This window comes from Promicromonospora alba, assembly GCF_042654905.1.
In the GTDB taxonomy this organism is placed as follows: domain Bacteria; phylum Actinomycetota; class Actinomycetes; order Actinomycetales; family Cellulomonadaceae; genus Promicromonospora; species Promicromonospora alba.
The window spans coordinates 284,571-339,333 of record NZ_JBHSFI010000002.1; the positions used below are offsets into that span (position 1 = coordinate 284,571).

Here is a 54,763-nt window from a genome sequence, read left to right on the forward strand (position 1 = left end):
CATCAGGCGCAGCACGTTCAGCAGCTCGGTGGAGGTGCCGAACGTGCTGCGCACACCCGGCACGGCCGGACGCTGCCGGAGCGCGAGCGCCGCGGGTACGTGCTCGACGCTGTCGACGGCCGCACGTGGCGCATGGGACATCCGCCGGCGGGTATACGTCGAGAGCGCCTCGACGTAGCGGCGAGACCCTTCGGCGTAGAGCACGCCCATGGCGAGCGACGACTTCCCGGACCCGGAGACGCCGGCGATCGCGACCAGCTGCCGGAGCGGCACGGTCACGTCCACGTCCTTGAGGTTGTGAACCTTCGCCCCGCGCACCTCGATCGCGAGCGGTGCATCACCCCAGCCACTGCGTGCCGACTTGTCCACTATCGAGCCTCTCGATTCCGTCTGTTCGCGCCGAGGACGGCGCAACTCCATTCCACGGCAACTATATCCGCTACGCTCCATGGTGTCTCGCCAGTAACGGCCGGGCTCTCTTCGGGGTGCCCGCACACTGGCCGCGAGACTCCACACAGGCCCAGCATCTGGGCGGACGGAGATGATTCGATGAGCGGTCCGGCACTCAATTCAGTTGCCTGGTTCGAGATCGGGAGCGACCGGCCCGAAGAGGTCAAGAAGTTCTTCGGCGACCTGTTCGAGTGGCAGTTCAAGCTGAACAAGGACCTGGAGGGCGTGGACTACCACGCCACGATCACCCCCGGTTCCCCGGGGCCGGTCGGCGGCATCTTCGACCACGCCGGCAAGTTCGACGACTACTCGGTCTTCTACGTCCTGGTCGCGGACGTTCCCGCCACCGTCGAGCGGGCGAAGTCGCTCGGCGGCGAGGTAGTCATGGAGCCGGTCACGGACGCGGCGGGTGTCAGCTTCGCGCGCCTGCGGGACAACACCGGCCACCACTTCGGCGTCTTCTCGGCGCCTGCCCCGACCGAGTAGCAGCAAGCAGCAGGACCAGCCGTCGTGGGAGGGGCGCACCCGCGCCCCTCCCACGGCCCGTCGAAAGGGAACCACGAACATGAAGCAGATGACCGACCAGGAATGGCGAGAGTTCGTGCTGGCAGGGACCAGGACCGGCAAGCTGAGCACCGTGCGGGCAGACGGTTCTCCGCACGTCGTACCGGTGTGGTTCCTGCTGGACGGTGCCGACGTGGTGTTCAACACCGACCACGGCAGCGTGAAGGCGAAGAACATGGCGCGGGACGGCCGGTTCTCGCTGTGCGTCGACTCCGACCAGCCGCCGTATGCGTTCGTCACGCTCAGCGGGCGCGCGAGTCTCATCCAGGACGTGCCGGACGTGCGTGACTGGGCCGGCCGGCTCGGGGCCCGCTACGTGGGGCCTGACCAGGCCGAACACTACGCCGACCGCAACGGCGGCGAGCTGCTGGTGCGCGGCCGGATCGACAAGGTCATCGCATTCGGCGGGATCACCGATTGACCTTCGTGCGCCGGAACGTGCGACGTCCCCTCAGGCGGACAGGCGGTCCTCGACGGAGAACGCGCTGGTTCGCAGCAGCCTCAGATTGAGTGCCAGGCGTTCCAGCTCGCCCTCGCCGAGCACGGACCGGAACCGGAGGGCGAGCTCGTCCTCGAAGACGGGGACGGCCTCTGCCAGCTTCTGCTGCCCCACCTCGGTGAGCTCCAGCAACGCCGAACGGCCGTCCTGGGGATTGGGGATGCGACGGCTGAACCCTGCCACCACTATGCGGTCAACCACCTTGCTGGTGCCGCCCACCGAGATCGCGAACTCCGTGGCGATGTCCTGCACCCGACGACCGGGCTCGCGGCCCAGTAGCTGCATGATCTCGAACCACGTGAGCTGCAGGTCGCAGTCGGTGCGCAACCTGGTGTCGACCGCGGCCCACAGCTCTGTCTCGAAGCGCACGAGGTCGTGGTACAGCCTCTTGAGGTCCGCCATCTTCTTTTCCTCAACCCGTCCCGGAGCCCGCCGCCCGCCGGAACGGCGTGGTCTTCCCTGCTCCGAAGAACGTTTCCATAGAAACTAGTTCGGCTGAGATTGTAGCGCGCGGGACGCATTTGTCCCGAGTGCCTCATCAGGGTCGTTGACCCGATACATCAGACGTCATACATTGTGCGGCGTCGGTCAACGGAGACTCAGGAGCGTGCAACATGCCAGGAACACAGAGCCGACGTCGGCCGCATGACCTCGAACGGCGCGCCCGCGTCACTGCGATCATCGCGATCACCGCTCTCCTGGGGGCGGTGATGCCGACCACGACCTCGACCGCCATGACCTCTACCGCCGCGGAGCCCACCGTGAAGATGATCTACGCAGCCCCTGAAGCGCACGGCACCCGGGGAACCGAGGCGCAGCCCTGCTCGCTGGCCCGGGCGCAGGCGCACGCGCGCCGGCTCGCCGCGGCCGGGCACTCCGTGGTGGTCACGCTGGCCGGCGGCCGCTACGAGCTCGCCGCTCCGCTGCGGTTCGACGCCCGCGACTCCGGTATCGGTGAGGCGACGGTGACGTACCGCGCCGCCGACGGGGAGCGCCCGGTCGTGACGGGTGCGTCGAAGGTCCGCGGCTGGACGAGGTCGAGCATCGGCGACGGGGTCTGGAAGGCCAGGACGCCGGTAGGCCTGGACACCAGACAGCTCTACGTGGACGAGAAGCTGGCCCCGCGTGCGAGCATCGCCGTCGACCCGTCGGACATCACCATGAACGCGACGGGCTTCACGGTCAAGGACCAGGCGCTGCGGTCGCGGCTGGCGCGCGTCGCGGACCCCTCCCGGCTCGAGCTGCAGTCCGTGGCCTCGTTCACCAACAGGTACCTGCCGGTGAAGAGCGTCGCCGGCGCGACGGTGACCATGGCACAGCCTTCCTGGGACAACAGCACGTTCGGCTACGACGTCGTCCAGCAGCCCTTCCGTACCCCGCAGTTCTCTCTCGAGAACGTGCCGGAGCTGCTGAGCGCCGCGGGCCAGTGGGCCATCGACCCCGCCGCGGGCAGGCTCTACTACCGCGCCGGCGACGGCGTGAACCCCAACACCCTGGACGTCGAGCTCCCGAGGCTCGAGTCGGTGCTGCAGGTCGCCGGGACCTATGAGGCCCCGGCGCGAAACCTCGTCTTCGAGGGACTGACCTTCACCGGGACGTCCTGGATGCACCCGAGCACCGACGACGGGTTCGCCTCCCAGCAGACGGGCACCTATGTGACGGGCGTGTCGGCCGAGCGGCCGGCCGACGCCTTCGACACGTGCCGGGTCGGGTGCTCAGGCTTCGAGTCGACGCGGGCGGCCTGGGGCATGATCGCCGGGGCCGTGCAGGTGTCGGCGGCCACGAACATCGACTTCGTCGGCAACGTCTTCGTCAACCTGGGATCCCAAGGCCTCGGCATCGGCAACGACGGCGGCGCGAACGCGTCGGGGGTGGACCTCGGCGCCAAGAACATCACCGTCACCGGCAACCGGTTCGAGGAGCTGGCGGGCGGCGGCATCATCGTCGGCGGGTCGCGCCTCGACGCCCACCACCCGAGCCGGCCTGAGATGACCAACAGCGACATCGTGATCGACAACAACGTCATCCACGACATCGGCGTCGACTACAAGGACCAGGACGGGGTGTTCGCGACCTACGTCGACGGCCTCACCGTGAGCCACAACCTCATCTACAACCAGCCGTACAGCGCGATCGGCGTGGGCTTCGGGTGGGGCGCCTGGGACGCCGGCGGCAGCCCGGTCTACGAGGACCGCGGCACGTACGAGCACTGGCCCCGGTACTCCACGCCGACGGTCGCCCGCGACTACCGCATCGTCAACAACCGGATGGACAACGTGGTCACCCGCATGAACGACGCGGCGTGCATCTACACCCTCGGGTCGGTACCGGGATCGCTCATCGACGGCAACTACTGCACGGACCTGGGCAACGACCGTCTCGACTACTCGTGGCCGGTCTACCTCGACGAGGCCTCCAGGCACTGGACGGTCTCCAACAACGTGTTCCTCGGCATCCCCGACGGGCTGCACACCAACCGGGCACCCAGCGGTCAGCCCAACAGCCACCTCACGGCGGTGAACAACTACCTGAGCGCCAACGCCGCCACGGAGGACCTCACCAGGGCGCCCGACTCGACCAGCACCAACCTCGTCGCGGTGCACGAACCGAACCTGCCCCTGGAGGCGTCGAGGATCATCTTCGGGTCGGGCCTGCGGGACCGCGCGGCGGCCGACGACGACCACCCACCGGTCGGCGCCCAGCTGAGCGTGCCGGACGGCCGGCTCGGGCCGAGCCAGAGCATCACGGTGACCGCCGCCCTCGAGAACTTCGACGCGGCCCGGTCGGCGACCGCCGTGTCCACCACGCTCGCCGGCCCGGAGGGCTGGACGGTCACGCCGGCTCCGGACCAGCCGAACACCATCGCGGGGGGCGGCAGCGCCACCACGGGCTGGACCGTGACCGCACCGGAGCGTCCGGCATCAACCGCTCCGCAGGAGTTCACGGCGACGATCAGCTACACCTATCGCGGCGAGCCCTTCGTCGCGACGCGCACCTTCACGCTCACCCAGAAGCTGCCGGCGGTGACGTCGCTGTCCACGTTCGCCGGCGGTGGTGCCGCGATGGAGTTCGGTGAGCTCGACGGGTCCTACTCGATGACCGGCTACTCCGGCGACACGATGGGCCTGTTCGGGATCGACCAGGACTCCTACGGGACCATCTACCAGGAGGCTGCCGCGGGGACGACCTCCACGGTCACCGTCCGGGTCACCGCCTACGACCAGGTCGTCCGGTCGTCCAAGGCCGGCATCGTGCTCCGGAACGACCTCACGCAGGCAGGAGCTGGTCGGGGGTACGTCTCCCTCATGGTGCAGTCCGAGGGCGTCACGCTGTTCAACGACAGCGACGGCGACGGCAAGATCGACGAGTTCTACCCGCTCCGCTCGGGCCCCACCACCGGTCCGCTGTGGCTGCGGCTGACGCGGGACGGCGGGTCCGTGAAGGGGTCCTACTCGGTCGACGGCGTGACGTGGACCGGCCTCGCGCAGACGCTCACGCTGAACAACCCCACGGCGAGCCTGGACGCGGGGATGATCTATGTGACCGACACGGGCACCACGCCCACCTCGCGCAAGGGCACGGCCAGCTTCGACTCCTTCTCGGTCGAGTAGCCGGGCTCCCCCGCCCCTCGCTGGTCGAGCTTGGATCAGTCAGCGGCGGGGGTGCCCCGGTCCGAGGGGGCCGACGTCGGTATGCGGCGGCGCTGCCAGGCATCCAGGATGTGCCGGTTCATGTTCTCGTGCGCCTCGTCGGCGCTGCCCGCGGTGATCGCCGCGAAGACCGCCTCGTGCTCGGCGAGCGTGGTCCGGATGCTCTCGCGCGAGTCGACGCCGCGGAACCTGTCGTTGGCGCGGGCTCGCTCGAAGAGGGTCCGTGCGATGCTCTCGGCGAGGCGGTTGCCGGAGAACGACATCACCGCCACGTGGAAGGCCGCGTCCGCGTCCCGGAACGCCTCGTCGTCGTGCGACGAGTCGCGCATCCGTTGCAGGTGTCCCTCGAGCTCCTTGAGCTGGAGGTCCGAACGCCGGACCGCCGCGTCGGCTGCCATCACCGACTCGAGCTGGGCCCGCACCACGCTCAGCTCGTCCAGGACACCGAGGGAGTCGTCGTGCTTGATCAGTGACGTGAGCACCACCTGATCGAGGATGTTCCACGAGCTCGTGGGCCGCACCGAGGTGCCGCGACCACGGGCGATCGTGACCAGCCCCTTCTCCTCGATGCGCTTCACCGACTCGCGGATCACCGTCCGGCTGACGCCGAACCGCTCGGCGAGCATCCCTTCCGGCGGGAGCAGGTCACCGGGCTGGACAGCGCCCGAGACGATGACATCGACGATGGCGTCCACTACCGCGATCCCGAGTGTCGGCGACGGTTCTCGCTTGTCGAAGAGCGGGAAGCCAGTCTCGGGTCGAGCGTCACTGGGCATGCGGCGATCATAGGGCAAACCGTTCGCCACTGTACGGCTGTACAGCATGCTATACGTGTGTATAGGCTGGGGGCGTGCCACATTCCGATGACCTCACCGCCCGCGCCCGGATCCGCGACGCCGCCCTCGCCGAGTTCGGCGCGCAGGGCATCGCCGGCGCGACCATCCGCGGCATCGCCAAACGTGCGGGCGTCTCGCCCGCGCTGGTCCAGCACCACTTCGGGACGAAGGAAGGGCTCCGCGCCGCCTGCGACGACCACGTGCTGGCGTACTACCGCGGGACCACCGAGGCGGCGTTCGACCGCGGCCAGATCGGCGACTCCTCGTTCCTGTCGACGGTCTACGCCTCGTCGCAGCCCGTCCTGGACTACCTCGCCCGGGCGCTGGTCGACGGCACGCCCGCCGCCGCGACCGTCTTCGACGAGATGGTGAACCTGACCGAGCGCTACTTCGCCGACATCCCAGGGCTCGCCGACGCGCGGACCCGCGCCGTCGTCTACACCAGCATGCGGCTGGGCGGGCTCGTCCTGCACCAGCACGTGGCCCGCCTGCTGGAGGTCGACTCCATCACCGACGCCGGCCCGCAGCTCGGCCGCGCCACGCTCGACGTCGTCTCCCCCGACATCCTGCCCGACGGCGTCGCCGACCAGATCAAGCGGGCCCTGGACAGCTACGAGGACGACCACAAGAAGGACGACCGCAAGAAGGAGGAAGACCGATGACCGCAACCACCGACGCCCCAGTCGTCGAGATCGACGGACTGGTCAAGACCTTCGGTTCCACCCGCGCGCTGGACGGCCTGGACCTCCAGGTCGGCCGGGGCGAGGTGCATGGCTTCCTCGGGCCGAACGGCGCGGGCAAGACCACCACCATCCGCGTGCTGCTCGGCCTGCTCCGCGCGACGTCGGGCACGGTGCGGCTCTTCGGGAGTGACCCGTGGGCCGACGCCACCAGCCTGCACCGCAGGCTGGCCTACGTCCCCGGCGACGTCACGCTCTGGCCGACCCTGACCGGCGGCGAGGTGATCGACCTGCTCGGCCGCACCCGCGGCGGGCAGTCCGGTGCGGGACACGACAAGGGCCGCCGCGACGAGCTGATCGAGCGCTTCGAGCTGGACCCGAGCAAGCGCTGCCGCACCTACTCCAAGGGCAACCGGCAGAAGGTGGCGCTCGTCGCGGCACTGGCCTCGGACGTCGAGCTGCTCGTCCTCGACGAGCCGACGTCCGGCCTGGACCCGCTGATGGAGGCCACGTTCGCGGCCGAGATCGCCCGCGAGCGCGACCGTGGGCGCACGGTCCTCCTGTCGAGCCACATCCTGTCCGAGGTCGAGGCCCTGTGCGATCGCGTGAGCATCGTCCGGGCGGGCCGCACCGTCGAGTCCGCGCCGCTCTCCGAGCTGCGGGCCGCGCGGCGCACCGTGGTGACCGCCGAGCTGGCGGCCCCCGCACCCGGCCTGGCCACGCTGCCCGGCGTCCACGACCTGGAGACGGACGGGCCGAACATCACCTGCCGGGTCGACGCGGAGCACCTGGACACCCTGCTGCGCGCGCTCGTCGACTCCGGAGTGCGCGGGCTCACCAGCAGGCCGCCTTCGCTGGAGGAGCTGTTCCTGGCGCACTACCGCCAGACGCCGGCCGGGATGGCGCGATGAGCGCCGTCGGCCCGCTGACCGGGATCGGGGAGCTCGCCCGCCTGATCGTGCGCCGCGACCGGTTCGTCCTGGCGGCCTGGCTGGTGCTCATGGCCCTGCTCGCCCTCGGCCTGGCGTCCGGCGGCACCTCCGCCTACCCGACGGAGGCCGAACGCGCGGCCCTGATCGACGACGTGGCGGCCAACCCCGCGCTGCTCGCCATGCGCGGGCCGGTCTTCGCACCGACCCCCGGCGCGCTCGCCGCCCAGGGGTTCGTCACGAGCGGCGTGCTGTTCACCGGCCTGGCGAGCCTGCTGCTGGTCATCCGGCACACCCGCGCGGACGAGGCTGCCGGACGCCGGGAGCTGCTCGGCTCGGGAGTCGTGGGACGGCAGGCCGCCCTCGCCGCCGCGCTCGCCGTGGTGTGCGCGGCCGATCTCGCGGTGGCGGCGCTGGTCACGCTCAGCCTGCTGGCCACCGGGCTGCCGGTCGGCGGTTCCGTCGCGCTCGGGCTGGCGCTCGGGGCCGGCGGCATCGTGTTTGCCGGCGTCGGCGCGGTCGCCGCCCAGCTGACCGAGGGCGCAGGCGGCGCGCGGACGATCGCCCTGGTCGTGCTCGGAGGGCTGCTCGTCGTCGCCGGGGCCGGCGACCTGACCGGTTCCGGGCTCGTGTGGTGGTCGCCGTTCGGCTGGGCCCGCCACCTGCGGTCGTTCGCCGGCGAGCAGTGGTGGGTGTTCCTGCTGTTCGCGGGACTCGCGACGCTCCTGACGTGGGCCGCGTTCACGCTCTCGGCGCGGCGCGACCTCGGCGCGGGCCTGGTGCCCGCCCGGCCGGGCCCGGCGGTCGCCGGACCTGGGCTGCGCAGTCCGCTCGCGCTGGCCTGGCGCGTCCACCGCGGGGCCCTGTTCGGCTGGGCGGCGGGGTTCACGCTGCTCGGGGCCGCACTCGGCGCGGCGATGCGCTCCATCGGCGGCCTGCTCGACACGCCCGCCTACCGGGATCTCATGGCGACGACAGGTGACAGCGACGTCGCGGACGCGTTCTTCCGGCTCGTGCTGTACGTGCTGGCACAGGTGGTGGCGGCGTCCGCCGTCGTCTCCGCGCTGCAGGTGCGCGGCCAGGAGACGGCCGGGCTCGCCGACCTGCTGCTGAGCGGACCCGTCGACCGCCTCCGCTGGGCCGCGAGCCATCTGGCGCTGACGGCACTCGGCACCACGGTCGTGCTGTTCGGCCTCGGGCTCGGTGCGGGCCTGGGCTACGGCAGGCCCCTGGACGTGCTCGGGACCACCATGGCCTACCTCCCCGCGTGCCTGGCGTTCGCCGGTCTCGCGGTGACGCTGACGGGCTGGGCCCCGCGCCTGGCGGCGCCGGTCACCTGGGCGGTCCTCGGCGTGACCGTGGCCGTCGACTTCCTCGGCGAGTTCCAGCTGGCCGACGCCGCGGTGCTGCAGCGCATCTCACCGTTCGCCGCGACGGCGGTGCCGCTGACCACCGGATCCGGCCTGGCTGCGGCCCTGGCCGTGCTGGTCGTGCTCGTGGCAGGGCTGACCGGCGTCGGGCTGCTCGGGCTCCGCCGTCGCGACCTGGACGCTTCGTAACGCGCGCTCGCGCCGAAGCGTTCGAGGGCCTTCGCTCGGCGCGGCATGACCCCTACACTCGCGCCATGGCGACGTACGACGAGGTCTGGGCCGACGACACGATCCTCCTGTGCAACGACGGGCACGTCCTCGAGATCTTCGGGTTCACCGACGCCCACCGCTACCACCTCGGCATGCACCGCCCCCGGATCGAGATCGAGGAGCGCAAACGCTCGACGAAGGTAGTCGTCAAGACCACCGGCGGGGGCCACACGTTCGACGTCGGTCCCGCACAGCTCGACGCGGTCCGGGCCTTTGCCACGCGGCTCGACGAGGCCGTGGCGCTCGCGATCACCCGCACTCCACCGAGACCGTGACCGGGGAGTCGCGTCCCGCCCGACGTTGACGCCCTCGTGCCCGAGGTGCGGGAGTCCCGCACCGGGCACGAGGGCGTGCGTCACACGTCAGCCTGACGCCGATCGGCGTCAGGCAGGAACGATCAGAAGAAGTTGCGCGGGTCGAAGTCCTTCGCCAGGTCCGAGAGCCCCTGACCCGCCCCGGAGACCTGGTCCCCGAGCCCGGACAGGGCGCCGTCGGCCGTGCCGGCCAGGCCCTCGACACCAGCCGCCGCCTCACCGACGGCCCCGCTGCCGAGCTCGCCGACCCCCGCGGCGGCCTCGTCGAGAGCGCCGGCGCCAAGGTCCCCGACCGACGACGTGAGCCCCTCGATGTCGACACCCGAAGCGAGCGCGTCGAAGTCGACGCCCAGGTTCGCCGCGTTCTCGAGGAGCGGGCCTGCCACGCTGCTCACCGCGGCGCCGGCCGCGACCGCGCCCAGGATGCCGACGGCCCCGACGGCGACTCCCGCCACCGCTGCGCCCGCGCCGACCTTCGTCAGCGTCGACCGCATCGAGCCCGGCTGGCGCGCCTCCGACCGTGCTGCTGCCCGGGACAGATCCGCGACGCTGGCCGAGCGGGGCTGCTCGTGCGGCGGCAGCTCCGTCTGCATCCGCTGCTGGACCGCCTCGCGCTGCGCCGGCGTCAGCCGGGCGAACGACTCGGCATGGATCTGCTCGATCTGATGCGGATCGGCGGTCTGCATGAGGTAGTCGTAGCGGGCGATGGCCTGCCGGTCGGCGTCGGTGGACGCCGGCGCGCCCGGCCGGCCCTGCGGGACGGGACGGGCCTGCGGGGCGGGCGGGTAGCCCGGCGCTGCCGCGGGCTGGGAACGCCCGTTCACGGCTCCGACGACGTCCTCGAGCGTGGACCGCCAGGACTTCTGCCCCGTCGAACCGCCCTGTGGTGCCCCCTGTTGCTGCTGCCCGGTCTGGGAGTCGAGCACCTTCTTGGCGAGGCCGATCATGTTGGAGAGCTTGGACATGCGGTCCGTTCCTTCCGTCGGTCTGGGGCACCACCCTTCCAGGCCCTGATGAGAACTTCGTGAGAGCCGGATGAGAGAACGTGCTGATCAACCGGCACGAGGACGGCGCGACGACGGCGCCCGTGCGCGGCGAGGCCGGGCACGGGCGCCGTCGTCAGCGGCGGAACGCCGTCACTCGACGCCGAGGGCCGCCACAGGTGAGGTGCGGGCGGCGGCCCGGGCCGGCAGGACCGACGCGAGCAGACCGGCGACCAGGGCGACCGCCAGGACGATGCCCAGGTCCGCCCACGGGACGGCGTACCGGACGTCGCCCATGACGGACAGCGCGGTCGCCGCCCCCGCCCAGCCGAACACGAGCCCCAGCACTATGCCGAGGACCGCGCCGACACCCGCGATGAGCACGCCCTCGACCGCGAGCATGCCGCGTAGCTGCTCCTTGCTCAGGCCGATGGCCCGCAGGGTCGCGGACTCGCGCGTCCGCTCGATGACCGAGAGGGACAGCGTGTTGGTGACGCCGACCAGGGCGATCACGACCGCGACGGCGAGCAGGCCCACCACGATGCCGAGGATCACGTCGACCACCTGGCGGAACTGAGCCGCCTGGGCGGCCGGCCCCATGACGAACGCGCCGCCGTCCACCTGCGCGACGGCGTCCTGGACGTCCGCCAGCACGGTGGTCGCCTCACCGCCGGAGATGTGCGCCCAGATGTCGGTCGTCGTGTTCTCGGCGGGGACGTTCACGCGGCCGAGGTCGGCAGCCGTGATCGTGCGGTTGAGCGCGTCGGCGGTCGTGATGACGACGGTCAGGTCGACCGAGCCGTCGTCGCTCGACACCGTGACCGGGTCGCCCGCGTCGAGGGACATCTCGTCGGCCGTGCCCTGGGTGAGCAGGATCGAACCGTCGGTGAGGCGTCCGGCCTCCTCCGGCACGTTCACCACCGCGGCGAGCTCGGCGGGATCCGCGGCCAGGACGCTCGAGTCCTCCGTCTCGCCGAGCGTGACCGTCGCATTGGTCACGAGCGCCGTGTCCGCGATGCCGGGGGTGTCGGCCACGGCGTCGTGCAGACCCTCGACGTACTCGGGCGAGGACGCCGACACGCTCACGTCGTACGGGAACTGCTCGTCGAGCAGGCTGTCCGCGGACATGCGGGCGCTCGCCGCGCCGGTCGACATCATGGTGACGAGCGTGACGCCGATGAGCAGCGCGGTGGAGGTCGCCGCCGTCCGGCGCGGGTTGCGCAGGGTGTTGGCGACCGCCAGGCGAGCCGCCGGACCGGTGCGGGCCACGAGCGAGCCCAGCAGGGCCGCGACGCGGGGCAGCCACAGCACCGCGCTCAGCACGACGCCGAAGAACGCCAGGGCCCCACCGCCGACCGCGGCGACCAGACCGAACTGGGTGCCGCCGTTCATCCCGAGGGCCACGCCGCCGCCGAGGGCTGCGAAGCCGCCGACCAGGGCGAGCAGCGAGATCACGAGGCGGGTGCGGCCGGAGCGGGCGCGCAGCGTGGGGGCGTCGGACGGCCGCAGCGCGGCGAGCGGCGCGACCCGGGTAGCCGAGCGGGCGGGGGCCAGGGCGGCCAGGACGGTCACGCCGGCACCGACCGCGAGCGGGAGCACCACCGCCTGCCAGGTCGGTGTGATCGTCGCGGGCAGCGGCACGCCCAGGTCGAAGGCGGGCGCCACCATGAGCGCCACCTGGGCGAGCACCCCGCCGGTCAGGATGCCCACGGCGGAGGCGACCACGCCCAGGATCGCCGCTTCGAGCAGCACGCTGCGGTAGAGCTGGCCGGTCCCGGCGCCGATGCAGCGCAGCAGGGCGAGCGTCCGTGTCCGCTGGGCGACGAGCACCTGGAACGTGTTGGTGATGACCATGGCGGCGATGAGCAGCGCGATGGCGGCGAACGTCATGACGAACACGAGGAAGACGAGGTCCTGGCCGCCGGTCTGCGCGGCGGCCCGCGCCGTGGCGACCTCCTCGGTGGTGTCGACGTCCACGCTGCGGTCGGCACCGCCCGCGGCGGCGTCGAGCGACTCGGCAAGAGGGCCGGGCACGCTCCCGCCGTCGAGCGGAGTGTCGAGCGCGACGAGCAGCTCGGTGACCGGGTTCGGGTAGGGCTCGACCGCGTTCCAGGCATCGAGCGTGGCGGCGGGAACCGCTGCGGCCCCGCCGTACACGGAGTAGGCACCGTACGGGTCGGCGGCGAGGCCGGTCACTGTCAGGGTCTCGGTGACGTCCTCCGGCTCGCCGAGCTCGGCCGCAGGGTCGTCCGCCTGGCTGTCGGCCCAGCCTTCGGGGTACACGGTGCGCTTGAGCGTCACGGTGTCGCCCAGGCCGACCTCGAGCCGCTCGGCCAGGTTCGACGTCAGTGCCACCTCGCCGTCGGCGGCCGGCCAGGCGCCGTCGGTCAGCTCGAGCGGCGAGAGCCGCGGGTCCTCGGGGACCGGCGCGAACGTCTGGTAGCCGCCCTTGCCGCCGTTGCGCAGGTCGCCGAACCAGCTCGTGAGCGGCTGGACGGTCGCGACGCCGTCGACGGCCGAGACGGCGCTGACGTCGTCGGCGGTGAACGAGCTGTCGTCGGCCGTGGCCACGACGACGTCGGCCTTCGCGTACTGCGCCGCGACCATGTCGTGGGTGGTGCCCTGGATGACGCCGCCGGCGAGCAGCGTCACGGTGACGAACGCCGTGCTGATCAGGATCGCCACTCCCGCGGCGGAGAGGCGGCCGACACTGCGCCGCATCTGCCCGAGGGTGAGGCGGGCGGTGGGGAACGACGTCGCCATCACGCACCCGTCCGGGGAGTCGTCGCGACGGCGGGTTCGAGGGTGCGCAGCGCGTCCAGCCCGGCCATCGCGGAGTCGGGCGTGGGGTCGCTGATGTCGCCCGCGATACGGCCATCGGCGATCAGTACCGCGCGGTCCGCGTACGCGGCAGCGGACGGGTCGTGCGTGACCATGATGATCGTGCGGCCCAGCTCACGCACCGAACGACGCAGGAACGACAGCACCTCGGCGCCGGAACGCGAGTCCAGGTTGCCGGTCGGCTCGTCCGCGAACACCACATCAGGCTGCGCGATCAGGGCACGCGCGATCGCGACACGCTGCTGCTGCCCACCCGAGAGCTCACCCGGACGGTGCGTCAGCCGGCCCCTCAGGCCCAGGGTCTCCACCAGGGTGTCGAACCACGCCCGGTCCACGGTGCCGCCCGCGAGCTCGACCGGGAGCGTGATGTTCTGCTCGGCCGTGAACATCGGCAGCAGGTTGAACTGCTGGAACACGAACCCGACCCGGTCCCGGCGCAGCCGCGTCAGAGCCTTGTCGTTCAGGCCCGTGATCTCCGTCTCCCCGAGGAACGCCTGCCCGCTCGTCGCGGAGTCCAGCCCCGCCAGCAGATGCATCAGCGTCGACTTCCCCGAACCCGACGGGCCCATGATCGCCGTGAACCGGCCCTGCTCGAAGTCGACGTCCACCCCGTCCAGGGCCCGCACGGTCGCCTCGCCCTTCCCATAGGTCTTGGTCAGTGAGCGTGCGCGCACAGCGGGTGAGGCCCCGGACGCATTAACGGTGAAGTCCATGGAAGAGACGCTACGGAGCCACGCCCCCGCACCGCATCCGGCCCTGGTCTGGTCCTGCTGCGACGGTGGTCATACCCAGGTCGTACGAGCTGCCCCGCGCTACCGTCTCCGCATGCCTCTGTCAGCCGAAGCCGGACCCTCGCCCGTCACCGCAGACGATCTCGACCACGCCGTCCAGCTCGCGATCGCCACTCTTCGCGAGGCGCCCCCAGCGGCCTGGGACACCGCGGCCGGGTCGCTGGAATGGACCTGCTGGGAGACCGTCGAGCACCTCAACGACGACCTCTTCGCCTATGCCGCCCAGCTCGGCCCGAGGACACCGCCGTCGGACGGCAACATTCCCTTCGTCTGGGAGAGCCGGCGACCCGGCGGCCCCGCGAACGCCATCCACGCGGACCGGACGGCGGGACCCGCCGGGCTGCTGCTGGCGCTGGAGGCGACCGGCGCGCTGCTGGTCGCGATGGTGCGCACGACGCCGACGACGGTCCGCGCTCACCACGGCTACGGCGCGTCGGACCCGGAGGGGTTCGCCGCGATGGGGATCGTCGAGACGCTGGTGCACACCCACGATCTGGCCGCAGGACTCGGGCTCCTCTGGGACCCGCCCGCCGACCTGTGCTCCCGGGTGCTCGCCCGCCTGTTCCCGGACGCACCGAGCACGACGGAGCCCTGGCCCACCCTTCTCTGGGCCACCGGACGCGGTGACCTCCCGGACCGGCCGCGACTCACCACCTGGCGCTGGTACGGCGCGCCCCGCGACTGATCGGGACCGAGGTCCGCACGCTTCGCGCCGCTACGCGGTAGCCGTGCCAGATGCCGGCGTGGGCTCCGCCACCAGGTGCCGGGTCTGCTGCGCGACGGTCCTCCAGGACGCGGGCGGCAGGTCGTGCCCGACGCCGGGAAGGATGGTGAGCCTCGCGCCAGGGATCACGCGAGCCACGTCGCGGGAGGCCGACGTCCTCATGATCGGGTCGTCCTCGCCGTGCAGCGCGAGGGTCGGCGCGACGACGTCGCGCAGCCGGGGGCCGTGCCACTTGGCGCCCAGCTGCCGGTTCCGCGCGTCGTCGTCGCGTGCGCCGGCGCCGAGCTCACGTTCGGCCAGTGCGCGTGCCTCGTCCTCGTCGACGGGGTTCGCCGGCGAAGCGATTCCCCTGATGATGGCCATGGATGCCGCGATGTCTCCGTCTCGCCCTTCCGGGAATCTTGTCGTGGCGAGCTTCGCGAACAGCCCGAACCGCACGTAACGCAAGAGGGCGAGCCCGGACGCGTCGCTCGGCGCGCCGGCGTTCGAGACGATCGCGAGGGTCCGCTGCGGGTGGCGCAGGGCAAAGCGCTGCGCCACCCCACCGCCCATGGACGAGCCGAACACGACAGCGCGCTCCCAGCCGACCGCGTCGAGCACCGCGGCGGTGTCGTCCACGAGGTCCTCGAAGGTGTAGGCCACGGCGTCCTTCCCGAGCAGCGTCGCCCACGGCCCCCGCCGGGCGGTCTGGCTGAACCGGGTGGACTCCCCCGAGTCGCGCTGGTCGTACCTGACCACGTCGAAGCCCTCGTCCGCGAAGGCCTGGCACAGCCCGTCCCGCCACCAGAACCTGGACATCGCAAGCCCCATCACGAGCACCAGGGGCGTACCTCCGCCCTGCCCGAACCGGTCATAGGCGATCTCGACGTCTCCGTTGCGGGCGTAGGCGGTCTGCGACCAGCTCTCATGATCGGTCATATGAGTCACCCTGCCCGCTCGGAAGGTCGCGAACCATCTCGTGGTTGACGCCGTCGACCATCTCGACCCGCACGCCCGTGTCGACGTACCCGCACTTCCGGTAGGCGCCCTGGGCGCGGAGGTTGTGCTCGTTGACGTGGAGCCGCACCCGCGGGACGCCGATACCCCGGAGCCACGCCTCCGTCTCCGACAGCACCGCCTGCAGGACGCCGCTGCCGCGGTGGCCGGGCCGCACGTAGACGCCCACGACGGCGGCGCGCATGCCCGGACTCGTCTCGCCGATGTAGTCGGGCTCGCCCGGCGCCGTCACCAGCGCGGTCACGGTGCCGGCGAGGTAGCCGTGCTCGTCGATCGCGACGAACTGCCCCACCGTGGTGCCGGAGGCGGCTGCGCGGGTCCGTTCCTGCCAGTAGCTGTCCGGTCGCTCGAGGGCGACCTCGATCCTGTCGAGGTAGGCCAGGTGGGCGATCGGGTCGCGCAGCGCCTCGAGCCGCAGCTCGCGCAGCCTCCGCCACTCCTCTGCGCGGACCCGGCGCACGGTGTACGACCCTGACGCTGCACCTGCCTCGGCTGTCATGGGTCAATCGTCGCAGGGTCAGTGCCGCCGTCACAGCGAAAAACGTTGGCCCGGACCTCGTCCGTCCCGATACTTGTGCGATGTCCCTCGCGCCGCTCCCCGCGTCCGTACGTCAGCGGGCCCTCGACTGGTACGGCGACCGGGGCCGGGCCTGGGTCGACGCGCTCCCCGCGACGGTCAGCGACCTCGCCGCGGCATGGGACCTGCACCCCGCGGGAGCTCCGTTCACCGGCGGCACCACCGCCTACGTGCTGCCGCTCGACCGGGCCGACGGCACTCCCGCAGTGCTCAAGCTGGATCTGCAGGACGTGGAGAACCGGTGCGAGCCGACCGCCCTGCGCGCCTACGACGGCGACGGCGCGGTGCGCCTCCTCGAGTACGACCCCGACTCCGGCGCGATGCTCCTCGAGAGCGCCCGCCCGGGAACAGCACTGCTCGCCCGCCGGTTCCCCGGCCTGAACGAGCACGACGCCGCACGGGAGCGCTTCGCGATCGCCTGCGACCTCTTCCGCAGGCTCTGGCGCGCCCCGGTCCCCGCCGTCGGCTACCCCGAGATCCCCAGGGCCGTCGATCTCCTCAAGGGCTGGGCCGAGTACTTCGACGAGGCGGCGGGCCGAGTGCCCGACGTCGCCGAGGAGCTCGCGCTCGGCGTGCGCCTGTGCGACGCGCTGGCGGACGCGGACGAGGTAGGGATCGCCAACCGCGACAACCACCTGAGCAACGTCGTCTCGTCCGTCCGCGAGCCCTGGCTGCTGATCGACCCCAAGCCGGTGCTGGCCGAACGCGCCTTCGACGGCGGGTACTTCCTGTTCCAGCAACAGGTCCACGGACCCGTCGGCGGCACCGAGCTGCTGCACGCCGTGGCCGACGGGCTCGGTGCGGACCTCGAACGCGTCCGGGCCTGGGCCATGCTCCAGGCGGTCGTGCACGTCGCCGACGCCGGAAGTGCCGCCGAACGCGAGGCCGGAACCGGCGTCCTCCGCGCCATAGAACGCGCCTGAGCCGGGCCCCGCTCGTCAAGGTTGTATCAATGCCGGCGTGGCACGCCGTTTCACCCGGCTACTGTTTCGGCGTGATGCAGCACCTACGCGTGGTGAGCCCGCCCGCGAGCACCCCGGACGTCCTGGACCTCTTGAAGGCCAACCCCGCCGCCACCAACGTCATGGTGCTTCCCGCGTGCGCGGTCGACCCGCCGGGTGACGTCGTCATGGCGGACGTCGCCCGAGAGGCGCTCAGCCCCGTGCTGGAGCGCCTGACCGACCTGGGTCTGCAGCGCGAAGGATCCATCGCCGTCGAGTCCGTCAACACTTCGCTGTCCCACCACGCCCGGCGCGCCGAGGACGCCGCACCCGGGCTGCCGGAGGACGCGCTCGTCTGGCACGAGGTGGTGGGCCGCACGGAGGTGGAGGCGCGCACGTCGCTCGGCTACCTCGCGCTCATGGCCCTCGCCACGACGATCGGCATGATCGGCGTCCTGTTCGACCAGCCGATCCTCGTGGTCGGTGCCATGGTGGTCGGCCCCGACTTCGGGCCGCTGGCCGCGATCTCGGTAGGGCTGGTCGGGCGGCGCTGGCGCACGGTCCGGCGGGCCGTGGCCACGCTGGCCGCGGGGTTCGGCGCCGGGTTCGTCGCGTCGGTGGTCATGGCGCTGCTGCTGCAGGCGTGGGGCCTTGCCGACCAGTCCACGCTGCTGGCCGACCGGCCCCAGACGTCGTTCATCTGGGCACCGGACACCCTGAGCTGGATCGTCGGCTTCCTGGCCGGGGCGGCGGGCATGATCTCCCTGACCTCCGGCCGGTCCGGCGTCCTGGTGGGCGTGCTGATCTCCGTGACGACCGTCCCCGCGGTGGGGAACGCGGCGGTCGCGCTCGCCTACGGAGTCGGCAACGAGGCCACGGGCTCGCTGGCCCAGTTCGCCATCAACGTCGCGATGATCGTGGCCGGCGCGGTGACGTGCCTCCTGATCCAGCGGGCCTGGTGGCGGTTCCAGCCGCGGTCCGCACCCGGCCGGATCCGAGTAAGGACCAGGACCGGCCGGTAGCGCTCGGCGTCCCTGGCACGCGGTCTATCGTGACGGCATGTCGCTGATGGGAAGAGACGACGGCCAAGGAGGAGCTTCGTGCTGAGTCAGGTGGCGGCGGGCGTGCTGACGCACCAGAGCGAGCTGCTGGAGAACAACGCGGTAGTCGTCCAGGGCCCGAGCGGCGTGCTGCTCGTCGACCCCGGGCTGACCGAGTCCGAGCTGACCTGCCTCGCGGGCGACCTTCGCGAGCTCGGCCAGACCGTCGTGGCGGGGTTCGCGACGCATCCGGACTGGGACCACGTGCTGTGGCACCCCGAGCTCGGCAATGCCCCGCGGTACGGGACGACCCGCTGCGCGGCGGTCATGCGGGAGTTCCGGTCCGACCCGGACTGGAAGGCGCGCGCCGCCGAGGGGCTGCCTCCCGAGATCGCCGAGGAGACGCCGCTGGACCTGTTCGGCCTCATCACCGCTCTACCGGCCGGAACCGTGGAGATCCCCTGGGCGGGACCGCGGGTCCAGGTCGTCGAGCTCCCCGCGCACGCTCCGGGCCATGCGGCGCTGTTCATCGAGGAACGCCGGGTGCTCGTCGCCGGCGACATGCTCTCCGACGTCCTGGTGCCCAACCTCGACGTCCTGAACGACACGAACGACCCGATCGAGGAGTACCTCGTCGGGCTGCGACGACTCGAGGGTCTGACCGACAGGGTCGACGTCGTCGTCCCTGGGCACGGGTCCGTCGGCGACGCCGACGAGCTGCGCGCACGGATCGAGCTGGACAGGGCGTACGTGCTCGCCCTGCGCGAGGGCCGCGTCCCCAGCGACCTGCGGGTCGGCGAGACGGCGAAGCCCGGCTGGGAGTGGACCAGCGACATCTCCGCCGAGCAGGTCCAGCGCCTCTCGGAACGCAGCCGACATGCCGGAACCCCTGGCGCCGAGGCCTCCGTCGATATCGAGGCCGACGCATCCGGTCAGGACTGATTCCGCAGGTCACGCAACCCTTTCTCGGGTCTCGCGCGTCTGGTAACCGTGGCGCCGCACAGGCGGCGCGCTCGACCCGGACGGGAGAAACCCGATGCGTAAGAGAGCAAGTGCAGCGGCGGTCGCGATGGCGGTCGCACTGGGCGGGGGGACGTGGGCGACCGCGGCCGTCCCGCAGGACACACCGGCACCACACCACGAGCAGGAGTCCCCGGCAGCCGCGGCGCAGGGTCGTCCCGCGACCGTCACGCTGCTGACCGGCGACGTCGTCACGGTACGGACCGCCCCGGACGGCTCCGTCACGGCGACGGCGGAGCCCGGCGCGGGCCGCGAGGGCATGGCCTTCTTCCAGCAGCGGGAGGGAGAGCATCTCTACGTCGTCCCGCGCGACGTCGCGCAGCTCGTGCCCGGCCGCCTGGACCGCGCGCTGTTCGACGTCGCAGGCCTGGTCAAGGCCGGGTACGACGACGCGTCCCGCGACACGCTGCCCGTGATCGTCCAGGCAGCTGCGGCGGCCGGCTCCTCCGGCGGCAGCGCCCGGTCAGCAGCGCCGGCCGAGCAGAACTGGGCGACGTCGGGCATCACGCCCGACCGGAAGCTGGAGTCGGTGGGGGCGGTGGCCGACGTCCTGCCGAAGGGCCGGGCGGCGAAGCTGCTCGACGCCCTCGCACCGGCCGGCGCCGGCGCATCCGCGAAGAAGGCCGACAGCGGCAGCGTCGGATACGTCTGGCTGGACCAGCCGGTCCGGACCTCGGACGCCGACTCCAGCCCGCAGATCGGCGCCCCCGAGGCGTGGGAGGCCGGCTTCACGGGTGCGGGTGTCACGGTCGCCGTGCTCGACACCGGCATCGACGCGACGCACCCTGACCTGGACGAGGTGGTGGTCGGCGAGCGCGACTTCTCCGGCAAGGGCAACGTGGTCGACGGCGACGGCCACGGCACGCACGTCGCCTCGATCCTGGCCGGTTCGGGCGAGGCGTCCGGCGGCGTGAACAAGGGCGTCGCCCCGGACGCCGACCTGCTGGTCGGCAAGGTCCTCGACGACAACGGCGACGGCACGCTGTCCGGCGTCATCGAGGGCATGGAGTGGGCGGCCGCGGAGGGCGCCGACGTCGTGAACCTGTCGCTGGGCAGCCTGTTCTTCGACGTCCCGTCCCCGGACGCCGTCGCGGTGGACGAGCTGACCGCTACGTACGGCACGCTGTTCGTCGTCTCCGCCGGCAACTACGGCGAGCTCGGCCAGGGCAGCGTGGGTTCGCCCGGCATCGCGGCGAAGGCCCTCACGGTGGGCGCCGTCGACGACGCGGACGAGGTCACCGTCTACTCCAGCCGTGGCGGCGCCGACGCCGGGCTGCTCAAGCCCGACGTCGTCGCCCCGGGTGACGGGATCGTCGCCGCGCGGGCCGCGGGAACCACGGGAGGCGACGTCGTCGACGACCTGCACGTGGCGCTGAGCGGCACGTCCATGGCCGCCCCGCACGTGGCGGGCGCCGCCGCGGTGCTCAAGCAGGCCCGGCCGGACCTCTCCGCTACGGCGCTCAAGTCCGCGCTGATGGGCTCGGCAGTGCCGACCGGCGCCGACGTCTGGACCGAGGGCGCGGGGCGGATCACCGTCCCCGGCGCCATCGCGCAGCAGGTCACGGCCACGCCCTCGGTCTCGTTCGGCACCTTCGCCTGGCCGCACGACGGCGAGACGGCCACCGACACCGTGACCTACACCAACGCAGGGTCCGACGACGTCATGCTCGCCCTCGCGAGCGACGTCACCGACTCGGACGGCGCGGATGTCACCGGCGCGCTCACCCTGTCGGCGGACTCCGTGGTCGTGCCGGCGGGCGGGACTGCGACCGTCGACGTGACCGCTGCCGACGGCCCGGGCGCCATCGGCGCGATCGGCGGCACGCTCGTCGCTACCGGGACGGACGGGACCACCGTACGCACGCCCGTCGGCTGGGCCAAGGAACGCGAGTACGTGAACCTCACGGTGCGCGCCGTCGACCGGGCGGGCGAGCCCGTCAGCGCCGACACCTGGGGCGCCGCGATCAAGCTGGACGTCGAGAACGGCGGGCTCTTCGGCACCAACCTCTTCTTCGAGGACGGAGTCGCCACGGCGCGCGTCATCCCGGGCGTGTACAGCCCGGTGGCGTTCATCGAGACGCTCGACGACGACAACGCAGTCACCGACGCGCTGTTCCTGTCGAGCGGTGAGGTCGACGCCACGGCCGACGCCGAGGTGCTCCTGGACGGCACGAGGGCGCAGGAGGTCACGACCTCGACGCACCGGCCGGCCGAGCTGGCCAGCCTGGGCCTCTCCATCGAGACCGAGGACTCGGCAGAGGTCGTCACCGCGGGGGTCAACGTGATGTACGGGCCGGAGACGAGCCTCGCCCTGACCCCGGTGCCCGCCGCGAAGCACGGCGACTACGACACCATCGTCCAGGCGACGCTGCTGGCGCCCACCACAGGGGCCAACAGAGAGGACAAGGCCGCGCCCTACCGCTACGACCTCGCCCACCACAGCGAGGGCGTCGAGGTACCGGCACTGGTGGGCGACCGCAGCACCACGGTCGCCGTCGACACGAGCTACGGCGCCTCGGTCGGCGACACCCATCTCGCGCGGCGCCACTACTGGGAGCCGGGCACCATCATCGCCGGCGGCGCCGTCGAGGCGATCCCCGTCGGAACGCGGCGCACCGAGTACGTGACGGCCCTGCCGGGCAGGTGGTACCTCGGGTCCGAGATCCAGGAGGACGGCGTCGGAGTGGTGCTCACCGAGGCCGTGCGACACGTCTGGAGCGAGCCGGGCCGAGCCCGGCAGGGGCTGGCGACGGGTGCGCTCGCCCCGTCGGCCACCGCGGTCACGCCGGTCATGCAGTGGGGCGGGGACCTCTGGCTCACGCCGTCGGGCCGGGCCGATGCCGACAACGGCGTGCTGTGGGGTTCCGACATCGTGGAACGCCTGCGCGTCTGGCAGGACGGCGAGCTGATCGACGACGTCCCCGAGCCCTACTCCTTCCCTACCGTGCCCGAGGGCGGGGCCGACTACCGGATGCTGCTGGAGAGCACACCCGACGACCCCGCCTACCGGCTCGCCACCAGCGTGACCGGCGAGTGGGAGTTCCACGCGCGGCCCGACGACGCGGACGAGGCCTACCCGCCGGTGCTCGACACCACGTGGGAGGTGCGCGGGCTCGACCCGTCGGGTTCCGCACCGGCGACCACGCGGGTGCGGGTCGACGCCGGCTACCCGGACGGCGCGTACGACACGTCGACGGTCGAGGGCGCCCGCCTGTGGTGGTCGTCCGACGACGGCGCCACCTGGCGCCGGGCCAAGGTGATCCCGACCGGTGACGGCACCTTCGTCGCGGCGGTCAAGGCGCAGGCTGGTGCCGAGCACGTCTCGCTCAAGGTCGAGGCGTGGGACGCGGCAGGTGCGTCGGTCACCAAGACGGTAGTCCGCGCATACGCCGTCGACTGACTCACTCCGTTGAGTGCTGGGTATTTGCGCTGTCTTGAGCGATCACTGCGCAAATACCCAGCACTCAACGTTCTGGCGTCGAGCACCTGGCCGGCGGCCAGCGCCTCGGGTCGAGGGTGGTGGCCCACAGGGAGCGACCGGTCTGGTCGCGTAGGTCGACGCGGACCTGTCCCGTCTCGCCGTCGATGTTGACCTCGCCGAAGTGCTGGAAGCCCTCCAGCGGTGAGGTGTTGGCGCGCGGCGGGGAGCTGACGAACGCCTGCTCGGGCCCGAACGTCGGGTCGAGCCGGTTCGGGCCGAACGCGCCGGCGTGCAACGGGCCGGAGACGAACTCCCAGAAGGGGTCGAACCCCTCGAACGCGGCCCGCTCGGGCGCGTAGTGGATGGCGGCGGAGTAGTGCACGTCCGCGGTGAGCCAGACGGTGTTGCGCACCCGCCGTCGGCTGATCTCCTGCAGCACCCACGCGAGCTCCGCCTCGCGGCCGTTGGGCACGCCGGGCTGTCCGTTGGCGACGCCCTCGATCTTGTCCCCGTCGGGCACGACGATGCCGATCGGCATGTCCGAGGCGATCACCTTCCAGGTCGCGCGGGAGCGGTCCAGCGACTCCACGAGCCAGCGTGCCTGGCGCGCGCCGAGGATCCGTTCCGGTGTGGTGCCCGTCGAGTTCGGGTCGCGGTAGCTGCGCATGTCGATCACGAAGACGTCGAGCAGCGGGCCGTGGGACACCTTGCGGTACACGCGACCGTCGACGGCGTCCTGCTTGCGTACCGGCTGCCACTCGTGGAAGGCCTGGTACGCCCGGGCGGAGAGGACGTCGGCGCGCTGCTCGGTGTACCGGTCGTCGTTCAGGATCTCGCCGGGGTACCAGTTGTTCGTCACCTCGTGGTCGTCCCACTGCACGATCTGGGGCACCTTGGCGGCGAAGCGGCGCACGTTCTCGTCGAGCAGGTTGTAGGCGAACTGCCCGCGATACTCGGCAAGCGTCTCGGCCACCTTGGACTTCTCCGGCGTGACGACGTTGCGCCAGACCCGCCCGTCGGGCAGCGTCACGGCCTCCTGGAGCGGCCCGTCCGCGTACACGGTGTCGCCGCTGTGCAGGAAGAAGTCGGGGTTGCGGGCGGCCATCGCGTCGTAGATCGTCATGCCGCCGATGTCGGGGTTGATCCCCCACCCCTGGCCGACGACGTCCCCCGACCACACGAACCGCACGTCCCTGCGGTCCCGGGGCACGGTGCGGAACTGTCCGGTCAGTGCCTCGCTGTCGGCCCGGCCGTCCAGGTCCTGCGCGACGACGCGGTAGTGCACCTCCTGCCCCGCCGGCAGGCCGGTCAGCCGCACCTCACCGGTGCCGTCGGTCGTCGGCGTCAGCAACGGGCCGCGGATCCGCACCGCGCGCCGGAAGTCCGGATCGCGGGAGATCTCGACGAACATCCGCGCCGGCCGGTCGGCCCGGGTCCACACCACCGCCCCGTCCGTGCGCGGATCGCCGAGCTGTACGCCGTGGGTCAGCGACGGGCGGCCGGCCCGCGCGAACGCGGGAGCGGCGAAGCCCGGCGCGGCCGGCAGCAGCAGTCCGGTGGCGGCGAGGCCGGCGGCACCGAGCAGGGTGCGCCGGTCGATTTCGGGACCAGGGTTCATGGCTCCCGTTCTAACCGCGCCGGAAGACGTCCGGGTAGCCGCGGCCCGACCACCGGGTGAACCGGCGGTGGCCCGCGCGTCAGTCGCTGGCAGGTTCGCCGAACTCCGCCCGGATGATCTCGAACATCGGCTCCCAGGACTTCCACTCGGTGTTGGTGTGGGCGGCGACCGCGTGCTCGCCGTCCGGGGAGCTGACCGCGAAGAAGAAGTGGCCCCAGAGGCTGCCCGCCGCGCCACGCAGCGTCGGGCCGCCGGTCGCCGCGCCGTCAAGCTCGAAGACGCCGAGGCCGTAGCGGCTGTGCGGCATCCAGTGCGCGCCGTCCGTCGAGACCGTCGTCCGCGACGTCATGCGTAACGGCGGGCCCACCGCCTACGACGCGTCCGACGCGCACCAGGCCGGCAAGCGACCGCCGCGGCGCGGAACCGCGCCGGCGTCCCGTCCACCGGGAAGCGACGACCTCGACGGGCGCGACCCGCGGATCGTGGGCGAGGTGGCCGAGCGGACCGCCGAGCTCATGATCCGGTCCGGCATTCCCCCGATGATGGCCAGGGTGCTCGCCGCGCTCCTCACCACCGACGGCGGCAGCCTCACCTCGGCGGAGCTCGTCCGGCGCCTGCAGGTCAGCCCCGCCGCGATCTCCAAGGCCGTGGGCTACCTCGAGAACCAGAAGCTCCTGCGGCGCGAACGCGACTCCCGCAGCCGGGCGGAGCGCTACGTCGTCGACGAGGACATCTGGTTCGAGGCGGTCATGGCCAGCGTGCGCGTCGACCTCCAGATCGCCGAGGTGTGCAGGGAAGGTGCGCGGAGGCTCGGCGGTACCACCCCCGCCGGTGCCCGGCTGGAGGGGATGGGCCAGTTCCTCCAGCGCGTCAGCGAGGACCTGGCGCGCTCCGCCGAGCACTGGCGCGAGGTCTACGCACGCGACGGTCAGCCGCCCTCTCCCCCGGCGTGATCAGCGGAGTGAGCAGCAGGAGCAGCGCGCCGAGGCATGCGACGGCGAGCATCGCGCCGCGCAGGCCTACCGCGTCGGACCAGAAGCCCACGTAGGACGGCCCGAGCAGGAACCCGAGATAGGCGACGGTGGACGCCGTCGAGGTGGCGCGGCCACGGTTGGCCTCGTCGACGCGGGACGAGACGACGGACAGGATCATCGGGAACAGGACGGCGGTGCCTGCTGCCGCGAGCGCGATGCCCAGCGCGCTCACCGCCAGGTCGGGGCCGAACGCGACGACCACGGCGCCGGCCGCGGCGGCGGTCGCGCCGGCGGCGATGGTCGGACGGGCGTACGCGGCGCTGATGCGTCCGGTGCTGAACCGGGTGATCGCCGCGGTGGCGGCGAAGACCGCCGGGGCCAACGTGCCGACCGCGGGGCTGGCGCCGAGCGCGTCGGTGGCGAAGATGGCGCTCCAGCTCTGGTGGGCGTTCTCGCTGGCGAAGGCCAGCGCGCCGAGCAGGCCCAGGCCGATCAGCGACAGGGTGGGCAGGGCGGGGAGCCGCGTGTCGGCGCTCCCGGCCGGGACCGGCTGGGCGGGCACCGCGGCGCCGGGCCTGGCGGGAAGCACCCTCGCCATCACCGCCGCGGCGAGGAGCGCGGCCACCGCGACGATGGCGAACGGGGTCACGACCGGCGCCCCGGCGCTCGTGAGCAGACCGGTACCGAGGCTGGCGACCACGACGAACGAGGAGAAGACGCCGTGCACCCGGGTGATGAACGGGCGTCCCGCCTCCCGTTCGGCGCGTCCCGCGACGGAGTTGATCGCGACGTCCGAGGCGCCGGAGGTGACGCCGATCAGTGCCAGGGCGAGCGACGCGCCGGCCAGGTCCTTGGCGAGGAAGACGGCGCCGGCGCCCACCAGCCCCAGCGCGGCGATGGCGACCGCGGCCACGCGCAGACCCCACCGGTCGATCGCCCGGCCGGTGAGCAGCATCGCGGGCAGCGCCCCGGCCCCGACGAACAGCAGGGCCACACCGAGCCCGGCGTGATCGAGCCCCGCCTGGGCCCGAAACCCGGGGATCGAGGCACCCCAGGCACCCCAGAAGGCTCCGAAGACCGCGAAGGCGATCGTCGCGGCAGCAGCCGTGGACGGCACGGCTCGAAAGTGTCGTGACATCTGTGTAACGCTACACAACGCCGCCGTCCGCGCATAGACTCCTGTCCGTGAACAGCCATGTCCCGCGCCGAGCCACGCTGGCGCAGGTCGCTGAGCTCGCCGGCGTCTCGACGATGACGGCGTCGTACACGTTCGGCAGGCCGGAGCGGGTCTCCGCGGCCTCGCGGGAGAAGGTCCTCGCCGCTGCCCGGACCCTGGGCTTCACGGCGCCCGACCCGGCCGCCAGATCGCTGCGCCGGGGCAGGGCGGGGGCGCTCGGCGTGGTGCTGGGCGAGCATCTGACGTACGCGTTCGACGATCCGCAGGCGACGGCCTTCATGGCGGGCGTGGCGGAGGTGTGCGCCGAGCAGGGACAGGCGATGACGATCCTGCCGGTCGCCGACGCCACCACGGACGTGGCGCGGATCAGCGCGGCGGCCGTGGACGGCTACGTGCTGTGGACGACGGAGGACGGCGCACCGGTGGTGGACGCGGCGATCGCGACCGGCCGCCCCGTCGTCGTGCACAGCGGCCCGGCCGCCGCAGGCGCGCACGTCGTGGGGATCGACAACCGTGCGGCGGCCCGGGCGATCGGCCGACTGGTCTTCGCCGGCGGCACGGTGCCGGCAGTGCTGAGCTTCCCCCTCACCGCTGCGCGTGCGGCGGCCGTCGTCGCCGGTCCCGACCCGGACGACGCGACGTTTCCCGTGACCCGCGAGCGGTTGCTCGGCTTCCGGGACGCTGCCGACGACGTCGGCACCGACTGGGCCGACGTGCTCGTCGCCGTGTGCTCGACGAACGACGCCCGCGAGGCACGTGCCATGACCCAGGAGCTCATGTCGCGCGCCGACCGCCCGGACGCCCTCGCCACGATGAGCGACGAGCTCGCGTCCGGCGCCTTCCGCGCCATCGAGGCCGCCGGGCTGCACGTGCCGACCGACGTCGCGCTCACCGGCTGGGACGACGCGGAGGCCGCGCGCGCCCAGGGCATCACCTCGGTCGCGCAGTCCATGCGCGAGCAGGGCGCTGCGTGCGCCCGGTACGCCCTCACAGGCACGCGTGCCGACTTCACCGATCAGTGGCACATCGTCGAGCGGGCCTCCACCGCGCGATGACGACGGCCGGCCGCGGCTCCGCGGAGGATTAGTGTTCGTTCGTGCACGTGCTCCTGGTGGAAGACGACGAGTCGCTGGCGATGTCGTTGCAACGCGGGCTGGTCCGGTACGGGTACGAGGTCGAGTGGGTGGCGAGCGGCGCCGACGCGCTGCGGGCCGACCCGGGCGACGTCGTCCTGCTGGACCTGGGGCTGCCCGACACCGACGGGCTGGACGTGTGCCGGGAGCTGCGGGCACGCAGCGACGTCCCCATCATCGTCATCAGTGCGCGCAGCGACGAGGTCGACCGGGTGGCGGGCCTGGAGCTCGGGGCTGACGACTACGTCTCCAAGCCGTTCGGGGTGCGAGAGGTGATCGCCCGGATCAGGGCCGTGATGCGGCGGGTGAACCCCGGCGGCGGCCCGGCCGGCGTCGGCCACTACGGCCGCGTCACCATCGACCGGAGAGCGGCACGCGCCTACCTCGACGACGTCGAGGTGCCGCTCGCGCGCAAGGAGTACGAGCTCCTCGCCTTCCTGACCGAGCAGCCGGGCGCCCTCCTGACCCGGGAACGGATCATGGAGGTGGTCTGGGACCTGAACTGGTTCGGTCCCACGAAGACCCTCGACGTGCACACCTCCGCGCTGCGGCGGAAGTTCGCGGGCGCGCTGACCATCGAGGCGGTGCGGGGCGTCGGCTACCGCCTGGTCGTCGAGGGCGCCGAGCAATGACCCGGCGGCTGATCGTCAGCTACGTGATCCTGATCGCGATAGCGCTCCTGGCCTTCAAGCTGCCGCTCTCGGTTCCCGTCGGCAACCACCTGCGGGACGACACCGAGGCGACCGTCCAGGGCGACGCCATGACGATGGCGCTCCTGCTGGCGGACGGCGACACCGACGCGCGCGCCGCACTGGCCGAGACGATGTCGGCGTACGAGCGCGACACGCCCGGCGGCGTGGCCGTGCTCGAGTCGTGGGACGGCGGGGACGCCACTGCCGAGTGGAGTGACGTCGAGCTGGTCGTGACCGTCCCGGCGACGCCGAACGGCGCCGTGCGGATCAGCTACCCGACCAGCGCGCTCCGCGAACGGGTCCTGGACGTCTGGCAGCTGCGGGCCCTGCTCGCCGTCGGCATCCTCGCGGTGACGGCGCTGCTCGGCGCGCTGGCGGTGCGCCTGCTGACCAAGCCGCTGGGCGACCTGCAGACGATGGCCGGCAGGCTCAGCGACGGCGACCTCGCGGCCCGCACCGCCGTCGCGGGCCCACCGGAGACGCAGACGCTGGCGCTGGCCCTGAACTCCGCCGCCGAACGCCTGGAGACCCTGGTCGCGGCCCAGCGGGTGTTCGTGGCCGACGCCTCCCACCAGCTCCGGACGCCGCTGACCGTGCTCCAGCTGTCGCTGGAGAACATCGCCGACGGCGTCGAGGACACGGCCGTCCGGGAGGACGTCGAACGGGCGAGCCGGGAGGTGACCCGGATCAGCGGCCTGGTCAACGGGCTGCTCGTGCTGGCAAGGGCCGAGGCCCGCACCGTCGGCACGCAACCGGTGCACCTGACGGAGCTGGTCCGGCAGCGGCTCGACCTCTGGCGCCTCGAGGGCGACGAACGCGACGTCGCGTTCCGGCTGACCGGAGCCTGGGACGCCGATCCGGTGGTCCTGGCGGGCCCGGGACAGATCGAGCAGGTCCTGGACAACGTGCTCTCGAACGCGCTGAGCGTCTCGCCCGACGGGGCGGCCATCACCCTCGACGTACGGGCCGGGGCCGACGGCGTCGTGCTCGAGGTCCGCGACGAGGGCCCGGGCATGACAGACGACGAGAAGGCCCGCGCGTTCGACCGGTTCTGGCGCGGGCCGGGTCATACGGGCAGGTCCGGCTCCGGGCTCGGTCTGGCGATCGTGAGACAGCTCGTCGCGGACGCCGGTGGGGACGTCGTGCTCGACGACGCCCCCACCGGCGGACTGACCGTACGGATCAGCTGGCGGCAGGCAACAGCGACGAGTGGTGGTTGATGATCAGCCACTCGCCGTGCACCTTCTCGTACACGAAGGTGTAGCGCGCGTCCGCGAAGGTCTGCGTGCCGTCGTCGGCGGTGAAGGTGAACGTGTACAGACCGGTGTCGATCGCCGTGTTCTTGTCGAGCACCTCGATGACGGACTGGGTCCGCTCCCCGCTCGGGTTCTTCGCGAGGAAGTGCTCGAAGTAGTCCACGAGCCCGGCGCGGTCCGTCCGGACCACTGGCGAGAGCGTGGGCAGCAGCACCGCGTCCGGGGCGTAGAGGTCGGCCACCTCCTCCGGGTCGCCGGTCTCGACCGCGGCGTTCCAGCGGTCGAAGAGAGCGCTGATCTCGGCCTTGGTCGGCGTGCCGTGCTGGGTCGCCGCCTGCGCGTGGCTGGCGGACTGCGCGTGCTGCGGCGCAGCGGCCACGGCGGTGGCTACGGCCGGTCCGCCAAATGCTGCGGCGGCCAGCACTGCCCCTGCGCCGATGACCCAAATCTTCTTCATGGATGTCTCCCTGGCATAACGGACGTACCGGAGCCATCACTGTCGCAAGGCGCGGGTTAGCGGAGAGTGAGCGCCGGTCAAGCCGGTGGACAGGGAACGCGGGCCGGCGCTCTCGCCGCTGCTCAGAGGAGGCCGGCGTCGCGGACGCGCAGCGCGATGGTCACGCGGTTGTCGGTCTCGAGCTTGAGGAAGATGCGGGTCACCGTGGCCTTGACGGTCGCGACGCTGACGAACAGCCGCGCGGCGATCTCCGCGTTGCTCGCGCCGCGCGAGATCTCCAGGGCGACGTCGAGCTCGCGCGGCGTCAGGACGTCGAGCCCGGCGCGTGCGCTCTCGCGCTTCGCGCCGTCGGCCGTGCCCGCCGTCGCCGCCGTGATCACCTGGCGGGCGACGGTCGGCGACATGACGGGCTCGCCGTCCGCCACTGACCGGATGGCCGCGATCACCTTCTCGGGTGCGGCGTCCTTCAGGATGTAACCCGCTACCCCGGCGGCGAGCGCGCGCAGCACCAGGTCGTCCACGTGGAACGTGGTCAGCATGATGATCGCCGGCGGGTCGGGCCGCTGGAGCAGGGCCTCTGCCGTCGTGACGCCGTCCTGGTGGGGCATCCGGACGTCCATGAGCACGACGTCGGGAGCGAGATCGCGGGCCGCGATCTCGGCCTCGATCCCGTCGGCGGCCTCGCCGACGATCTCGATGTCGCTCTCGCCGCCGAGGATCAGGCTGAGGCCGCGGCGGACGAGCGGGTCGTCGTCGACGAGCAGGAGGCGGATCACTCGGTCACGCTCCATGGCAGAGAGGCCTCCACGACGAACCGGTCGCCGTCGTTGTGATGGGTCAGGGTGCCGCCGAGGAGTGCCGCCCGCTCGCCGAGCCCGATGAGTCCTAGCCCGTCGGAGGATACGGAGGCCTTACCCGGGAGGCGCGCCGCGTTCGTCACGCGGACCTCGACGGATGTCCCGGACGCACCACTCAGCTCGACGGTCACGGGCGCGCCCGGCGCGTGCTTGCGCGCGTTGGTCAGGGCCTCCTGCACTATGCGATAGATGTGTCTGCCCACCTGCGGGGGCAGCTGCTCGACGTGCTCGAGCGCCGAGCGGTACCCGACGCGCTGGCCTGCCTCTCGCACCTCGGCGACGAGAGCGGGCAGATCGTCGAAGGAGGGCTGCGGGCCACCCAGCGGGTCCTCCTCGCGCAGGGAGCCGAGAGTGCCGCGCAGCTCCTCGAGCGAGGCGTGCGCATTGTCCCGGATGACCGCCGCGGCCTGGCGGACCTCGTCGGCGGTCAGGTCGGTACGGTGCGCGAGCGCGCCTGCGTGCAGGGACAGGATCGACAGCCGGTGGGCGAGCACGTCGTGCATCTCGCGCGCGATCCTCGCCCGTTCTCCCGCACGCGCACGCTCCAGCCCGTCGCGCCGCTCACTCTCCTGCCGTCGTTCCTCCGACAGCTCGAGCTCCCACCTGCTTCTCCGGTAGAGGCCGAAGCCAACCAGGCACGCGACCATCACGGTGCCGGCGATGGCAGCCACCAGGGTGGTCGTCGATCCCCATCCGGAGTCGACGAACGTGGTGCCGACGAACGCGAGCCACAACACCGCGGCCGCTGCGGCTGTACGTCGGCCGTCGCGGTGGGTGGCGAGCGAGACGAGGGCGACGTACGCGGCACCCGTGGCCGACCCTGACCCGATGGTCAGCAGGGCGGTGCCGACCGCGATGGTGAACGGCAGCCGGCGGCGCCAGCGCAGCAGGACCAGGCCGACCACTCCGAGGGCCAGGTCGAGCGCGGCCTCCGGCCACCCGGCGATGTCGTTCGCGATGACGAACGCCCAGCCGACTCCGACCAGGACCAGCGGGACCGAGGCGATGGCGTAGCGCAGCAGCTCTTGCCTGCCGGTAAGTGGTCTCATCGCGACCGATCGTAGGCAGCGGGTCAGGGCGGTGCCAGTGACCTCGGGCCACGACCGGATAGACCAAGGTCTACGTTCCGGTCGGCTCGGAGGAGACCTGCGGCGCCCGGTATGGCCCGAGGTCCGTAGCACCGGCGACCCCGCGCCGGGTGGACTGGACCCATGATCACTTTCGACCATGTCACCAAGCGCTACGGCGCGTCCCTCGCGCTCGACGACGTCTCGTTCGAGGTGCCGGCGAGCTCCATCACGGGCTTCCTCGGGCCCAACGGCGCCGGCAAGACCACCGCGATGCGGATCCTCCTCGGCCACACCCGGGCCTCCTCGGGCCGGGCGACGATCGACGGGCAGCAGTACGCGACGATCCGCAACCCCGCAGGAACGGTGGGCGCCCTGCTCGACGCGCAGGCCGTCCACCCCGGACGCACGGGTGCCGAGACCCTGGGCATCGCCGCGGCGATGATCGGCGTCGACCGCCGACGCGTCGGACAGGTGCTCGATCTCGTCGGCCTCACCGTCGCCGAGAGCCGGCGCACGGTCAAGGGCTACTCGCTCGGTATGCGTCAGCGCCTCGGGATAGCGCAGGCCCTCCTGGGTGCACCGAAGGCGCTCGTCCTCGACGAGCCGGCGAACGGCCTCGACCCGCAGGGCATCCGGGCCATCCGCGACCTGCTGCGTGCCGTCGCGGACGACGGGTGCGCCGTGCTGCTGAGCTCCCACCTGCTGCACGAGGTGGCACAGCTCGCCGACCGCGTCGTCATCATCGGCCGCGGCCGCATCCTCGAGGCCGGCGCGATCGACCCCAGCGCGGCGCAGGACCTGGAGAACCGCTACTTCAACCTCACCTCGACAGACGATCGGAGCGCAGCATGAGCACCACGACCCTGCCCTACGCCAGCCGACTACGCGTGGACGGAAGGCCCTCACGCACCGTCCCGTTCGCGCGTCTGACCGCGGTGGAGATCCGCAAGCTCACCGACACCCGGACCGCGGTCGTGCTCCTGACGCTGCTCGTGCTCGGGGCCGTCGGGGCGATGCTCCTCCGCACCTTCGTCTTCACACAGGACGTCCAGCACCTCCAGGCCGTGGCCACCAGCACAGGGCCCGTCCTGAGCCTGTTCCTCCCGATCCTCGGGATCATCTCGGTGACGAGCGAGTGGAGCAGGCGCACCGCGCTCACGACCTTCGCCCTCGAACCGCGCCGCTGGCGCGTGCTCGTCGCCAAGGCCGCCGCCGGAACCGCGGTGGCGATCGTCACCAGTGCCCTGATGATCGCGGTCGCCTACCCGACGACCGCCGCCGTGGCCGCCGCACGGGACACGGCGGCGAGCTTCACGCTCGACCCGGCGGTACTCGCCGGCTGGACGGCGACCAACGTCCTGTTCACGCTGTGCGGTATCGCGCTGGGTTCCATGCTGCTCAACGGTGCGGCATCGATCGTCGTCTACCTCGTCGCGTCGATCGCCTGGGGGTTCGTCAGCCTCACCGGCGATCTCGGCAGCACGCTCGCGAGCTGGCTCGACCTCAACGCCACGGCGGTCCCGCTGGCCGACGGCGAGATGACCTCTGCGGCGGTGGGCCCGCTCCTCTCCTCGATCGGCCTGTGGGTCGCGGTGCCCTTCCTCCTCGGCCTCCTGCGCGTGAGCCGGATCGAGCTGCGCTGACCGATCCGGACAAGTCGCTGGACCACGCGGTCCGGTCCCGGCTGGGGTGGCGGCTACGGGTTGCCGCCCCAGCTCGCGGGCCGGATGCTTGACCCGCCGACCGAAAGGGTTACCCCGCCACATGTCCGCACCCGCACCACCAGCCATCCGCCGCTGGACCGTGGCAGCACTCACCAGTGCGTGCGTCCTGGCGCTGGCACTCACCGCCTGCGGCGCCCCCCGGACGGTCGCAGGGGGCAGCGCCGACCGTGCCGGACTGTCCCACGGTGCGCACGACGCCGTCCTCCGGGAGGGCGGCGACCTGCTGGTCTGGGCATGGGAGCCCACGCTGGACAAGGTCGTCGAGGACTTCGAGGCCAAGTACCCCAACGTGAACGTCGAGATGGCGAACGTCGGAACGGGCAACGACCACTACGTCGCCCTGCAGAACGCGATCAGCGCGGGCTCCGGCGTCCCCGACATCACGCAGATGGAGTACTACGCACTGCCGCAGTTCTCCATCGCCGGCTCGCTGGCGGACCTGACCGAGTTCGGCGCGGGTGACCTGAGCAGGTCCTTCTCGGCAGGTCCGTGGGGTGCCGTGACCGCTACCGACGGCGCGACAGGGGACGAGGCCGTGTACGGCCTGCCGATGGACTCCGGCCCGATGGCCCTCTTCTACAACGCGAAGGTCTTCCAGGAGGCGGGCGTGACGGTGCCCACGACGTGGGAGGAGTTCGTCGCCGCCGCGGAGGCCATCCATGCGCACGACCCGGACGCGTACATCACGTCGGACAGCGGCGACGCCGGATTCACGACGTCGATGATCTGGCAGGCCGGCGGTCACCCGTTCAAGGTGGACGGCACGAACGTCACGGTGGACCTCGCCGACGAGGGCAGCACGCGGTTCGCGCGCATGTGGCAGCAGCTCATCGACCGTGGCCTGCTCGCCGACATCCCCGCCTGGTCGGACGTCTGGTTCCAGGCCCTGGGCACCGGCGAGATCGCCGCGCTCGTGACGGGCGCCTGGATGCCCGCGAACCTCGAGACCGGTGCCGGCGCGGCGTCAGGCGACTGGCGCGTCGCGCGGATCCCCCAGTGGACCAAGGGGACCTACCAGACCGCTGAGAACGGCGGCTCCGCGCTGGCGATCCCGGAAGGAAGCCAGAACAAGGAGCTGGCGTACGCCTTCCTCAAGTACGCGAACATCGGCGACGGCGTCACCACCCGTCTGGAGGCCGGCGCCTTCCCTGCCACGATGCGAGACCTGACCGATCCCGCCTTCCTCGCCGAGGAACCCGACTTCTTCGGCGGGCAGCAGATCAACAAGGTCCTGGCCGACTCAGCCGCCCACGTCGTTCCCGGCTGGCAGTACCTGCCCTATCAGGTGCACGCCAACAGCGTCTTCCCCGACACCGTCGGCCAGGCCTACACCGGCTCGGGGACCCTCGCGGACGGGCACAGAGCCTGGCAGGAGTCGGTCATCCGTTACGGCAACGAGCAGGGGTTCAGCGTCACCGGCCCGGACGAATAGGTTCGCGTCAGGGACGCGCGGCACGCGCCTCGGTGAGGAGGCGCACCGCCTTGGGGCCGACGCCGTGGACGGGAAGCAGCTCGTCGAGGTTCTCGGGGAGGTCTTCCATCGTCCGGTATCCCTCGGTCAGCAGGGCACCGGTCGCCGGCCGCCCGATCTTCACGCCGTCGAACACGGGTCCCATGTCCGCCTTGTCCGTGTCTGCCTGGTCCGTCATGAGGCCACGCTACTGCTGAGGCCAGGACGATCACACGTCAGCCTCCGGGCGTGCCCGGCGGTCGATAGCATCACGCGATGGACTCCGCGATCGTGACGACACCTGACGGCGCGCGACTCCATGTAGGCGTCTGCGGTGCCGGGCCGGACGTCGTCGTGCTGTCAGGCGGACCTGGCGCCGTCCACTACCTGGAGTCCGACGAACTGGCTCCGCAAGGCTTCCGAGCCTGGTTCCCGGAACCCCGCGGCGTCGGCCGGTCCGGAGGCGGGCCACACACGATGGCGCACGCCGTGGCCGACCTCGAGGAGGTGCGCAGAGCGGCGGGCATCGAACGGTGGACCGTGCTCGGCCACTCCTGGGGCAGCGACCTCGCCGTCCGCTATGCGCTCGACCGTCCGGAGTCGGTGGTCCAGGTCGTCGGGATCGCCGGGCACGGCCTGCACAAGGACCGCTCCTGGTCCGCGGAGTACGAGGCGGGAAAGGCCGCGGATCCGGGCCCCGACATCGCCTGGTCGGCAGAGGTCTACGCCGCGCTCCAGGAGTCGTTCCTCGACTGGATCCACGAGCCCGGCCTGTGGCGCGGCCTCGCCGACTCGCGGGTGCCGATGGCGTTCCTGGCCGCGGGCGCGGACATCCGCCCGTCGTGGCCACTCGCGCAGCTGGCCGAGCTCGTCCCGGGCGGCCGTTTGGAGACGGTTCCCGACGTCCCGCACGACTTCTGGCAGACCCACCCCGAGCTGTGGCGTGAGGTAGTCACGGCAGCGTGCCGCCGGCCCGAGTTCGGTCCGTCGCACTCGTTGTAGTTCGAGATCGGTCGCTTGCCCTGAGATCGGTCGGTTGATTGACCGATCTCAGGGCAAGCGACCGATCTCGCTCCGGGCCGCGTGCATCCGACCGATCTCGCGATACCGCGAACCTGGAACGCGAACCTCAGACACAGGACACCGGCGGTTCAACGCCGGGTGGTTCACGACGGGCGCTCCTCACCCGTGAAAGCCCCCAGCGAGGTGATGAAATGCTCGGCCGCGGCGTCGATCTCGGCAGTGGGGGTCAGTAGTCGCTGCAGCAGCAGTCCCCGCAGGCACGAAGTGGCGATGATGCTCTGCCGTTCCGCCTGCGCAGGCGTGGCGCCGTCGCGAAGGGCTGCCGCCTCGAGGATGCGCGCCAGGTCGTCTATGTCCGCGACGAACTCGTGGAATGCGTCGTGCTCGTAGACGGCGAGCCCGACCAGGTGGAAGAAGGCACGGATCCGGTCCTCGTGCGCAGGGTCCGAGTAGAAGCTCCAGATGGTCCTGCACAGGGCTTCGAATCCGAGCTCGTCGCCGGCCGCGGCGATGACGAGGTTGTCGCGGCGGCGAGCCTCCGAGAGCACGGCGCGCAGCAGACCTGGCCGCGAACCGAAGTGATAGGTGAGCAGCGTGTGGTGCACACCGAGCCGCTCGGCGACCTGGCGCATCGACAGGTTCGCGCCCGGGCCGTTCTCACCGAACTCGTCGAACAGCGCCTCCAGCAGCCGCTCCCGACCTTCTCCGACCGGCGATCTCACGGTACCTCCCGTTGACGAACTCACCACTGTTGAGTAGCGTACCGGACAGCGAATTAACCACTGTTGAGGACGCTGCGCCAGGCCTTCGAGGGGGTCGTCCTCGTGGTGCGGAACGGCGGCGCCCTGAAAGGAGAAGCTCGATGAGCGAGATGCTGCACGGCTGCCTGCCGGACACGGAGTACTTCGAGACCACCGCACGGTCGGGGCACAGCTACGGCGTCTGGGTGACCACACCGCCCGGCTATGCGGACTCCACAGATCCGCTCCCCCTGATCTACGTGGTGGACGGCAACTGGACCGTTGGCCTCACCGCGCCCCTGATCGTCGTCCAGGCAGACCCGTTCCTGACGATCGGCCCCTACATCCAGGTCAGCATCGGGTACGCCGGCGAGGAGGCCACGGCCTGGGAGCACCTGCGCAACCGAGATCTGGTCCCGCCGGGCGAACCTGTCAGCGCGGAGATGGTGGCCACCGTCGAGTGGGCGCGCGACACCGGGAAGATGACCCAGGAGCAGATGGAGGCCTACCTCGCGGAGCTCTCGGACACGCACGCGGACACCTTCCTCGACTTCCTCACCACCGAGCTCCACCCCCGGCTGCAGTCGAAGCTGCGCGTCAGCGAGTACGGGCACGGACTCTTCGGCTACTCCTACGGAGGCCTCTTCACCCTCTATGCCTGGCTGCGCGGGGCAGCACCGTTCACGACCTTCGGTGCGGGCAGCCCCGGTGTGGTGAGTACGGACAGCCAGATCTTCGAGCTGGTCGAAGCCCTGCCCGAGCCCGGCGGGGACTCCGCTCCACCGCGCCTGCACATCACGCTGAACGAAGCCGAAGCGCTCGGAGATATCCCGATCTACCGAGGAATGGCGCGCAACGTCCTCGCGGTCCTGGACCAGCTGCACATCAAGGGCCGGTCGGAGCAGGTCTCGAACACGATGTTGCATGAGACACATGTCACCGGACTTCAGGCATCGTTCCTCAGCTATCTGAAGGCATGCCACGCACGGTAGCCGGCCTGTTCAGCTGCACCCCAGGCCATGCCGCGACGCCTGGATCTCCGAGACGCACCAGTGGCAGAGTGATCCCATGCCTGGTCTCCGCACCATCCCTTTGCTGCGCTGCGCCGACACGCGCCGTGGGTGACGAACTGAGCCGGCTGAGACCCGAACAGCGCGATCTGCTGGGTCGCTGGGTACCAGATGCACGGCTCCTCGCCGACCACAGCTGGGGCTTGGTCGACACCGTGGTCCTCGAGCTGAGCAGCAACCAGGGTCGCCTCGTCGCCAAGGCCGGCGGACCAGACGACAGCCACATCGGACGCGAGCTTCGAGCCCACAGGGAGTGGACGCACCCCTTGGCCACAACCGGCCACGCACCAACGCTCCTCTACGGCGACGCATCAGCCAAGGTGCTGATCACCCGCTACCTGCCCGGCCAGCTCCTGGAAGGCACTTCAGCCCAGGACGATCCTGACACCTATCGCCAGGCGGGTGAGCTGCTGGCCAGGTACCACGGCCAGGTGTCGGCTCACGACCCCGAGTGGCGTGACAAGTTCCGCGCACGAGTCCGACGAGATCTTGATCGGCCGCACCGAATCGATCCAGGCATCGAGCAGATGGTCCGTTCTGATGTGTCGACCTGGCCCGGCGGAGGATCGGATGTAGTGCCCACCCACGGCGACTGGCAGCCACGCAACTGGCTCATCGATGACGGAGTCGTGCGGGTGATCGACTTCGGCCGCGCCGACCTACGCCCTGCCACTGAGGACTTCGTCCGCCTCGCCCGACAGGACTTCTCTCGCAACCCTCGACTCGAGGCCGCGTTCCTCGATGGTTACGGAGACGATCCTCGCGACCCCGAGCAGTGGCACAGGGATCTCGTCGGCGAGGCGGTCGGCACGGCAGTGTGGGCGTACGGCGTCGGCGATGAGAGGTTCGAGCGCTTCGGACACGGACTCTTGCGCTCCCTGTACCCGAGCGCTGGTTGAGCTCGGCACCGAAGCTCGATCCAGCGGGGCGATGTGCTGCCGTAGATCCGGACAAAACTTCCGCACGAGCCTACGCGGCCAGGGTGAATCCGGACGCCGCTCTGGCGTCGGCCCGGCCGGTCAGGCGCCGGCGAGCTCCGGGTGGAGTGAGTCGCGGGTGACCGGCCGGCCGCAGTGGTGACAGACCAGGTCGACCTGGACCGGTTCGCCGCACGTGTGCCGGCGGGTGAGGGCCGGGTTGTCCACCGCCCACTTGTCGCCCCACTGGGAGAGCGAGAGCAGCACCGGGAACAGCTCTCGGCCGGCCTCGGTGAAGTGGTACTCGTGGCGCGGCGGGTGGTCGCTGTACGGCCGGCGCTCGATGACGCCAGCGGCCTCCAGCTTGCGGAGCCGGTCGGCGAGGATGTCACGGGACACCCCGGTGTAGCCCGCGATGCGGGCGAACCGGTGCACGCCGTAGCCGATCTCGCGCAGCACCAGGAGCGACCACCGCTCCCCCAGGACTTCCAGGGCGGCGGCGAGCGAGCACGGCCGGACCTCCAGAGGCAGCTCTGCCATGCGGACGCCGGTGGGCGGGTCGAGATCGGTCATCAACTCACCCTAGACGGGTGTGTTGCCATTTCCAACTCACCCGTCTACGGTTGCGGCCAGTCGGTAGGAAATCACAACACAGTGCCTTCCACCTGAGCCCAGGAGTTCATGATGACGACGACCCGCCCGGTAGCCCTCGTGACCGGTGCATCCTCCGGTATCGGGAAGACCGCCGCGCTCGGCCTGGTCAAAGCGGGTTTCGACGTGGTCGGCACCAGCCGCGACGCCTCGCGCACGGCACCGCTGGACGGCGTGACGTTCCTCGACCTCGACGTGGCCGACGACGCCTCGGCCACCGCCACCGTCGCGCAGGTGATCGAGCGGTTCGGGCGGATCGACGTCCTCGTCAACAACGCCGGGGTCGGCTCGATCGGCGCGGCCGAGGAGAGCTCCGTCGCGCAGGCCCAGGCCGTCTTCGACATCAACGTGTTCGGCGTCATGCGCATGGTGCGGGAGGTCCTGCCGCACATGCGGGCGCGCGGCGCGGGACGGATCATCAACCTCTCGTCCGTGCAGGGATTCATCCCCGCGCCGTACATGGCCGTCTACGGCGCCTCCAAGCACGCGATCGAGGGCTACTCGCAGTCCCTGGACCACGAGGTCCGGCAGTACGGCATCCGGTCGCTGCTCGTCGAGCCCGCATACACCCGGACCGGGTTCGAGGCCAACAGCACGAAGCCTGACCTGCCGCTGCCGGTGTACGCGGAACAACGGCAGATCTTCGGCCGCGTGATGGCGGAGGCCGTCGAGCACGGCGACGACCCCGCCGTCGTCGCCGCGGTGATCGTCACGGCAGCGACGGATCGGAAGCCGAGGCTGCGCTACACCGCGGGCACCCTGGCCGGACGCGCCAGCGTGCTGCGCCGTTTCGCTCCCGCCGGGATCTTCGACAGCCAGATCCGCTCGATGAACAAGCTGGCCGGCTGAGACCCACCCGCACCGCAGGTACCGACGCTCCACCGATCACCAGGAGAGACCCGTGCCGGACATCTCAGATCCCGCCGCGACCATCGCCCGCTGGCGTGCCGCGGCAGAGCGGGGTGACGCCGACGCCGCAGCCGCGCCGGCCCGAGCCCGGACGTCGCGGTGCACGAGATGGTCTCCTTCGGGGACCGCCGTGTGGTCCCCCTGACCCGGCCCGAGGGCTCCTGAGAGACGCCTTCGCCCCGGCTGCGCCCGAGCCCGGCCACCCGAAGTTCAACCCTGGGGTGGCATCGCCGGCCACCGGCCTCTTCGTAGCGTCGACACACGTCGTTCGCAGACCGGAGGTCGCTGATGGGTATTCAGGTGCAGTCACTGGGCAAGCAGTACGGGAAGACCTGGGCGGTGCGTGATCTGTCGTTCGAGGTGCAGCCGGGAAAGGTGACCGGATTCCTCGGACCGAACGGGGCGGGCAAGTCCACGACGATACGTTCGATCGTCGGGCTCGACCGCCCCACCACGGGCAGGGCGCTGATCGACGGCGTGCGGTACGTCCGGCTGCGAGCGCCGCTGCGGGAGGTGGGCACGGTGCTGGACGCGAGGTCCGCGCACCGGTCCCGGCGGGCTGTCGATCATCTGCGCACCGTCGCCGCGACGCACGGGTTCCGGGCGGCGCGGATCGACGAGGTGATCGGGCTGACCGGTCTCGAGAGCGCGGCACGTGTCAGGGCAGGGAAGTTCTCCCTCGGGATGGGTCAGCGCCTGGGGATCGCCGTCGCGCTGCTGGGCGACCCGCACACCTTGATCCTGGACGAGCCGGTCAACGGGCTGGACCCGGACGGCGTCGCGTGGATCCGCGGGCTGCTGAGCGCGCTCGCCGCCGAGGGGCGCACGGTGTTCCTGTCGTCGCACCTGCTGAGCGAGCTGGCACTCGTCGCGGACCACGTGGTGGTGATCGGGCGGGGCGAGCTGATCGCGGACGCGCCGATCGCGGAGCTGACCTCCGACGCCGGCCGGACGCTCGAGGAGGCGTACCTCCGGCTGACCCGGGACGCCGTCGAATACCGCGGCGGACAAGTGGGTGAACCGCAGCCCGGCGCCGCGGGCGGGAGCGGGGCGTGACCGCCGTGGCTCGGTCCGTGCGCGCCGAGTGGCTGAAGTTCCGCTCGCTCCCTTCGAACCTGGTCACCGCGAGCGCCGCGTTCGCCCTGATCATCGGTCTCGCCGCGATGCTGCTGTCGGCCCAGGACGGCGTGGGCCCCGTCCCGGCGGCGACGGCGACCGAGCTGCTGGCCGGGGTCGCGTGGGCGCAGTTCGTGCTGGCGGTGCTCGCGGTGGTGCTGATCTGCTCGGAGTGGGCGTCGGGCACCAGCAGGGTCACGTTCCTGGCCGTGCCGAACCGGTGGCCGGTCCTGGCCGGGAAGGTCTTCGTCGTGGGCGCCGTCGGGCTCGTCGCCGGCGCCACAGGGGGCGGAGCTGCCTTCGCCCTGGCATCCGCCACAGGTATCGACCTGGGCGCGGAGCCGGCCCTCGTGGCCCGGCTGGTGGCCGGCGCCGGGCTCTACCTGGGCACGATCGCGGTGCTGGCGCTCGGGATCGGGACGATCGTGCGCGACCTCGCGGGCTCGATCCTCGTGGTGGTCGTGTTCCTGTGGGTCACCCCGTTCGCCGCCACCGTGATCCCGGTACCTGAGGTACAGGAGCTCACGCTCTACCTGCCGACGTCGGCGGGCCTGCTGCTCCTCGCGCCCGACGGCGCCTCCGCCGAGCTCGGGCCCTGGGGCGGATACGCCGTCCTGCTCGCCTGGACGGCCGCCGCGCTCGCGGGTGCCGTCGTCGCGCTGCGGGCTCGAGATGTCTGACGGCAAGGAGCGCACCGACGCGCTCGAACGCTCTGACCAGCACGCACACAGTGGAGGTAACCCGATGACCCGCCGCAGCACCCTGACCCCGGCCCGTCCCCTGCTCGTCGGCGCGGTCGTCGCTGAAGCCGTGAAGCTGTGGACGCTGCTCTCCCACCGCGTGCTCGCCGCCGGCGCACTGCTCATGATCGCCGGCACCGGCGCGCTGCTCTCGATCAGCCTGCGGTCCCGGCTCGCCGATCCCCGGTTCGCCGGGCAGCCGGTCACCGCCGAGCCGATGCAGTTCATGGACAGCGTGCTGTGGGCGCAGATCGTCGTCGCCGTGCTGGCCGTCCTCGCGACCACCGGCGAGTACACGTCGGGACAGGCCCGGCTGTCGCTGCTCGCCCTGCCGACACGATCACCCTGGCTGGCCGCCAAGGCCCTCGTACTGGCCACGCTCGGGTTCCTGATCGGTGCGATCGGTGCGGCGTGCGGCCTCGGCCTCTCGGTGCTGATCCTGGCGGGGTCCGACGTCGTGTACGCGCCCCGGCTCGGAGAGTCCGTCGCGCTCGCGCTCGGTTCGGGGGCCTACCTCGCGGCGATCGCGGTCCTCGCCACGGGCCTGGCGGCTGCTCTGCGCCACGTCGCCGGCGCGCTCACCGCCGTGCTCGGGCTCCTGGTCGTGGCGCCGCCGCTGGTGTCGTCGATCCCCGGCATCGGGGAAGCCGCCGACTACACCCCGACCTCTGCGGGGCGCCGGCTCATCTCCGACTTCCACTCCGTCGCGCAGCTCGATCCCTGGACGGGTTTCGGCGTGCTCGCGCTGTGGGCGGTCGTCGCACTGCTCGTGGCGGGCGTGCTGCTCCACCTGCGAGACGCCTGACGTGCGGCCCGACATGCCGCCTCACAGCCGGCTGACCTGCCGCACCACGCAGAATGGACCCGGACACCTACCGCGAGGAGGGGAACGATGACGCCGGAGCGCCTGCGGGTCGAGGCCGCGGACCTGACGCGTCCGCCGTCGCGCCTCGCGCTCTGGGTAAGCGGGCACCCGGGCACCGTGGACGTCGTCGTCGTGGTCGCCGCGGGGCTCCCCCATCTGCTCGCGCTGAGCCTCCGCGCCGAGGGCAGCGCATGGTGGGGTTACCTCCTGCTCGCTGCCTCGGCCGGGGCCCTGCTGGCTCGCCGCCGGTGGCCGCTCGCGGTGCTGATCGTGGCCGCCCTCGCCGGCGCGCTCGGCGCGCTCACGCAGCCGGGCTTCGGTCTTCCGATGCTGCCGTTCGCTGCCGCGCTGTACACGGTCGCCTCCCGCCGGACGACGGCCCGCACGGTGATCGGCTACGGCGCGGCGGTTGCGGTGGCCGTGCTCGCCACCGTCCCGTACTCGCTGAGCGGGGTCCGCCCGCAGCTCGTCTCCCTGATGGACCCCGTCACGCTGGTCGCCCTCGCCGCAGGGTTCCTGGTCAGGAGCCGGCGGGACCACACCCGCTGGCTCACCGAGACCATGAACCAGCGGATCGACAACGCGGCCCTGACCGAACGCACCCGCATCGCCGCCGAGATGCACGACCTCGTCGCCCACTCGCTCACCGTCATCGTCGCCCTCGCCAACGGCGCGACCAGCGCCGCGCAGAAGCATCCCGAACGGTCGCGCAAGGCGGTGGAGCAGATCGCCGCGGTCGGCCGCGACGCGCTCGGCGACATGCACCGCACCCTGGCCCTGCTCCGCGACGCCGACGCCGGGCTCGACGCCAACCTCCACCACTCCGGTGACAACCTCCCCGCCCTGGAGGAGCTGGCCGAGGGTTTCCGGGTCGCGGGGCTGCCCGTCACGCTGACCCGGACCGGGCCCGCGCTGCCGGCCGACGCCGCCCTCCGGCAGGCCGTCTACCGGGTCACGCAGGAGTCCCTGACGAACACGCTCCGGCACGCGCACGCTCCCACCGGGGCGACCGTGGCGGTCGACCACGGCGACGGCGTCGTCGTCCTGACCATCACGGACGACGGCGGGCCGGTCACCCGGCAGGGCCCGCCGGGGCACGGGCTGGTCGGCATCCACCAGCGCGCCGCCGCCCACGGCGGTGCGGCCGAGTCCGCGGCGGTGCCGGGCGGCGGCTGGCGCACCCGCGTCGTCCTGGCCTCCGCCGGTACGCGCGCCGCCCCGGACTCCAGAGAAGCGAGCACCGAGAGGAACGACCCGGTAGATGGCTGAGCCGCGCCCGCCGATCCGCGTGCTCCTCGTCGACGACCACGCCCTCATCCGTACCGGCAACTCGCTGGTGCTGGCCGCGACCGACGACATCGCCGTCGTCGGCGAGGCAGGCACCGGCGAGGAAGCCGTCGCCCTTGCCAGCACCCTCCGGCCGGACGTGGTGCTCATGGACGTGCGGATGCCCGGGATCGGCGGCATCGAGGCCACCCGCCGCATCACCGAGGCGGGTCCGGGCACGAGGGTCGTCGTGCTCACGACGTTCGACCTCGACGTCTACGCCTTCGAGAGCCTGCGGGCCGGCGCCAGCGCCTTCCTCCTGAAGAGCGCCACACCCGCCGAGCTCACCGACGCGATCCGGACCGTCGCGGCCGGGGACGCCGTCCTCGCACCCCGGGTCACCGGTCGGCTCATCGAGGCCCACGTCGCGACCCTGGACCGCGCCGACACCGCCCCTCGGGCACTGCTCTCGCCGCGCGAGTACGACGTCTTCCTCGGTATCGCACGAGGACTGTCCAACCCCGAGATCGCCGCCGAGCTCACGCTCGCACTGCCGACGATCAAGACCCACGTCAACCGCATCCTCGCCAAGCTCGGTGCCCGCGACCGGGTGCACCTCGTGATCCTCGCCTACCAGCACGGCATCGCGCGGACCGGCTGAGCACCTACCCGATTCGGCTCCGTTCCGGCGAATTCACCCTGCCATCCGCGAGACCCGCACCGCACGCGCGGCGTAGCGTGGCGAGCTGTGGACGATGACGAGCTCGTGGCGGCCATGATGCAACCTCTGGAGATCGACTTTCAGGTCACCGACCACTTCGACGAGTGGGACACGGAGGGCATCGCGCAGTTCCGCCGCTGCGGACGCCGGGCGATCCGGAAGCTCGGCTACAAGGCACACACGTTCCAGACCGACCCGGCGAAGCGGGCCGACCGCCGCGTGATCGTGTACGCCATGATCACGAACCGCACCGAGGAGGACGAGGCGCGCCTCGCCGAACGCAGCTGGTTCCTGATCCAGAACATGCCGTCCCCGTTCGAGGAACGCACGGACCCGTAACCTCCCGCCCGGACACGATCTGCTGGGCGGGGGGCGTGAGATCAATCAGTTGCCTCCGCCGGAGTTCGACTTCGGTCGGTTGCCTTGAGATCGGTCAATCATATGGACCGATCTCAAGGCAACCGACCGAAGTCATTTCAAACTGCGCGCAACTGACCGATCTCGCGGCGTTGATTCCGCTCGGCCGTGACAGCTACCTTCTCGTCCACTGCTGGTTGGCCTGACCGCTGCCGCAGGTCCAGAGCTGGACCTTCGTGCCGTTGCCGGTGCCGAAGCCCGCGGCGTCCAGGCACAGGCCGGACCCCACGCCGGTGATGGTGCCGTTGGCGTTGACGTTCCACTGCTGGTTGGCCTGTCCGTTGCAGTCCCAGATGACCACCCGGGTGCCGTTGCTGGTCCCGTGCCCGTAGGCGTCCAGGCACTTGTTGCCGTACACCTTGAGCTCCTTGCCGGCGGTGTAGGTCCACCGCTGGTTGGAGCCGCTCCCGCAGTCCCACAGCTGCGCGTCGGCTCCGTTGGCGGTACTGGCCCCGGTGACGTCGACACAGCGGCCGGACTGGGCCCCCACGATCTGCGTGCTGCTCGCGCTGCCACTCGGGGTACCGATGCTGCCCGGTACCGACCGCAGTGCGTCGTACCAGACCGCGGCCATCTTGTCGTAGCCGCCGGGCGTCGGGTGGACCCCGTCGTCCAGGTCGGAGGCGGTCAGGGCGCTGTACATGTCGACCAGGTGCACGTTCTTGCCGGCGTTCACCTTGCTCTGCACGATGCCGGGGATCGCAGCGTTGAAGGTGTTGACCGCCGCGTTCCCCTCGCTCCACCCGATCGGGATGATCTTGGCGACGAAGACCTTGGCGTTCGGTGCCGTCGTGGTGATGCGGTCGATCAGCGCGGACAGCCGGTTCGGGGCGGTGGAGACGTTGTAGTTCTGCAGGATGTCGTTGGTGCCGATGTGCAGCAGCACGGTCTGCGGCTGGTAGGAGTTCAGCCAGCCGACGACGTTCGCGTCGATCTGGTCGATACGCCACCCGGGGTGGCCTTCGTGATCGTGGTCGCCGAGGCTCGCCGGCCCGTTGAACTGCGACCCGACGAAGTCCACCGTGTACCCGCCGTTGGCCAGGCGCTGCCACAGGCCGATCCGGGACCCGCCCGGCGTCGCAGTACCCTCGGTGATCGAGTCACCCAGCGGCATCACCCGCACCCCGCCGTTGGACTCCGCGCTGGCGGGTCCGGTTCCTGTCGTCACCGTGGCCAGGACGACGCCCAGCGCCACTGCTGCTCCGAGCCACCTTGCTCTTGATCGCATCATCTACTCCTCACGCGGTAGGTCCGTGCGGTCCCGCCCGTCAGGGCGGGACTGCACGGGTTGATCGAGCCGAACGTCTTTGTCGCTCAGTCGCGCCGCAGGGTCAGCAGACCCGGCCGGTAGGGCAGCGTGCCGTACTCCCCGCCGTCGGTGGCGGGGGCGCGGCCCTGGTAGAGGAACTGCAGGTTGCAGGGGTCGATGGTCTTGGTCTGGTCAGAGTTGGTGCGCACCAGGTCGCCGTGGCTGATGTCCCGGGTCCAGGACGTCGCGCCGCTGTTGGCGCTCCCGGCGAACGGGCTGTTCACGGTCTCAGCCCCGGCCTGCGGTGTCCACGTGCCGCCGAGGCTGGTGGCCGTGAACGAGCGGAAGTAGCGACCGAACCCGGTGTAGTTCTGGGCCTCGACGATCATGAGGTACTGGTTCTGCCCCTGGACCTTGTAGACCTCGACCGCCTCGAACAGGTTGAGCGGCGTGTCGCGCATGACCTCCGTGTACGACGTACCGAAGCTGCCCGGGAAGTTCCCGATGGGCATGCCGGCCCGGTAGACACTGCCTTCGTCGTCGACGAAGAACATGTACATGTTCGTGTCGTCGCCGATGAGGGTCACGTCGAGGCCGCCTCGGGATCTTCCGTCGTCCGTGGGGGGAAGGTTCGCGGTGAACAGCTCCTGCTGCGCGGACCAGCCGTCGGGGTTGGTGGGGTCGCTCGAGGTGCGGTAGGAGAAGGTGCCTTGCCCGCCCCCGTTGTACGCGAGCACCCAGATGTTCTTCGGGGCGAAGTAGAACAGCGTCGGCGCGATGCCCATGAAGGGAATCGTGTTCTGGGTGGCAGTGGCCATGTCGGACCAGTTCGTGAAGGGGCTGAAGGTCGTCAGTCCCCAGTTGCCGTCAGGATAGGGGCGCGAGCCGTGCGTCGTGGCGTAGACGACCTTCTTGCCGTTGTGCTCGACGGCGGTGAAGTCCTTGAGCGATGCCCACCCCGCCTTCGGCTGGGCCAGGGGGCCGGTCGAGTTCCAGCGGTACGTCGACGGAAGCGTGCACTGACTGCCCCCGCCGTCGACCCGGACGAGCTGCCACTGCTGGTTGCTGCCACCCCAGTCGCCGTACTGCACGACGCCGGCACCGTCATTGGTCGCCGCGTTCTGGACCTCGACCGCCTTGTCGCTGTTCCGGTTGATCAGCCGGACGTACCCGTCGGTGGAGTCGGCCAGCCGGAACTGCTGGTTGGTGCCGCCGTGGTCCGCCCACTGGTGAATGGCCGCGCCATCCGCCGTCGACCAGCTCGACACGTCCAGCACCTTGCCCGAGTGCCGCGCCTTGATCCGGTAGTAGCCACCGCCGGCGTCCACGAACTGGAACTGCTGGTTGGTGGCGTTGGTGCGGGTCCACTGGTGCAGCGGGGCACCATCGGCGGTCGACACACCGCTGACGTCCAGGGCCTTGCCGCTGGTGCGGTTCACCAGCACGTACCAGGCGGCGGGGTCGACCGTCGCGGCGGCCGCCGTCTCGGTGACCGCGAAGATGCCACCTCCGGTCAGCACTGCCGCCACGGTCGCGGCGAGGAACCGCTTCAACCACCGACGCGGGCCCGACAGCGGCGCGATAATTCGAGTACTGGAAAGAGCAGACATGGTCCTCCTTGACCAAAGAGCCGAGCCGTTCACCTGAGAGGCGATCCGGGCGGGCTCGGCAGTGCGCCGAGCCCGCCCGGATCGCTGTGTGTCGCTCAGTCGCGCTGCAGGGTCAGCACACCCGGCCGGTAGGGCAGGATGCCGTAGTCCATACCGTCAGAGCTGGGGTCACGCCCCTGGTAGAGGAACTGCAGGTTGCACGGGTCGATGGTCTTGGTCTGGTCGGGGTTGGTGCGCACCAGGTCGCCGTGGCTGATGTCCCGGGTCCAGGCCGTCGCGCCGCTGTTGGCGCTCCCGGCGAACGGGCTGCTCTGGGTCTCGGCCTGAGGCTGCGGTGTCCATTCGCCGTCGAGGCTGGTGGCCGTGAACGAGCGGAAGAAGCGACCGTTCGACCCCATGGCCTCGACGATCATCAGGTACTGGTTCTGCCCCTGGACCTTGTAGACCTCGACCGCCTCGAACAGGTTGTCCCTCGTGTCGGTCATGATCCGGGTGTAGTTCGAGCCGAAGCTGCTCGGGAAGTCACCGAGGGGCATGCTCGACCGGTAGATGTTGCCTTCGTCGTCGGCGAAGAACATGTACATGTTCTTGTCGTCGGCGATGAGCGTCTGGTCGATGGGGGCCCCGACGGGAAGGGTCGCCGTGAAGAGCTCATGGTGCTCGCCCCAGCCGTTGGGGTTGGTCGGGTCGCTCGACGTGCGGTAGGAGAAGCTGTACGGCCAGCCCCACTGGTAGGCGAGCACCCAGGTGTTCTTCGGGGCGAAGTAGAGAAGCGTCGGGGCGATGGCACCGAAGGGCACCGTGCGCTGGGTGGCACCGGCCATGTCGGACCAGTTCGTGAAGGGGCTGAACACCGTCGCGCCCCACTTGCCTTCTGCGCCCGGTACCGCGTCGTGCGTGGTCCCGTAGACGAGGTACTGGCCGTTGTGGCGGACCGCGGTGAAGTCCTTGAGCGCGACCTGCCCGTTCTGCGGCTGTGCCAGGGGGCCCGTCGAGGTCCAGCGGTAGGTCGAGGGAAGCGTGCACTGGCCGCTCCCACCGTCGACGCGGACGAGCTGCCACTGCTGGTTGCTGCCACCCCAGTCGCTGTACTGCACGACGGCGGCGCCGTCGTTCGTCGCCGCACCCTGGACCTCGACCGCCTTGTTGCTGTTGCGGTTGATCAACCGCACGTACCCGTCGGTGGAGTCGGCCAGCCGGAACTGCTGGTTGATGCCGTTGTGGTCGGTCCACTGGTGGATGGCGGCGCCGTCGGCCGTCGACCAGCTGGACACGTCGAGCACCTTGCCCGAGTGCCGCGCCTTGATCCGGTAGTAACCGTCACCCGCGTCCACGAACTGGAACTGCTGGTTGTTGGCGTTGGTGCGGGTCCACTGGTGGAGCAGGGCCCCGTCGGCCGTGGATACGCCGCTGACGTCCAGGGCCTTGCCGCTGGTGCGGTTCAGCAGGACGTACCAGGCGGTCGGGTCGACAGTGGCTGCAGCAGCCGGGCCGGTGACGGCGACGACGCCGGCGCCGGCCAGCACTGCCGCCACACCAGCGGCGACGACCCGCACCAACCAGCGACGCAGCCGCGACGGCGGCGCGATCGATCGAGAACTGGAAACAGCAGACATGATCCTCCTTGACCAAGACCAGACGGTTCACCGGAGGCGAACCGCGACGCATGCCCGGGGCACATGCGGTGGGATGTTAGCGCTCACAACTGAGATGACACGGCCGTGTGTAATCCAAGCACCGACGAAGAGGCTCGCCCGTAAAGCCCAGTTTCGTCCGCTTGGACCAAATGTGAGCGATAACACGTCATACGTCAAGTGTCAGATCTCTTTCGCGCTGCGAGCCTGGAGGCCCGCCCGTCCACAACAACTTCGCCAGTGCCCCGTCACGTGGCCCGGATCCGGGCCACGGAGTACGCCAGCACCGCCGCGCAGACCGCCGCCGCGAGTGCGACGGCCGTCGCGGTCGCTCCCGCGCCGCCGTCCACCCCCGCGATCGAGCCCATGACGGCCACGCCCACCGTGGCGGCGATCATCCGGGTCGCGTTGAAAAAGCCCCCCGCGGCACCGGCCGCGCCGGCCGGGGCGGCCCCGGTCACGAGCGCGATGAGGGCGGGGATCGCGAACGTGACGCCGACGCCGAGGCAGGCCGACGTGACGAGCGTGAGCGCCAGCGGGGCACCGGTCGCGGTCGCCGCGGCCAGGCCCGTCGCGCCGGTCGCGAGCAGCGCCAGGCCGATGAGGATCGGGCGGCGCGGCCCGGTCCTGGCGACGATCTTGCCCGTGAGGATCGGCAGGAAGCCGAACGCTGCGGTCATCGGGACGAACGCGAGCCCGGTCCGGAGGGCGTCCAGGTCGAGGGTGCGCTGGAAGTACAGCGGGAGGACGAACAGGGTGCCCGAGAGCGCGAAGTTGACGGCGCCGCCCGCGAGCAGGGCGGGGCCGACGTTGCCGGCGCGGAGCACGGCGGGGTTGAGGACCGGAGACTTCGAGCGCCGTTCCAGGCGGACGAAGAGGGCGGTGGCGAGTACGGCGGCGACGGCTGAGACGGCGGCGTGGCCGGTCGCTCCGGCTCCGAGCGCGATGAGTGCGTCGATGCCCAGGCCCAGTGCGGCGCAGGCGGACAGCTGCGAGGCCCAGTCGATCGGGCGGTCGGTGCGGGAGCCGCGCAGGGCCGGGGAAGCCGTGAGCGCCAGGGTCGCGGCGGCGAGGGGGACGTTGATCCAGAAGATTCCCTGCCAGCCCGCCACGGCGACGACGGCGCCGCCGACGAGCGGTCCGGCGGCCATCGCACCGCCGCTGATCGCCGCCCAGGCCCCGATGGCTCGGGCGCGGCGGCGCGGGTCGGTGTAGAGCTGGGTGATCAGGGACATGGAGGCGGGCATGCAGGCGGCGGCCGCGAGGCCCATGAGCGCCCGGACCCCGGTGAGAGCGGCCAGGTTCGGGGCGAGCGCCCCTGCCAGGGAGAGCAGGCCGAACGCGACCACACCCGCGCGGAAGACCCGGTGGGCGCCGAACCGGTCGACGGCGGCCCCGGCGGTGAGCAGGAACGCCCCGAGCACCACCGTGTAGGCCGCCACCGTCCATTGCAGGCTCGAGGTGCCGGCGCCGAGCGAGTCGGTGAGGTCGGCTTCGGCCGCGGCCATGATGGTGCTGTCCAGGATGGTGAGGCCGTAGCCGATCGAGATGCCGAGCAGGATGAGCGGGCGGGTCTTCGGGGGCGCGAGCGTGGCGGTCATGGGCGCAACTTTTGCCCGCACCGGGCACGCCGCTCCACCGGCCGCCCCGAAGGCCGCGTTCGGAAGATCCGAACGCCGATGGTGGTTGCTGCGCGTATGGAACTACGCCAGCTGCGCGTCTTCGCGGCAGTCGCCGAGCACCGCACCGTGACCGCCGCCGCGATCGCCCTGGACCTGGCCCCGTCCTCGGTGTCCGAGCAGATCCGGGTCCTGGAGGCCTCGCTCGGCACCGCCCTGTTCGACCGGAGCCCCAGGGGGATGCGGCCGACCGCGGCCGGGGAGCGGCTGCGCCCCTGGGCCGCGACCCTCCTCGAGGGCGCCGAGCGGGCCCGGCGCGACGTGGCCGACACGCAGCCCGAGCTCCGGCTGGGAGCCTTGGAGACCATCGTCGCCACCCACGTCCCCGCGATCCTCGGCAGGCTCGCCGGACGCCGGCCAGGCCTGCGCGTCGAGGTGCGGCCCGAGACCGCGCGGGACCGGCTGCTCGCCCTCGTCGCGGACGGGGACCTCGAGGCGGCCCTGCTGCTCGACACCGGCGGCAGCCTCGGCGACCTCGGCTTCGCCGCACCCGATGCACCGCTGCAGTTCTTGGACGTCGACACCGTCCCGCTCGCCCTGATCGCCGCCCCCGGCCACCGGCTCGCCGGGGCCGCGCAGGTGGTCCGGGCCGACCTGCGCGGCGAGAAGGTCCTCACCAACTCGCCGGCCTGCACGTTCTGGCTCCTCGGGCAGCAGCTCCTCGGCTCCGACGTGGAGCGGGTGCGGGTCGGCGGCGTCCACGTCATCAAGGCCTGGGTCGAACAGGGCATGGGCATCTCGCTGGTGCCCGAGTTCGCCGTCGCCGAGGAGCTCGCCTCCGGCAGGCTCACCCGGCTCGCCTTCGCCACCGGCGACCTCAGCCTCCGGCTGGTCTGGCACCCCGACCGCGAGGCCGTCCCGGACCTGAGGGAGCTCCTGTACGCGGCCAGCGCGGCGACCGGTCCGTCCGCGGCGCAGGTGTAGCGAGGCCGCGCGCCCGGCGACGGGTGCCCGACCTACCAGGCGGTCACTCGTCGGCTGAAGCCGTCGTCAGGACCGACCAGCACATTCGCCGACACAGACCGTCACGGCAGGTGCCACACCTCCTGCATGTCCCGCCACCGCTCGCCCGGCGCCGCGTCCTGGCCGAACGCCGTCTGGCACGGGTCGGTGTGCCTCCACCACTCCTGGGTCACCGGGTCCTGCGCGATCCGGGCCATGTCGGCCTCGTGGTCGGTGCCGGTGTACTCGTAGTAGGCGAACAGCGTGTTCTCCAGCACGAAGATCGTGTAGTTGTGCACGTTGCACGCCTGGAGGGTCGCCTCGACCTGCGACCAGACGTCGGCATGCAGGCGCAGGTACTCCTCCCGCAGCTCCGGGACGATGTTCACGACCAGCCCATGTCTCTCGACCATGTTCGTACGCACTCCTTGGTCCCGCCGACGGTCATGCCCGCCGCAGGAATCGTTGCGAGAAGAGGAAGATCAGCAGCGGTGAGCAGGCTCCGATGCCCGTGATCTTCATGAGTGTGAACTCATCATACGAATTATGTCTAGACCTTGGGGCGACGACGGGCCCAGCTCCGTGAGATGTGCGCGCGCATCAGCTCCGCGGACGCCTCCGTGTCACCGCTCAGGACGGCCTCGAAGATGTGGCGGTGCTCCTCGTGCGTCAGCTCGTTGTGCCCCTTGGGCGGCGCGCCGGTGTACTGCGACACGAGGCGCGCCTTGCCCTGGATGCTGGAGATGATCGCCCGCGCGAACTCGTTGCCGGAGATCCGGTGCACCAGGGAGTGGAAGGCGATGTCCTCCTCGGCATACTTCTCGGGGTCGTCGAGCGCGGCGTTCAGCGCGTCGAACTGGCGGGACAGCGCCGCACGGGCGTCGTCGTCGATCTGCCGGGCCGCCGACGACGCCATCAGGCCCTCCAGCACCGTCCGGATCCCGATGAGCTGGTCCATGAACAGCAGGCTGTCGTCCCGCTGGAAGATCGCCTCCAGGACCATGGTGTCGAGCAGGGACCAGGACTCCCGGTCGAGCACTACCGTGCCCCAGCCCTGACGCGCGGCGACCAGCCCCTTCTCCGCGAGCGCCGTGAGCGCCTCGCGGATCACGGTGCGGCTCACCGTGAAGGTCTCGCACAGCACCGCGGCGGACGGCAGCGCGGTTCCCGGCGCGTACTTCTCGGTGACGACGTCCTGCACCAGCGTCCGGATCACTGCCTCGGCGAGTGCCGGCCGGTTTCGGGTCACCTGCGTACGGGTCGGTGCCTGCTGAACCACGTGTCTCTCCTCCTCCGACGCGCGATCTCGGGGGGCCGCACGATCGCTCATCGTATCGCCCGGACCTCTCCCCGGGGCGTCTCACCCCGGACCGATCGTCCATTGCGAATACATCACATGTGTTACTACTCTCGCGGCGGGTAAGGAAGCCCGGTCGCCTCAGCAGAAAGCGATGGAACGATGACACTGAAGTCACGCACACCGGTTCCGGGACTACGGGATCGATCGACGAGAGCGGGAGCCATGGCTGCCCTGAGTGCCGTAGCGGTGATCGTCTCGGCGCTGGTTCCCGTCTCCGCGGCGCAGGCCGCACCACAGGTCGCACAGCAGGGCAGAGACCGCACGTACTTCGCCGCGGCCGACGGCTCGGACGTCGGCCGGTGCGACGTACGGCATGCCTGCTCGCTCGAGCACGCGCAGGAGCTGGTCCGGCACGAGGCCCGCAAGGGCAGGGACGTCACCGTCGTGCTCGAGGACGGGACCTACCGGGTCACCGAGCCGCTCGTGTTCGGCGCGCAGGACGGCGGCCGCGACGGCCACACCGTGCGGTGGACGGCGGCGCCCGGCGCCCGGCCGGTGATCTCCGGCGCCGCCCCGATCTCCGGGTGGTCGGTCCACGACGAGGAGGCAG

The 54,763-nt window shown here is 71.4% G+C and carries 54 protein-coding genes (2 of these 54 only partly in view); 31 read left to right on the forward strand and 23 right to left on the reverse strand.

Translation table 11 applies throughout. The features are described from left to right. Positions 1-369, reverse strand: partial view of an excinuclease ABC subunit UvrA gene (locus ACFO6V_RS04405; protein ID WP_377132635.1) — the start only. It extends 2,178 nt beyond the left edge of the window; only the first 369 of its 2,547 coding nucleotides appear in the window; the start codon lies at positions 367-369; its stop codon lies beyond the left edge, outside the window. A gap of 180 nt (positions 370-549) precedes the next feature. On the opposite strand from ACFO6V_RS04405, the gene ACFO6V_RS04410 reads away from it, so the two are divergent. Both ACFO6V_RS04410 and ACFO6V_RS04415 read left to right on the forward strand, forming a co-directional pair. Continuing rightward, positions 550-936 carry a VOC family protein gene (locus tag ACFO6V_RS04410; RefSeq protein ID WP_377132637.1) on the forward strand — a complete coding sequence of 129 codons (387 nt, stop codon included), beginning with the start codon at positions 550-552 and terminating at the stop codon, positions 934-936. 79 nt (positions 937-1,015) lie between these two features. Beyond that, a complete protein-coding gene (locus ACFO6V_RS04415; protein ID WP_377132639.1) occupies positions 1,016-1,435 on the forward strand; it encodes a PPOX class F420-dependent oxidoreductase in 420 nt (139 codons plus the stop codon). Positions 1,436-1,465: 30 nt separating this feature from the next. Here the strand turns inward: ACFO6V_RS04415 and ACFO6V_RS04420 are convergent, their stop codons facing one another. Next, entirely contained in the window at positions 1,466-1,915 is a 450-nt protein-coding gene (locus ACFO6V_RS04420; protein ID WP_377132641.1) for a MarR family winged helix-turn-helix transcriptional regulator, read from the reverse strand. Positions 1,916-2,127: 212 nt separating this feature from the next. On the opposite strand from ACFO6V_RS04420, the gene ACFO6V_RS04425 reads away from it, so the two are divergent. Then, a complete protein-coding gene (locus ACFO6V_RS04425) occupies positions 2,128-5,124 on the forward strand; it encodes an NEW3 domain-containing protein (protein ID WP_377132643.1) in 2,997 nt (998 codons plus the stop codon). 35 nt (positions 5,125-5,159) lie between these two features. Here the strand turns inward: ACFO6V_RS04425 and ACFO6V_RS04430 are convergent, their stop codons facing one another. Then, the gene (locus tag ACFO6V_RS04430; protein WP_377132645.1) at positions 5,160-5,939 is read right to left on the reverse strand and encodes a FadR/GntR family transcriptional regulator; all 780 of its coding nucleotides are present in this window, start codon (positions 5,937-5,939) and stop codon (positions 5,160-5,162) included. Between the two features lie 74 nt (positions 5,940-6,013). Here ACFO6V_RS04430 and ACFO6V_RS04435 point away from each other — a divergent pair, with 74 nt between their 5' ends. The 4 genes from ACFO6V_RS04435 (at position 6,014) to ACFO6V_RS04450 (ending at position 9,523) form a co-directional block, all read left to right on the forward strand. Further along, entirely contained in the window at positions 6,014-6,661 is a 648-nt protein-coding gene (locus ACFO6V_RS04435; protein WP_377132647.1) for a TetR/AcrR family transcriptional regulator, read from the forward strand. Further along, complete coding sequence (locus ACFO6V_RS04440) at positions 6,658-7,590, forward strand: ABC transporter ATP-binding protein (protein ID WP_377132649.1); 933 nt, start codon at positions 6,658-6,660, stop codon at positions 7,588-7,590. The genes ACFO6V_RS04435 and ACFO6V_RS04440 overlap by 4 nt, the downstream gene beginning before the upstream one ends. Continuing rightward, a complete protein-coding gene (locus ACFO6V_RS04445; RefSeq protein ID WP_377132651.1) occupies positions 7,587-9,167 on the forward strand; it encodes an ABC transporter permease in 1,581 nt (526 codons plus the stop codon). The genes ACFO6V_RS04440 and ACFO6V_RS04445 overlap by 4 nt, the downstream gene beginning before the upstream one ends. 65 nt (positions 9,168-9,232) lie before the next feature. Further along, positions 9,233-9,523, forward strand: a complete 291-nt coding sequence (locus tag ACFO6V_RS04450; protein ID WP_377132653.1) for a hypothetical protein — start codon at positions 9,233-9,235, stop codon at positions 9,521-9,523. Positions 9,524-9,645: 122 nt separating this feature from the next. On the opposite strand, the gene ACFO6V_RS04455 is transcribed toward ACFO6V_RS04450, so the two are convergent. The 3 genes from ACFO6V_RS04455 to ACFO6V_RS04465 all read right to left on the reverse strand — a co-directional run bounded on the left by ACFO6V_RS04455 (position 9,646) and on the right by ACFO6V_RS04465 (position 14,099). Beyond that, complete coding sequence (locus ACFO6V_RS04455; protein ID WP_377132655.1) at positions 9,646-10,527, reverse strand: cation-transporting ATPase; 882 nt, start codon at positions 10,525-10,527, stop codon at positions 9,646-9,648. A gap of 171 nt (positions 10,528-10,698) precedes the next feature. Beyond that, the gene (locus tag ACFO6V_RS04460) at positions 10,699-13,308 is read right to left on the reverse strand and encodes an ABC transporter permease (protein WP_377132657.1); all 2,610 of its coding nucleotides are present in this window, start codon (positions 13,306-13,308) and stop codon (positions 10,699-10,701) included. Further along, on the reverse strand, positions 13,308-14,099 hold the full coding sequence (locus tag ACFO6V_RS04465) for an ABC transporter ATP-binding protein (protein ID WP_377132659.1): 792 nt from the start codon (positions 14,097-14,099) through the stop codon (positions 13,308-13,310). The genes ACFO6V_RS04460 and ACFO6V_RS04465 overlap by 1 nt, the downstream gene beginning before the upstream one ends. A 112-nt stretch (positions 14,100-14,211) precedes the next feature. Between ACFO6V_RS04465 and ACFO6V_RS04470 the strand changes: the two genes are divergently transcribed. After that, positions 14,212-14,862 carry a hypothetical protein gene (locus ACFO6V_RS04470; protein WP_377132661.1) on the forward strand — a complete coding sequence of 217 codons (651 nt, stop codon included), beginning with the start codon at positions 14,212-14,214 and terminating at the stop codon, positions 14,860-14,862. A 30-nt stretch (positions 14,863-14,892) separates the two neighbouring features. On the opposite strand, the gene ACFO6V_RS04475 is transcribed toward ACFO6V_RS04470, so the two are convergent. Then, a complete protein-coding gene (locus ACFO6V_RS04475; RefSeq protein WP_377132663.1) occupies positions 14,893-15,819 on the reverse strand; it encodes an alpha/beta fold hydrolase in 927 nt (308 codons plus the stop codon). Continuing rightward, the gene (locus ACFO6V_RS04480) at positions 15,806-16,396 is read right to left on the reverse strand and encodes a GNAT family N-acetyltransferase (protein WP_377132665.1); all 591 of its coding nucleotides are present in this window, start codon (positions 16,394-16,396) and stop codon (positions 15,806-15,808) included. Before ACFO6V_RS04480 ends, ACFO6V_RS04475 begins: the two co-directional genes overlap by 14 nt. A gap of 80 nt (positions 16,397-16,476) precedes the next feature. Between ACFO6V_RS04480 and ACFO6V_RS04485 the strand changes: the two genes are divergently transcribed. The 4 genes from ACFO6V_RS04485 to ACFO6V_RS04500 all read left to right on the forward strand — a co-directional run bounded on the left by ACFO6V_RS04485 (position 16,477) and on the right by ACFO6V_RS04500 (position 22,875). Then, positions 16,477-17,397, forward strand: coding sequence for an aminoglycoside phosphotransferase family protein (locus ACFO6V_RS04485; protein ID WP_377132667.1), 921 nt, complete (start codon positions 16,477-16,479; stop codon positions 17,395-17,397). Between the two features lie 74 nt (positions 17,398-17,471). Further along, positions 17,472-18,437, forward strand: a complete 966-nt coding sequence (locus ACFO6V_RS04490; RefSeq protein ID WP_377132967.1) for a DUF389 domain-containing protein — start codon at positions 17,472-17,474, stop codon at positions 18,435-18,437. 78 nt (positions 18,438-18,515) lie between these two features. Then, positions 18,516-19,397 (forward strand): MBL fold metallo-hydrolase, encoded by an 882-nt coding sequence (locus tag ACFO6V_RS04495; RefSeq protein ID WP_377132669.1) that lies wholly within the window; start codon positions 18,516-18,518, stop codon positions 19,395-19,397. A 94-nt stretch (positions 19,398-19,491) separates the two neighbouring features. Beyond that, on the forward strand, positions 19,492-22,875 hold the full coding sequence (locus ACFO6V_RS04500) for a S8 family serine peptidase (protein WP_377132671.1): 3,384 nt from the start codon (positions 19,492-19,494) through the stop codon (positions 22,873-22,875). Between the two features lie 64 nt (positions 22,876-22,939). Here the strand turns inward: ACFO6V_RS04500 and ACFO6V_RS04505 are convergent, their stop codons facing one another. Beyond that, positions 22,940-24,514: an alkaline phosphatase D family protein gene (locus tag ACFO6V_RS04505; protein ID WP_377132673.1), complete on the reverse strand. Its 1,575-nt coding sequence runs from the start codon at positions 24,512-24,514 to the stop codon at positions 22,940-22,942. 79 nt (positions 24,515-24,593) lie between these two features. Further along, complete coding sequence (locus ACFO6V_RS04510) at positions 24,594-24,863, reverse strand: hypothetical protein (RefSeq protein WP_377132675.1); 270 nt, start codon at positions 24,861-24,863, stop codon at positions 24,594-24,596. On the opposite strand from ACFO6V_RS04510, the gene ACFO6V_RS04515 reads away from it, so the two are divergent. After that, a complete protein-coding gene (locus ACFO6V_RS04515) occupies positions 24,862-25,467 on the forward strand; it encodes a GbsR/MarR family transcriptional regulator (RefSeq protein ID WP_377132677.1) in 606 nt (201 codons plus the stop codon). The two genes, ACFO6V_RS04510 and ACFO6V_RS04515, sit on opposite strands and share 2 nt — an antisense overlap. Here ACFO6V_RS04515 and ACFO6V_RS04520 read toward each other — a convergent pair. Next, positions 25,385-26,626, reverse strand: a complete 1,242-nt coding sequence (locus ACFO6V_RS04520; protein ID WP_377132679.1) for an MFS transporter — start codon at positions 26,624-26,626, stop codon at positions 25,385-25,387. The two genes, ACFO6V_RS04515 and ACFO6V_RS04520, sit on opposite strands and share 83 nt — an antisense overlap. A 47-nt stretch (positions 26,627-26,673) precedes the next feature. Here ACFO6V_RS04520 and ACFO6V_RS04525 point away from each other — a divergent pair, with 47 nt between their 5' ends. The 3 genes from ACFO6V_RS04525 to ACFO6V_RS04535 are packed head-to-tail and all read left to right on the forward strand — an operon-like array spanning position 26,674 to position 29,710. Further along, a complete protein-coding gene (locus ACFO6V_RS04525) occupies positions 26,674-27,720 on the forward strand; it encodes a LacI family DNA-binding transcriptional regulator (protein WP_377132681.1) in 1,047 nt (348 codons plus the stop codon). Between the two features lie 41 nt (positions 27,721-27,761). Beyond that, the gene (locus ACFO6V_RS04530) at positions 27,762-28,430 is read left to right on the forward strand and encodes a response regulator transcription factor (protein WP_377132683.1); all 669 of its coding nucleotides are present in this window, start codon (positions 27,762-27,764) and stop codon (positions 28,428-28,430) included. Further along, positions 28,427-29,710 carry a HAMP domain-containing sensor histidine kinase gene (locus ACFO6V_RS04535; RefSeq protein ID WP_377132685.1) on the forward strand — a complete coding sequence of 428 codons (1,284 nt, stop codon included), beginning with the start codon at positions 28,427-28,429 and terminating at the stop codon, positions 29,708-29,710. Before ACFO6V_RS04530 ends, ACFO6V_RS04535 begins: the two co-directional genes overlap by 4 nt. On the opposite strand, the gene ACFO6V_RS04540 is transcribed toward ACFO6V_RS04535, so the two are convergent. The 3 genes from ACFO6V_RS04540 to ACFO6V_RS04550 form a co-directional block, all read right to left on the reverse strand. Next, positions 29,673-30,203 carry an SgcJ/EcaC family oxidoreductase gene (locus ACFO6V_RS04540; protein ID WP_377132687.1) on the reverse strand — a complete coding sequence of 177 codons (531 nt, stop codon included), beginning with the start codon at positions 30,201-30,203 and terminating at the stop codon, positions 29,673-29,675. The two genes, ACFO6V_RS04535 and ACFO6V_RS04540, sit on opposite strands and share 38 nt — an antisense overlap. A gap of 122 nt (positions 30,204-30,325) precedes the next feature. Continuing rightward, complete coding sequence (locus ACFO6V_RS04545; RefSeq protein ID WP_377132689.1) at positions 30,326-30,994, reverse strand: response regulator transcription factor; 669 nt, start codon at positions 30,992-30,994, stop codon at positions 30,326-30,328. Beyond that, positions 30,976-32,109, reverse strand: a complete 1,134-nt coding sequence (locus tag ACFO6V_RS04550; protein WP_377132691.1) for a sensor histidine kinase — start codon at positions 32,107-32,109, stop codon at positions 30,976-30,978. The genes ACFO6V_RS04545 and ACFO6V_RS04550 overlap by 19 nt, the downstream gene beginning before the upstream one ends. A 162-nt stretch (positions 32,110-32,271) precedes the next feature. Here ACFO6V_RS04550 and ACFO6V_RS04555 point away from each other — a divergent pair, with 162 nt between their 5' ends. From ACFO6V_RS04555 to ACFO6V_RS04565, 3 genes are all read left to right on the forward strand, one after another. Continuing rightward, positions 32,272-32,982: an ATP-binding cassette domain-containing protein gene (locus ACFO6V_RS04555; protein WP_377132693.1), complete on the forward strand. Its 711-nt coding sequence runs from the start codon at positions 32,272-32,274 to the stop codon at positions 32,980-32,982. Next, positions 32,979-33,773, forward strand: a complete 795-nt coding sequence (locus ACFO6V_RS04560; RefSeq protein WP_377132695.1) for a hypothetical protein — start codon at positions 32,979-32,981, stop codon at positions 33,771-33,773. The genes ACFO6V_RS04555 and ACFO6V_RS04560 overlap by 4 nt, the downstream gene beginning before the upstream one ends. Positions 33,774-33,894: 121 nt before the next feature. Beyond that, positions 33,895-35,286: an ABC transporter substrate-binding protein gene (locus ACFO6V_RS04565; protein ID WP_377132697.1), complete on the forward strand. Its 1,392-nt coding sequence runs from the start codon at positions 33,895-33,897 to the stop codon at positions 35,284-35,286. Between the two features lie 7 nt (positions 35,287-35,293). On the opposite strand, the gene ACFO6V_RS04570 is transcribed toward ACFO6V_RS04565, so the two are convergent. Continuing rightward, a complete protein-coding gene (locus ACFO6V_RS04570; RefSeq protein WP_377132699.1) occupies positions 35,294-35,503 on the reverse strand; it encodes a helix-hairpin-helix domain-containing protein in 210 nt (69 codons plus the stop codon). 77 nt (positions 35,504-35,580) lie between these two features. Between ACFO6V_RS04570 and ACFO6V_RS04575 the strand changes: the two genes are divergently transcribed. Then, the gene (locus tag ACFO6V_RS04575) at positions 35,581-36,306 is read left to right on the forward strand and encodes an alpha/beta fold hydrolase (RefSeq protein ID WP_377132701.1); all 726 of its coding nucleotides are present in this window, start codon (positions 35,581-35,583) and stop codon (positions 36,304-36,306) included. Between the two features lie 164 nt (positions 36,307-36,470). Here ACFO6V_RS04575 and ACFO6V_RS04580 read toward each other — a convergent pair whose 3' ends face one another. Continuing rightward, positions 36,471-37,049: a TetR/AcrR family transcriptional regulator gene (locus ACFO6V_RS04580; RefSeq protein WP_377132703.1), complete on the reverse strand. Its 579-nt coding sequence runs from the start codon at positions 37,047-37,049 to the stop codon at positions 36,471-36,473. 140 nt (positions 37,050-37,189) lie between these two features. Here ACFO6V_RS04580 and ACFO6V_RS04585 point away from each other — a divergent pair, with 140 nt between their 5' ends. Continuing rightward, complete coding sequence (locus tag ACFO6V_RS04585; protein WP_377132705.1) at positions 37,190-38,059, forward strand: alpha/beta hydrolase; 870 nt, start codon at positions 37,190-37,192, stop codon at positions 38,057-38,059. Between the two features lie 125 nt (positions 38,060-38,184). After that, entirely contained in the window at positions 38,185-39,036 is an 852-nt protein-coding gene (locus tag ACFO6V_RS04590) for a phosphotransferase (protein ID WP_377132707.1), read from the forward strand. Between the two features lie 120 nt (positions 39,037-39,156). Here the strand turns inward: ACFO6V_RS04590 and ACFO6V_RS04595 are convergent, their stop codons facing one another. After that, positions 39,157-39,627, reverse strand: coding sequence for a winged helix-turn-helix transcriptional regulator (locus ACFO6V_RS04595; protein WP_377132709.1), 471 nt, complete (start codon positions 39,625-39,627; stop codon positions 39,157-39,159). A gap of 111 nt (positions 39,628-39,738) precedes the next feature. Between ACFO6V_RS04595 and ACFO6V_RS04600 the strand changes: the two genes are divergently transcribed. The 7 genes from ACFO6V_RS04600 to ACFO6V_RS04630 all read left to right on the forward strand — a co-directional run bounded on the left by ACFO6V_RS04600 (position 39,739) and on the right by ACFO6V_RS04630 (position 45,661). Further along, on the forward strand, positions 39,739-40,554 hold the full coding sequence (locus tag ACFO6V_RS04600; RefSeq protein ID WP_377132711.1) for an oxidoreductase: 816 nt from the start codon (positions 39,739-39,741) through the stop codon (positions 40,552-40,554). A 348-nt stretch (positions 40,555-40,902) separates the two neighbouring features. Continuing rightward, the gene (locus ACFO6V_RS04605) at positions 40,903-41,670 is read left to right on the forward strand and encodes an ABC transporter ATP-binding protein (RefSeq protein ID WP_377132713.1); all 768 of its coding nucleotides are present in this window, start codon (positions 40,903-40,905) and stop codon (positions 41,668-41,670) included. Continuing rightward, the gene (locus ACFO6V_RS04610; RefSeq protein WP_377132715.1) at positions 41,667-42,410 is read left to right on the forward strand and encodes a hypothetical protein; all 744 of its coding nucleotides are present in this window, start codon (positions 41,667-41,669) and stop codon (positions 42,408-42,410) included. Before ACFO6V_RS04605 ends, ACFO6V_RS04610 begins: the two co-directional genes overlap by 4 nt. A 64-nt stretch (positions 42,411-42,474) precedes the next feature. Then, positions 42,475-43,275, forward strand: a complete 801-nt coding sequence (locus ACFO6V_RS04615; RefSeq protein WP_377132717.1) for a hypothetical protein — start codon at positions 42,475-42,477, stop codon at positions 43,273-43,275. A gap of 87 nt (positions 43,276-43,362) precedes the next feature. Next, positions 43,363-44,604, forward strand: a complete 1,242-nt coding sequence (locus tag ACFO6V_RS04620) for a sensor histidine kinase (protein WP_377132719.1) — start codon at positions 43,363-43,365, stop codon at positions 44,602-44,604. After that, positions 44,597-45,262, forward strand: coding sequence for a response regulator (locus tag ACFO6V_RS04625; RefSeq protein ID WP_377132721.1), 666 nt, complete (start codon positions 44,597-44,599; stop codon positions 45,260-45,262). Before ACFO6V_RS04620 ends, ACFO6V_RS04625 begins: the two co-directional genes overlap by 8 nt. An 87-nt stretch (positions 45,263-45,349) precedes the next feature. Then, positions 45,350-45,661: a hypothetical protein gene (locus ACFO6V_RS04630; protein ID WP_377132723.1), complete on the forward strand. Its 312-nt coding sequence runs from the start codon at positions 45,350-45,352 to the stop codon at positions 45,659-45,661. Between the two features lie 193 nt (positions 45,662-45,854). On the opposite strand, the gene ACFO6V_RS04635 is transcribed toward ACFO6V_RS04630, so the two are convergent. The 4 genes from ACFO6V_RS04635 to ACFO6V_RS04650 all read right to left on the reverse strand — a co-directional run bounded on the left by ACFO6V_RS04635 (position 45,855) and on the right by ACFO6V_RS04650 (position 51,833). After that, a complete protein-coding gene (locus ACFO6V_RS04635) occupies positions 45,855-46,967 on the reverse strand; it encodes an RICIN domain-containing protein (protein WP_377132725.1) in 1,113 nt (370 codons plus the stop codon). 86 nt (positions 46,968-47,053) lie between these two features. Continuing rightward, positions 47,054-48,598, reverse strand: coding sequence for a non-reducing end alpha-L-arabinofuranosidase family hydrolase (locus ACFO6V_RS04640; RefSeq protein WP_377132727.1), 1,545 nt, complete (start codon positions 48,596-48,598; stop codon positions 47,054-47,056). A 95-nt stretch (positions 48,599-48,693) separates the two neighbouring features. After that, a complete protein-coding gene (locus ACFO6V_RS04645) occupies positions 48,694-50,214 on the reverse strand; it encodes a non-reducing end alpha-L-arabinofuranosidase family hydrolase (RefSeq protein WP_377132729.1) in 1,521 nt (506 codons plus the stop codon). A gap of 266 nt (positions 50,215-50,480) precedes the next feature. Further along, entirely contained in the window at positions 50,481-51,833 is a 1,353-nt protein-coding gene (locus tag ACFO6V_RS04650) for an MFS transporter (protein WP_377132731.1), read from the reverse strand. A 96-nt stretch (positions 51,834-51,929) separates the two neighbouring features. Between ACFO6V_RS04650 and ACFO6V_RS04655 the strand changes: the two genes are divergently transcribed. After that, positions 51,930-52,835, forward strand: a complete 906-nt coding sequence (locus tag ACFO6V_RS04655) for a LysR family transcriptional regulator (RefSeq protein ID WP_377132733.1) — start codon at positions 51,930-51,932, stop codon at positions 52,833-52,835. Between the two features lie 101 nt (positions 52,836-52,936). Here the strand turns inward: ACFO6V_RS04655 and ACFO6V_RS04660 are convergent, their stop codons facing one another. Then, the gene (locus tag ACFO6V_RS04660; protein WP_357508547.1) at positions 52,937-53,266 is read right to left on the reverse strand and encodes an L-rhamnose mutarotase; all 330 of its coding nucleotides are present in this window, start codon (positions 53,264-53,266) and stop codon (positions 52,937-52,939) included. Between the two features lie 137 nt (positions 53,267-53,403). Then, positions 53,404-54,132 carry a FadR/GntR family transcriptional regulator gene (locus ACFO6V_RS04665; RefSeq protein ID WP_377132736.1) on the reverse strand — a complete coding sequence of 243 codons (729 nt, stop codon included), beginning with the start codon at positions 54,130-54,132 and terminating at the stop codon, positions 53,404-53,406. Between the two features lie 243 nt (positions 54,133-54,375). Here ACFO6V_RS04665 and ACFO6V_RS04670 point away from each other — a divergent pair, with 243 nt between their 5' ends. Then, positions 54,376-54,763, forward strand: the 5' portion of a protein-coding gene (locus ACFO6V_RS04670; protein WP_377132738.1) for a right-handed parallel beta-helix repeat-containing protein. Its footprint extends 2,255 nt past the window's final position; only the first 388 of its 2,643 coding nucleotides appear in the window; its start codon is at positions 54,376-54,378; its stop codon lies beyond the right edge, outside the window.

Excerpts from the sequence above, each read along its gene's own strand:
- ACFO6V_RS04410 (WP_377132637.1), top strand. The coding sequence starts at position 550 with ATGAGCGGTCCGGCACTCAATTCAGTTGCCTGGTTCGAGATCGGGAGC.
- ACFO6V_RS04415 (WP_377132639.1), top strand. The coding sequence starts at position 1,016 with ATGAAGCAGATGACCGACCAGGAATGGCGAGAGTTCGTGCTGGCAGGG.
- ACFO6V_RS04420 (WP_377132641.1), bottom strand. The coding sequence starts at position 1,915 with ATGGCGGACCTCAAGAGGCTGTACCACGACCTCGTGCGCTTCGAGACA.
- ACFO6V_RS04425 (WP_377132643.1), top strand. The coding sequence starts at position 2,128 with ATGCCAGGAACACAGAGCCGACGTCGGCCGCATGACCTCGAACGGCGC.
- ACFO6V_RS04430 (WP_377132645.1), bottom strand. The coding sequence starts at position 5,939 with ATGCCCAGTGACGCTCGACCCGAGACTGGCTTCCCGCTCTTCGACAAG.
- ACFO6V_RS04440 (WP_377132649.1), top strand. The coding sequence starts at position 6,658 with ATGACCGCAACCACCGACGCCCCAGTCGTCGAGATCGACGGACTGGTC.
- ACFO6V_RS04445 (WP_377132651.1), top strand. The coding sequence starts at position 7,587 with ATGAGCGCCGTCGGCCCGCTGACCGGGATCGGGGAGCTCGCCCGCCTG.
- ACFO6V_RS04450 (WP_377132653.1), top strand. The coding sequence starts at position 9,233 with ATGGCGACGTACGACGAGGTCTGGGCCGACGACACGATCCTCCTGTGC.
- ACFO6V_RS04455 (WP_377132655.1), bottom strand. The coding sequence starts at position 10,527 with ATGTCCAAGCTCTCCAACATGATCGGCCTCGCCAAGAAGGTGCTCGAC.
- ACFO6V_RS04460 (WP_377132657.1), bottom strand. The coding sequence starts at position 13,308 with ATGGCGACGTCGTTCCCCACCGCCCGCCTCACCCTCGGGCAGATGCGG.
- ACFO6V_RS04465 (WP_377132659.1), bottom strand. The coding sequence starts at position 14,099 with ATGGACTTCACCGTTAATGCGTCCGGGGCCTCACCCGCTGTGCGCGCA.
- ACFO6V_RS04470 (WP_377132661.1), top strand. The coding sequence starts at position 14,212 with ATGCCTCTGTCAGCCGAAGCCGGACCCTCGCCCGTCACCGCAGACGAT.
- ACFO6V_RS04475 (WP_377132663.1), bottom strand. The coding sequence starts at position 15,819 with ATGACCGATCATGAGAGCTGGTCGCAGACCGCCTACGCCCGCAACGGA.
- ACFO6V_RS04480 (WP_377132665.1), bottom strand. The coding sequence starts at position 16,396 with ATGACAGCCGAGGCAGGTGCAGCGTCAGGGTCGTACACCGTGCGCCGG.
- ACFO6V_RS04485 (WP_377132667.1), top strand. The coding sequence starts at position 16,477 with ATGTCCCTCGCGCCGCTCCCCGCGTCCGTACGTCAGCGGGCCCTCGAC.
- ACFO6V_RS04490 (WP_377132967.1), top strand. The coding sequence starts at position 17,472 with ATGCAGCACCTACGCGTGGTGAGCCCGCCCGCGAGCACCCCGGACGTC.
- ACFO6V_RS04500 (WP_377132671.1), top strand. The coding sequence starts at position 19,492 with ATGCGTAAGAGAGCAAGTGCAGCGGCGGTCGCGATGGCGGTCGCACTG.
- ACFO6V_RS04505 (WP_377132673.1), bottom strand. The coding sequence starts at position 24,514 with ATGAACCCTGGTCCCGAAATCGACCGGCGCACCCTGCTCGGTGCCGCC.
- ACFO6V_RS04515 (WP_377132677.1), top strand. The coding sequence starts at position 24,862 with ATGCGTAACGGCGGGCCCACCGCCTACGACGCGTCCGACGCGCACCAG.
- ACFO6V_RS04510 (WP_377132675.1), bottom strand. The coding sequence starts at position 24,863 with ATGACGTCGCGGACGACGGTCTCGACGGACGGCGCGCACTGGATGCCG.
- ACFO6V_RS04520 (WP_377132679.1), bottom strand. The coding sequence starts at position 26,626 with ATGTCACGACACTTTCGAGCCGTGCCGTCCACGGCTGCTGCCGCGACG.
- ACFO6V_RS04535 (WP_377132685.1), top strand. The coding sequence starts at position 28,427 with ATGACCCGGCGGCTGATCGTCAGCTACGTGATCCTGATCGCGATAGCG.
- ACFO6V_RS04540 (WP_377132687.1), bottom strand. The coding sequence starts at position 30,203 with ATGAAGAAGATTTGGGTCATCGGCGCAGGGGCAGTGCTGGCCGCCGCA.
- ACFO6V_RS04545 (WP_377132689.1), bottom strand. The coding sequence starts at position 30,994 with ATGGAGCGTGACCGAGTGATCCGCCTCCTGCTCGTCGACGACGACCCG.
- ACFO6V_RS04550 (WP_377132691.1), bottom strand. The coding sequence starts at position 32,109 with ATGAGACCACTTACCGGCAGGCAAGAGCTGCTGCGCTACGCCATCGCC.
- ACFO6V_RS04555 (WP_377132693.1), top strand. The coding sequence starts at position 32,272 with ATGATCACTTTCGACCATGTCACCAAGCGCTACGGCGCGTCCCTCGCG.
- ACFO6V_RS04560 (WP_377132695.1), top strand. The coding sequence starts at position 32,979 with ATGAGCACCACGACCCTGCCCTACGCCAGCCGACTACGCGTGGACGGA.
- ACFO6V_RS04565 (WP_377132697.1), top strand. The coding sequence starts at position 33,895 with ATGTCCGCACCCGCACCACCAGCCATCCGCCGCTGGACCGTGGCAGCA.
- ACFO6V_RS04570 (WP_377132699.1), bottom strand. The coding sequence starts at position 35,503 with ATGACGGACCAGGCAGACACGGACAAGGCGGACATGGGACCCGTGTTC.
- ACFO6V_RS04575 (WP_377132701.1), top strand. The coding sequence starts at position 35,581 with ATGGACTCCGCGATCGTGACGACACCTGACGGCGCGCGACTCCATGTA.
- ACFO6V_RS04585 (WP_377132705.1), top strand. The coding sequence starts at position 37,190 with ATGAGCGAGATGCTGCACGGCTGCCTGCCGGACACGGAGTACTTCGAG.
- ACFO6V_RS04595 (WP_377132709.1), bottom strand. The coding sequence starts at position 39,627 with ATGACCGATCTCGACCCGCCCACCGGCGTCCGCATGGCAGAGCTGCCT.
- ACFO6V_RS04600 (WP_377132711.1), top strand. The coding sequence starts at position 39,739 with ATGACGACGACCCGCCCGGTAGCCCTCGTGACCGGTGCATCCTCCGGT.
- ACFO6V_RS04605 (WP_377132713.1), top strand. The coding sequence starts at position 40,903 with ATGGGTATTCAGGTGCAGTCACTGGGCAAGCAGTACGGGAAGACCTGG.
- ACFO6V_RS04615 (WP_377132717.1), top strand. The coding sequence starts at position 42,475 with ATGACCCGCCGCAGCACCCTGACCCCGGCCCGTCCCCTGCTCGTCGGC.
- ACFO6V_RS04620 (WP_377132719.1), top strand. The coding sequence starts at position 43,363 with ATGACGCCGGAGCGCCTGCGGGTCGAGGCCGCGGACCTGACGCGTCCG.
- ACFO6V_RS04625 (WP_377132721.1), top strand. The coding sequence starts at position 44,597 with ATGGCTGAGCCGCGCCCGCCGATCCGCGTGCTCCTCGTCGACGACCAC.
- ACFO6V_RS04635 (WP_377132725.1), bottom strand. The coding sequence starts at position 46,967 with ATGCGATCAAGAGCAAGGTGGCTCGGAGCAGCAGTGGCGCTGGGCGTC.
- ACFO6V_RS04640 (WP_377132727.1), bottom strand. The coding sequence starts at position 48,598 with ATGTCTGCTCTTTCCAGTACTCGAATTATCGCGCCGCTGTCGGGCCCG.
- ACFO6V_RS04645 (WP_377132729.1), bottom strand. The coding sequence starts at position 50,214 with ATGTCTGCTGTTTCCAGTTCTCGATCGATCGCGCCGCCGTCGCGGCTG.
- ACFO6V_RS04650 (WP_377132731.1), bottom strand. The coding sequence starts at position 51,833 with ATGACCGCCACGCTCGCGCCCCCGAAGACCCGCCCGCTCATCCTGCTC.
- ACFO6V_RS04655 (WP_377132733.1), top strand. The coding sequence starts at position 51,930 with ATGGAACTACGCCAGCTGCGCGTCTTCGCGGCAGTCGCCGAGCACCGC.
- ACFO6V_RS04660 (WP_357508547.1), bottom strand. The coding sequence starts at position 53,266 with ATGGTCGAGAGACATGGGCTGGTCGTGAACATCGTCCCGGAGCTGCGG.